The organism is Dorea phocaeensis, assembly GCF_900240315.1.
Lineage (GTDB): Bacteria > Bacillota > Clostridia > Lachnospirales > Lachnospiraceae > Dorea_B > Dorea_B phocaeensis.
Map to the genome: position 1 here is coordinate 173,015 of NZ_OEPZ01000002.1, position 55,149 is coordinate 228,163.

The following is a 55,149-nucleotide window of genomic DNA, read 5'->3' on the forward strand; positions in this document are numbered from 1 at the left end:
CAGTCGCCACAGCGGATACATTCCCTGTGGTTCGGCTGTTCCCACACTTTAATGTCCATCTTACATACTCTCTGACATTTCCCACACTTCGTGCAATGTTCTTCATCTACCTGATATCGATAAACAGCCACAGGATTAAACAGGCTGTAAACAGCGCCTAACGGGCAAATATATTTGCAGAACGGCCGATATACCATCAAGCAAAGCAGCAGAAGTACGAGTAGAATCCCCGATTTCCATAAAAACAAAGCTCCGGCCGCATCACGAAGCGATTCATTCATAGCCAATAACGGAATTCCTGCCCCAAGTGTTCCACTTGGGCAAATATATTTGCAAAACCAGGGACTTCCCTGGCCGATAAAATCCACTACCAGGAGCGGAAGCAGAATCACAAACACAACTAAAATCACATATTTGACCCACACCAAAACTTTGTGCCCCGGTAAATTCTTTCTCTTCTTAAAAAATGGAATCTTATACAGCAAATCCTGCACCAATCCAAACGGACACAGCCATCCGCAGATCAAACGTCCAAACAAGGAACCAAACAGCATCAAAAAACCAAGCACATAAAAAGAAAACCGGTAATTACGACTTCCCAATACCGCCTGCAAAGACCCAATTGGACAAGAGCCAAGAGCACCCGGACAAGAATAACAATTCAGCCCCGGCATACATGCCGCTTTTAATGGTCCTCGGTAAATTTGCCCTGTCATATATCCATAGAGATATCCATTGGAGACTGCCGCAAATACAATCTGCACCCAGATTCTTGCATGTTCCTTTATATTTCTCATCAGCTTCTTCATCGTTTTATCCTATTCCAATACATTCCAGACAGATATTAACCGCCTTCACAAGCACTTCCTGCGCTTCTCCACGAACGGCACCAATAACAATGCACAGAGCTGCCACTCCCAGCAGCCCTGTGCGAATCCATCCGGTTTGTCTTTCCTTTCCTGTTCTCATAACCGGTTCTCCTCTTTCTTTATAACAGCTCTGTAATAGTTCTATAATAACTCCATAACAGCTTTTACAGCAGCTGATCAATAATCTCTGCCCAGGCTGCTTTATCTCTTGCCCCGGCATACGCCTTGTCTACAAATTCTCCTTCTTTATTTACAAACACAGTCGTTGGATAGGCACTAATCCGGTTCAAAATTCCAAGCTGGAGTCCCGGTGACGCAACGATGTGCGTATAATCAGCTCCCGTCTCTTCGATAATCACAGCAGCCGTCTCATTTCCTGCCTCTCCCACATCACCAATCAGCCCTATAATCTGAACTCCTTTATCCTGATACTCCTCGCTTAACTGAGCCAAATCCGGCATCTCCTGAATGCATGGACCACAAAATGTTGCCCAGATATTTACCATGGTAAGATCTGCCTGTTGGAAAATCTCTTCCGTCACCTTCTCACCATCCAATGTCTCCGACTCAAATGCACCGAATCCATCCTTCTTTTCATCGCCAGTTTCCTCTTGGTTTTCCACAGTCTGTCCACTGTTTTCTGCTTCTTTTCCACACGCCGTTGTGGAAAATACTAGCGCCAGACACCCTAGACCTACGATAATCGCTCTTCTTTTCCTCATTATTCATCTCCTGTTCACGTTTTGTGGATTCATTGGGGACAGGGTAATTTTCATTGGGGACGTGTACTTTTTCAAAAAACTCCGTCCCCGATTAAACGCCTGCCTTCTTACAGATATCTGCCACGCAGCACCGATCGCAATGAGGTGTGGTTCTCGCCGTGCAGACATCCCTTCCATGATATACCAACCGATGGCAGAAATCGCTTCCTTCCTCCGGCGGAATTAATTTCCATAACTCCATCTCTACCTTCTTCGGATCCTTGATTCCGTCCACCAGGCCCATTCGGTTCACCAAACGAATGCAATGTGTGTCTGTTACAATTGCCGGCTGCCCGAAGACGTCTCCCATAATCAAGTTAGCGCTCTTTCTTCCGACCCCCGGGAGTGCCAGAAGCTTCTGAAAATCATCCGGCACCTTTCCGTCATATTCTTCCTGCAGAATCTTCATGCAGGCGCTGATATCACGCGCCTTGCTTCTTCCAAGCCCACAAGGCTTCACAATTGCCTCTATATCTTCCGGCGCTGCTGCCGCAAGAGACGCTACATCCGGATACTTCTCATACAATTTTTCTACAACTACATTCACTCTGGCATCGGTACATTGCGCTGCCAGCCGGACACTAACCAAAAGCTTCCAAGCCTGATCATAATCCAGCGTACAGCCAGCATCTGGATACTCTTTTTTCAGACGTTCAATAATTTCCAGCGCCAGCTTTTGTTTCTTAGTCTGTCTCGCCATCTGCTTGTTCCTTTCCACTTGGTTTCCGGTTCTTTTAAATTTCAATCAATTCGTATTCCTGAGTTCCCAAGCCAATCTTTTCCGCATGCTCCAGGCATACTTTCCAGTCTGTCGTTGGTGCAGAATCAATAAAGTGATCATGGTGTACATGTGGCATCTGATCCAACTGGCTTCCCGCAATAATTGGCTGACGATTCACTGCATCTGCACATGCACGGTCTAAAGCCACTGGGTCAAAGGATGCAAACATTCCCACATCCGGAACGATCGGAATATCATTTTCTGCATGACAGTCACAATTCGGAGATACATCAATTACCAAACTGATGTGGAAATGCGGCCGATCCTTTACAACCGCAAGACTGTACTCTGCAATCTTTTTATTCAAAATATCATTGGATTCATCACTTGCCGCACAGACTGCATCTTTTGGACAAACACCAATACATCTTCCACAGCCCACACATTTGTCGTGATCAATGGACGCTTTCCCGGAAGTAATCACCGGCGCATCATGCGCACAGATCTTCACACAATTATAACATCCAATACAATCTTCCTGATTTACAAATGGCTTTCCTGCACTGTGCATCTCCATCTTTCCAGCTCTTGATCCGCATCCCATACCGATATTCTTAAGAGCACCGCCAAATCCCGTTGACTCATGTCCCTTAAAATGATTCAATGTAATGAATACGTCTGCATCCATAACTGCACGTCCAATCTTGGCCTCTTTCACATATTCCCCGTCAATCGGCACCAGTTCTTCATCAGTTCCTTTCAATCCGTCTGCAATAATCACATGACATCCTGTTGAAAATGGTGAAAATCCATTCTTATATGCAGATTCCAGATGATCCAGCGCATTTTTACGTCCTCCTACATACAGCGTATTACAATCGGTCAAAAATGGTTTTCCCCCCAGCTCTTTCACCATATCCACTACAACCGCTGCATAGTTCGGGCGCAGAAATGCCAGATTTCCCGGCTCTCCAAAATGCATCTTAATTGCCGCATACTTATTTTCAAAATCAATCTCCCCGATTCCTGCCGTCTTAATCAAACGTTTCAATTTCTGTGGAAGATTCTCGTGAAACGATGCTTTCATTGTTGTATAATATACTTTTGATTTCTCCATAATTCTTATCCTCCTGTAATTCCTTTTCCATATTTTTTATCATAACATATTTGTCACAATTTCGGCTATTGCTTTATTGCTGCAGTCTCAATTATTGTTTTATCAACTGAATATTCAAATCCGTCTCTCCCTCAATGCCATCCACTGCACCCTGATTGGTATACTGCCAAAATTCAAATCGATAAGGGGTCTGAGGTTTGAGCTCGTAATCCGCATACCAGATCGGGTATTCTTCCAACACCTTCAAATCCAGTTCATACGCTTCCCACAGCATATTGCTGTAAATTGCCGGCTGATAATCTGCTTCCTTGATCTTCTGACAGAACACTGCCGTATTTTTCGTAAATTGTTCTCCGGACACATTGTCTGTTCGCGCCTCATCATCAAGAATACTCTCCGGATCATAGACCACCGGAAGCTGAAGCTGATACCCGGCCAACTGCTGAAGCACCAGATCCGCCTCTTCCTCCGCCTCTGCTTCATTGACTGCCTGAGCAAAGAAATACACACCAACGTCTATTCCCACACTCTGCGCCTCTACAATATTCTGATGAAACATAGCGTCAGTACAAAGCCGCCCTGCCTCCCCATATCCCCGGTATCCTACCCGAATAAATGCGAAATCATAACCAACTGCTTTCACCTTTTCCCAATCAATCTCTCCCTGATGCTCGGAAACATCAACACCAAGCCGATAAGTGTAACGCTCATCTCCCGTATAGGAAAGTTGATAGCCGTCATGTAAGAATCCATCCAAATTATACGTATGCTTTTCAATTTCCGGTCGGATCTCCACCTCATAAGGCTGCCCATAGACATCGACAAAATGAAGAATCTCTGGCTTCTTTTCACTACTCTTGTCTGTACTTTCTTCTGTAACTTCCTGCTTTTCTTTCTTTTCCTGTCCCTTCTTCTCTTCCGATCCTCCCTCACAGCCTGGCAACATAACTGCTGCCGTCAAGATACCAACAGCCGCCACATATTTTCCTCTAACCATTCGATGCCTCCTTATCCTTTTTTAATCTCCCTCTCATTTCTTTCCACAATTATAACATAAAAAAAGACCTGCCCACATCAGTTTTCCTGATGCAGACAGGTCTTTCTTCTACTTACGATCTTTTGTATTCTTATATCCTGCCATTAAGCCGAACAAGATTCCCCCAACCCCGATTACCGCAAACAAGATTGAGAATACAATCATCATTGTCTGTTCACTTCCGGACGTAACGGATATCTGTTTGAACATCTGATAGGACAGGTAGGCAAGGTAAAATCCTGCCATCGCATAGATTGCCGGTCTGGCTTTATTCTTCCAAGCGCTATTGTCTGTTGGCTGTTCTTCCGGCTCCATCATTTCATCTTCTTCCGTACGAACCGTTTCTTCCAGCTCTTCCTTCTGCTGTTCTTCCATATCCGCTTCTCCCTTCTGTTTTGTTTTGGCTCTTAATTATTTACGAACCAGGTACTTTCTCATATCGATCGCACAAGCAACGAGGATGATCAGACCCTTAATAACATACTGTAAGCTCTGGTTGATTGCCAGGAACTGTAATGCTACGAAGATAATTCTTAAGATAAATACTCCCATTACAACTCCACGGATTTTACCAGTACCACCTACGAAAGATACACCACCGATAACGCAGGCTGCAATGGCATCACACTCGTAGTTCAGACCAGTATTTGCCTGGTTAGAACCAATACGTGCAGACTCGATAAATCCTGTGATTGCATACATAGCACCAGCAAGTGTATGTACTAAAATAATTGTCTTTGCTACGTTAACACCAGATACGTTTGCTGCTTCTGGGTTAGAACCTACTGCAAACATGTTCTTACCGAATGCAGTCTTATTCCAGATAAACCACATCAGTGCTACGATAAAGCAAGCGTACCATACATAGTTTGGAATCGGAACTCCACTGATCTTGATTACACTTCCTGTTACAAAATCCTTAAATGACTGGTCAAGTCCTGATAAAGGCTGTCCGTTATTTCCATTAATCATAATGAACATTAACAGAACTCCATATACGATCAACTGTGTAGCAAGTGTTACGATAAATGGATGTAACTTAAAGTGTGCTACGAAGAATCCGTTTACAAGACCTACAACCGCACCAACTGCAACTACTACTAAAATAACCAACGGAATCGGAACTACCCCAAGTTCTGGGAAGATCTTTGTCGGGTAATCAGCTGCCTGCAAAAGAGCTGCTGCGATACATGCTGTAAGCCCAACTACACGACCTGCTGAAAGGTCTGTTCCTGTAAGTACGATACATCCAGCGATACCTACTGCGATCGGAATATTTGCCGCAGAAAGGGAAATAATATTTACAATAGATGCTGGTGTAGTAAAGTTCGGATTCTGTACTGCCGTATAAATAATCGCAATAATAATCAATACATACAGTGCATTATTGAGTGCGAACTCTTTCCAATAATTTCTTTTATCTTTGGCGTCTAATGCCTGGAAATCAGCGTAACGTCTTTTTAAATTTTCAACTGTTTTCATTTAAAACCGGCCTCCTCTATACATATTTTGCCGCAAGGGTCATAATTTCTTCCTGAGTAGCTGTCTTTGCATCTACTTCACCTGCCAAACGTCCTCCTGACATAACCAGAATTCTGTCGCAGATTCCCAAGAGCTCAGGCATCTCAGATGATACTACCATAACAACTTTATCCTTGTTTGCCAGATCAAGAATCAACTGGTAAATCTCATACTTTGCACCAACGTCGATACCTCTGGTAGGCTCATCCAGAAGCAGAACTTCCGGTTCAGTCAAAAGCCATCTTCCAAGGATAACCTTCTGCTGGTTACCACCTGACAGAGAACGAATCTTTGTTTCCTGCGTAGGTGTTTTAGTTCTCATCGCATCGATGGACCATTTTGTATCTGCCTTCATGGACTTTTCGCTTAAGTAAAGTCCGGCTTTTTTATGTTTTTTAAGGCTTGAAATAACTGTATTCTCACGGATACTCAAAATTCCAAAGATACCCGTTGCCCGTCTTTCCTCTGTCAACAGGGCAAATCCATTCTTGATGGACTCCCTAGCGTTACGATTCTTAACGACCTTGCCATCCAGTTTGATGACACCTTCTTTTCTCGTAGCGATTCCAAAAATATTCTCAAGCGTTTCTGTACGTCCGCTTCCGTCAAGGCCTGCTATACCGACAATCTCGCCCTTTCTGACATTGAAAGATACATCTTTGAGCATAGAATACTGAGCAGTCAGATGCTCTACTTCCAATGCAACCTCTCCCGGTTTATTGGTTTTTGGTGGGAACTGATTCGTCAGCTCACGTCCTACCATCAGACGAATGATATCATCCATAGACAAATCATCTGCTGGTTCTGTTGCAACCCAAGTACCGTCACGCATGATTGTAATCTCATCAGAAATACGTTTGATCTCTGCCATCTTATGTGATATATAGATAATACCGCATCCACGGTCTCTTAGCATATTAATGATTCTAAATAAATGTTCTACTTCTTCTTCTGTCAGTGAGGAAGTAGGTTCGTCAAATACAATAATTTTTGAATTAAATGAAACTGCTTTTGCAATCTCTACCATCTGTCTCTGTGACACTGGCATTGTGCTCATTACACGTTTTGGATCTACATCAATTTCCAGTTCTTTAAACACGTCAAGAGTATCTTGATAGATCTTTCTTTCGTTTACCATGACCCCGCCAACTTTTGGATAACGTCCAAGCCAGATATTATCCATAACGTTACGCTTTAATGCCTGGTTCAGTTCCTGGTGCACCATTGCCACACCGTTCTCCAGCGCTTCTTTAGAATTCTTGAAGTTTACTTCTTTTCCTTCTAATTTAATCGTTCCGCCATCTTTGTTATACATCCCAAACAGGCACTTCATCAATGTGGATTTACCGGCACCGTTCTCGCCCATAAGTGCGTGTACGGTTCCTCTCTTTACAGTCAGAGAAACATTATCTAAAGCCTTTACTCCTGGGAATTCTTTACTGATATTACTCATCTGTAAAAGAACTTCCTGTCCCATGACCATTCCTCCATTCATCTTACTTCCAAAGAAAAGCAGTCCCCAATCTTCTGGCGACTGCCCTTCTTTATTAACATTTTACAAGTTTTTTATTATTTTTCTTCACCTGTGTAGATTCCGTATGGAATGTAGATCTTCTTCTCAACTTTTTCAGACTTGTTGTAATCGTCTGTTCCGTCTAATAAGTCTTTTCCATCACCTACGTTCTGGGAAAGAAGTGCGATACATTCTGCCATACCTTCTGCATCCTGCTTGATTGTTCCAACCATTTTGCCATCAGCGATCAGTTTCTTAGCAGAATCTGTAGCGTCTACACCAAATACAGGGATTGTCTTCTCTGGATCTCCAGTGTTGTAACCCTTGTCATTCAGAGCTGCAACTGCTCCCTCAGCCATTCCGTCGTTGTTACAGATGATCAGCTCGATCATGTTGTTGTTTCCTTCGTTGTACTGAGAAAGGTTTGTTGTCATGTAGTTGTTAGCTGCTGTAGCACTCCAGTTACCATCCTGGTCAACCTGGTACTTATCTGTGTTAGCTGAATCGAAGAACTCTAATGCTGGCTTTCCAGCTTCTTCCAACTTCTTATCAGCATCTTCTACTGCATACTGTGTACGGTAGATAGCTTCAACGTTTCCTAACTGTCCCATGAACATAGCGTAAGAGATCTTTCCGTCTCCGTTCAGGTCAACTTTGTCGTAGTTCTCTACAACGTAGTCACCGATCATCTCGCCCTGCATATGTCCAGCTTCCGGAGCGTCTGTTCCTACGAATGCACATTTGTCATATGTATTCAGAACTACACCTTCTTCTCCTTCAGAATCCTCAACCGCACGGTTGAAGAAGATAACTGGGATATCTGCTGCTTTTGCTTTGTCGATGATCTGTGTAGAAGCATCGTTAGAACCAGAAGTAACAATGTTAACGATCAGCAGGTTAGCACCTGTCTGGATTGCTGTATCAATCTGCTCGTTCTGTGTTGTCTGGTTGCTGTTTCCATCGTAATCCTGATATTTAACACCCATCTCGTCAAGCTTCTTATCAAGAGCTGTACGAACAGATGAAATGTAAGTATCAGAGTATGTGTAGTAGAATACACCTACGTTCAGATCTGATTCCTTCTTATCTCCAGATCCGCCTTTGCTGTCTTCCTTTCCTCCGCATCCGACAGCCATTGCTGCTACCATTGCTACGCAAAGTAACACTGCAATAATTTTCTTTTTCATAATGTACCTCCTTTTGACATTTGATTTACACTTAGTATAGCATCAGAGCCTGTCCAAACCCATAGGATAATCTCAGAAAAATGTTCAAAATAATACTCTACCTGGTTTCTTCAAATGTAAATAACATACGTTGGCATGCTTCGCTGTACATGTTCTCCTTCACCACAAGCTGTGTCTCGGTATCGATCTCCTTCTCCGTGATCGCATATCCATTCAAAACTTTGTAAGCGCTTTCTACTCCTATATATCCCATGGCGTAAGGATTCTGAACGATCAGCGCATCGACTTCCCCGCTTTCCAGCATATCTACCGAAATCACATTGCTGTCAAATGCCACAACCCGAATCCTGTCTCCCGCCTTTAACTCCTGAATCGCGTATCCTACTCCTAGGCTCGTCCACTCATTAAATGTTACTAATACATTAATCTCCGGATGCTCTTCTAACATCCGAAGCGTAGCGGATTTTGCCGAGTCAATCGTAGACCTCGCATTCACAGATTCCACAATAGTTGCACGCTCATCTTTTTTCAAAGTGTCCGTCATCCCCTGTTCTCTGGTCTGTCCATTTTCAGACACTTTGTCAAAATTAACAACTCCGACATAAATCTTGTCTTCCTCTCCAGCCAAAGCTGCCTCGCCCGCCATCTGCCCCGCCTCATAATTGTCGGTTCCGATTCTGCACTCCACCCGGTTGCTATTGACATCGCTGTCAATCACGATGATCTTCACGCCTTTTTGAGCCGCTGCATTAATGGCATCTGCATTTTCTTCATAATCAATCGCTGAAAAAATAATAGCATCTGCCCCATCTGCCACAGCCTCTTCAATCATATCATTCTGGGTCTGATAGTCCTCTTCATTCTTAGGTCCTATCGTCATCAAATCCATATTATATTCTGTACTAGCTGCATTTGCTCCTGAAAATACAGACTTCCAGAACTCTGATTCCGTTGATTTAGCAATCAAGACAACCTTTTTTTTACGATCTGACTCCAATGCCTTCCCCTTTTTTAGGAAGCCCATTCCTCCACAGCCTGCTAACAGCCCTACACAAAGCGCAAGCACAAGACCAACGCTTACCAGCTTATATTTTCTTCTATTTGCCATCGCTTTCCCTCTCTGTTACTTTCGGCATCCGAATGGTCACGCGGGTTCCCTCGTCCAGTTCACTGGTGATAGAAAGACCATATTCTTCTCCAAAGTATATTTTAATTCTGTCATTTACGTTTTTGATTCCGATACCGGTTCGGTCTCCCCGCTCTTTTTTCATAATTTCCTGACACTGTTCTTCTGTCATTCCCACACCGTTGTCTTCTACTGCCAGAATAATGTCGTCCTGATCCTGATGCACTTCAATTAGAATCTCTCCTTCATCTACCATACGGTTAATTCCGTGATAAATTGCATTTTCTATAATCGGCTGAAGTGTAATCTTATTACAAAGGTAGCCTAAACATTCTTCATCCACATCAAAATGATAGGTAAACTGATTCTTATACCTGAATTTTTGAATTCTCAAATAACTCTCTGCATGCTGAATCTCTTTTTCTATCGTAATCAATTCATGCCCTTTACTGATACTGATTCGGAAAAGCTTTGCAAGTGACGTTACCATGTCTTCTGCATCCTGACTTCTGCCATCTTCACACAGCCATGCAATCGCATCCAATGTATTATATAGAAAGTGCGGATTGATCTGTGCCTGCAGCGCTTTTAACTCTGTCTTTCTAAGTGTAATCTCTTCCCGCCTTACTTTTTCCATCAACTTCTGAATCCGAACGACCATATGTTCAAAAGATCTGGATAATTCCACAATTTCTTCTGTTCCGCCTACTTGCTGATACGTATAATTTTCTGCATTCTTCTCGAATGACCGCATTGCCTGCGTCAGCTTTTTTACCGGTTTTGCAAAAATATTGGAAATCAAAATTCCAACAAACAGCGTACCAATCAATACAATAATCAAAATCAGAATCAACAGCAGCACCATATCTTCTACCTTATTGGTCACCATCTCATCTACGTAACAAACGCCTACAATGCGCCACTTGCTTTCTGACAGTGTCCGGGTTGTATAAATTGCTTCTTCCCCATATTCGACTCCATCTTCGCCTCTGGCGTTCTCCTTCTTCAATCCGGAATAGATCAGCTGCTGCTGTGGATGATAGACAATATTGCCGTCGGTATCTTCAATATAACAATATCCATGAGCGCCAATTCCTACATCGTCCACATAATTCGCAATATTGGAAAATCGAATATCCATTGCCACCTTAATCTTCTGATCATCCGCATCCTGAATAATCTGAGAAATGGTAACTACCCAAGGGTAATATTGTTTAAACAGGGTTGCCACATGTGGTTTACTGATATGCATCCTTCCGTCATCCGGGACTTTAACATCCGATAAATTCTGATAACAGTTCGGTTTCATGGTTTCCCCACTGGACCAGCACTCCATCAGTTCTCCCTCTTCATTATAAGTAGTAACCGCCACAACATCTTCCCGGATCTCTACCAAATCCTGAATAAACTCACCCGGATTGGTACCCTGAAGCTGGAAACTGGTACGAATCGTTCCCAACACTTCTTCCATATCTCGTGTGTAGGATTCTACCATATTTTGTACCTGTACCACCGATTGCTCGCTGCTGGTTACCGCATTTCGCTCTACGCCTTTTCTGTAAATCTGCGTGAATACCAAAATAGTAATAATAGAAGTCAGAAGCACTATAGCTGCCACCAGCAAGGTAAAAATCAACGATAAGGACAAGCCCCTTTTTTCTTTTTCAGCCTTTTTTATCATGCCATTCCCTTTTCCTTCCTGCATTGGTTCGGAGACATTCCTGTTGCCTTCTTAAAACAATAGCTGAAATAATGCTGATCTCGATAGCCGCATTCTTCTGTGATCTCTCGAATTTTCTTCGCAGTGCACGTTAACAGTTCCGTTGCCTTTTCAATTCGGCGCGCCGTCAAGATTTCCACAAAGGTATGTCCTGTAGTCTTCTTAATCAAAGCGCTCAAATAATTGGGGCTGACCGCAATCTCTGCACTGACACTGACAATTGACAGTTCCGGATCTGAATAATGCGTCTCAATTAATTTCAATGCCCGTTCACAGAGTACTTCCCCACTCTTCTTTCTCTGTTCGGAAATCAGTTCTTTTGCGCCAATACACAACGAAATATATTTTTCATAAGAGTCCATGATCTGTTCCACCAGATTATGGCTTGTCAATTGGAAATTCTCCTGCAGATGTTCCACCGCCCCCTCTCCAGCAACTGTATAAAGCACCTTATAAGTTGCCGCTGTCATCTGCGTCAACAGAAAATCGGCCACTGCCGGAGCAATTTCCCCGGACGCTATTTTAACGGTAAAATCCTGCAAAAATCCTCTGATTTCTTCCGTACTTCCGCCTCGAAGCAGCTCTTCCATCTGACTGATGGTATTTTCCGTAATATCCTGACTGACGTAGCCTCCTCTTTCCTCATCCGCAATAAAATGCACGTTGCTTTCTCTCTGCCTTGAATAGCTTAATGCCTCCATTGCCTCCAGATAACATTCTCTGCATTCTGCCAGACAATCTGTACTTCTGCTGACTCCCACAGTTCCTTGCATCTTTATAATTCTGGCTACGCTCTGTACAATCTCGTCTACAATAATATGGAGATACTTCTGAAACCCGCCTTCTGTTGCAGACAAAATCGATACCACTCTTCCTGGCATATAGCAGCTGACAGAACGAACATATTTTTTCAAAATCATGTCGATGGCCTGAACACTTGCACGTGTCGTATGATCCTTTCCCTGATCTGAAATACTGGTCACCATGACCACATATCGATACACTTCCGGATCACTGCTTCCTAGAAGCCCGCAGCTTAATGCATTCCGCCGCAGTTCTTCTTTCACTTCTTCTGTAACTTTCCCCTGATATCCTTCTAAAAGAAGCGGAAGCATGAATTCTGACTTGTCCAGACGATCCTGAACGGATTCCTTCGACGCGAATTCTTCAAACTTCCGGTCAATGATCTCTTTGATATTCTTCAGTTCTTCTTCTAATTCCTGTGATGAAATCGGCTTCAACATATAGCTGATAATATTATACTGAATCGCCTGCTGCGCATAGGAGAAATCATCAAACCCACTTAAAAATGCAATCTGCACCGTCGGCCGAATCTCTCTTACCTGACGCGCAAGCTCAATTCCTGACATAAACGGCATCCGAATATCCGTAAGCAATAGATCAGGCTCAAGCTTTTCAACCAACTCCAACGCTTCCACACCATTTTCCGCATCACCTACTACCCGAAATCCCAGCTCTTCCCATCTTACTTTCTTAATAATTCCTCTGCGGATTTCCTCTTCATCATCCGCAACAACAACTGTATACATTCTATTTCCCCTTTACTTCCTGTATCCTCTGTAAACTGATACCATCTACAGTTCTGTTCTTATTATACCCACTCCTTTCAGTAGTGGCAATCACTTTCGTATACTGGAATATCTTTCCCTTAAGGAACCCTTAAGAAATTTCAGTTTTCTTTAAGGAAATTAACATACTTTAGACACATTTCCCATGTATACTTTAAGACAGATAGTTGAAGAACACATCAACTATCTCCCCCCTCATAAAAGTAACGCATCTGGTTTTCCAGATGCCGCACTTTACTCTCATTCCTTTAGATAACTATAAAACAACGAAACCCGTTAGCCGAAAGGTTAGCGGGTTTTCGCTGTATATGCATATTAATTTATAAATCAAGTCTCATATAAATAGAGGTATCCATAGGACTATCGTTGTAACTTTCAATCTCATAAAGACCAAATTTTTTATAGATATGTATTACACTTTCCAAAAATGGAAGTGTATCTAACAGCATATGAGAATACCCTATTTCCTTTATTTCTTCAGGAATTTCTGTATTTGCCTTAACTGCATAAAGAAGTGCTAAAAAACCAGACGCTTCTTGTCTTACAGCATATATCCACTCTACTCTTTTATCAGTAACATATTGCATATTGCACATTTCGATTCTTTTTCAATTCTTTTCCTCTCAAACAAAATTGAATTATGTTTCCTGCACTATTTTATGATAACGCTGTCATCAAACACTCCCTTTGATAGAATAAATCAAGGCACTACATGAGAATGGTAGGCGGTTAGTCCTTCAACAGGGGGACTGAACCCTCTGATTACATAGAAATCCTGCTTACAGGAAATCTGGGAAAGGAGGGCTTGACTTATGAGTGATTTTGAGTTGCTCTCCATCGTACTAATGATACTCAGTATCGTTGTAACGATTCTGATTGCATATATAAATCAATCAAAAAAGTAACCGCCCCTCGCCCAAGGATGACGGTTACTTTTTTAGTAATTAAATAATTGGGACTAACCAACTATCAGTAGTGCCTTATTTACATCTTTATTTTAGCAAAAGACCTTTGAATTGTCAAATTCAACATTTTAAAAGAGTTTCTGTTCGTGGACAGTTTGCAATAACATTTTATAACACTCTCCACAAAAAAAGAGTTGATACAACACCCCTTAGGATCTTGTATCAACTCCTTCTATTTTACGCTTCTATTATCAGAATCTGTTCCAGCTTATACCAGCTCGATCAGAACCTCCATAGCTGCATCACCTTTACGCTGGCCAATCTTAACGATTCTTGTGTAACCACCGTTGCGGTTCTCGTACTTCGGTGCGATCTCATCGAATAATTTTGCAACCAGATCTACCTGTTTTGTACCTTTTTTCTTACCAGCCTGTGCTGCTGGAACTTCCTTTACAGGATAGAGAACCTTCAGCATCTCACGACGAGCGTGCAATCTGCTTGGCATATCTTTCTTAATTGTCTTTTCAACTTCATCGTATACAGTAACTTTTTTACCATCTACAACTTCTTTTACTCTCTTGCCATCTTTGTCCTTGCGGGCAACTTTAGCCTTTACAGTAACCTCTTCAAAGTTGTCTTTTTCTTTTACTGCCATAGCGATCAGGCCTTCAGCGATCTTGCGGATCTCTTTTGCCTTAGCTTCTGTGGTAACGATCTTTCCGTTGTTCAGAAGTGCTGTTACCTGGTTTCTTAATAATGCTTTTCTCTGGCTTGATGTTCTGCCGAGCTTTCTATACTTTGCCATTTCTTTTATCCTCCACTTTTCACACTTGGTTATGCTTCTTCGGGCTTACTAGCCAAATGCCTCCACTGCGCACTTCGGGCTTATCAGCGGATACATTTTAAGGAAGTTACTCTTACTCTTCTCCTCTGCTGAGACCAAGTCCCAACTCATCGAGTTTTGCAAGTACTTCTTCCAGAGATTTACGTCCCAGATTTCGTACTTTCATCATATCTTCCGGTGTTCTGTTTGTCAGCTCTTCTACAGTATTAATGCCTGCTCTCTTGAGACAGTTGTAAGAACGAACGGATAATTCCAATTCATCAATGCTCATCTCAAGAACTTTTTCTTTCTCATCATCTTCTTTTTCAATCATAACTTCTGCTGCCTGTGCAACTTCAGACAGATCGATAAAGAGTTTCAGATGCTCGCTTAATACTTTTGCTGCCAGGCTGACTGCTTCATCAGGAAGCAGTGTGCCATTGGTGTATACATCTAAAGTTAATTTGTCAAAGTCTGTAATCTGACCCACACGAGTATTCTCTACAGTAAGATTTACACGCTCTACCGGAGTATAGATGGAATCGATCGGAATTACCGCGATCGGCAGTTCCTCATTTTTATTCTTATCAGCGCTTACATATCCTCTGCCCTTTGTGATGACAAGTTCCATGTACAGTTTGCTGTCTGCACCGCCATTTAAAGTAGCGATAACAGTCTCAGGGTTCATAATCTCAATATCCTGATCCACCTGAATATCTGCTGCTGTTACAACGCCTTCTCCTTCAAACTCGATATAAGCAGTCTTCGGCTCATCTGTCTCAGATGTATTCTTAATAGCCAGTGACTTTAAGTTCATAATGATCTCAGTCACGTCTTCCTTAACACCAGGAATTGAACTGAACTCATGAAGAACTCCGTCAATCTTCACCTGGCTGATTGCAGCACCAGGCAGGGAAGAAAGCATAATTCTTCTAAGAGAGTTACCTAATGTAGTACCATATCCTCTTTCGAGCGGCTCTACGACAAATCTTCCATACTTCTTATCTTCTGAAATCTCTGTTATCTCAATATTGGGTTTATTAAAATCAAACACTAAGTCCACCTCCTGTGGTGTTACGGGTTATTATTTAGAATATAATTCGACGATTAACATCTCATCTACAGGAACATCGATTACTTCACGTCTTGGAAGTTCTTTTACTGTTCCTTTCAGGTTCTCCAGGTCAGCCTCTAACCACTCCGGAACAAGACGTCCACCTGTAACCTCTACGATACCTTTGTATCTTGGAGAGCTTTTGTGTTTTTCCTTGATCTCGATTACATCGCCTGCTTTGATCAGGTAAGATGGAATGTTGATCTGCTTTCCGTTAACAAGTACGTGCTTGTGGTCAACGATCTGTCTAGCCTCACGTCTTGTTCTTGCAAGTCCCAGACGGAATACTACGTTGTCCAGTCTGGACTCCAGGATTCTCATCAGGTTCTCACCTGTCATACCATTCATACGCTGAGCTTTCTCAAAGTAGTTTCTGAACGGTTTTTCTAATACGCCATAGATGAATTTTGCTTTCTGTTTCTCACGTAACTGAAGACCATACTCGCTCATCTTTCTGTTAGATCTCTTTAACTGTCTGTTAGACTTTTTATCAATTCCCAAATAAACTGGATCCATTCCGAGGGATCTACATCTTTTAAGAACCGGAACTCTATTTACTGCCATGTTTTCGTTTTCCTCCTGATTATTTTCATTTCTAAGGGAGTTTTTCGAGACTAGGCTCGAAAAGACTTCATCCTTTTGTTCTTTACTGTATTCAAATAAGAACTAGACTCTTCTGCGTTTCGGTGGACGACATCCGTTGTGTGGTACCGGAGTTACGTCCTTAATGCTTGTTACATCGATTCCACATGCCTGAAGAGCACGGATTGCTGCTTCTCTTCCTGAACCTGGTCCCTTAACCATAACGTCAACTGATTTTAAGCCATGTACTAATGCTGCCTTAGCTGCTGTCTCAGCTGCCATCTGTGCTGCATAAGGGGTAGATTTCCTTGAACCTCTAAATCCAAGACCGCCTGCACTTGCCCATGACAGAGCATTTCCCTGTGCATCTGTTAATGTAACGATTGTGTTATTAAAAGATGACTGGATGTGAGCCTGTCCGTGTTCAACGTTTTTCTTGACACGTTTTTTTGTCACTTTTTTTGTAACTTTCTTTGCCATAATAAAACTAACCTACTCTTTCTTTTTTTCTTTGATATTTAATGTCTGCCTATTTCTTCTTGTTTGCTACTGTTCTCTTAGGACCTTTTCTTGTTCTTGCGTTGGTCTTTGTCTTCTGACCACGAACCGGAAGTCCTTTTCTGTGACGGATTCCTCTGTAGCATCCGATTTCCTGAAGTCTCTTAATGTTAAGAGCGATCTCTCTTCTCAAGTCACCTTCTACTACCTGTGTTTCGTCGATAACTGCGCTGATCTTCTTAACGTCTTCGTCTGTCAGATCTCTGCAGCGAATGTCAGGATTTACTCCTGCCTCTGTCAGAATACGGGTTGCACTTGCTCTACCGATTCCGTAGATGTAAGTAAGCCCGATCTCTACTCGTTTGTCTCTTGGTAAATCTACACCTGCAATACGTGCCATGTGAATTTTCCTCCATTTTCCTTGTTTTTTCTTGTTTCGCTGAAAAACAACACTTTTTCAGCTTGCGCACATCGTCTTTAATAGGGGATCTTTAAATCCCAGGTGCGTTTCGGTATCCACACCCTTTCCGGTCCTCTTTCTAATCGGTGATTTTTCAAAACCACACGCTTATCCGACGGTAAGGACGGACCGGCATTAGAAGCAATATACGAAGGATTTTCACCGGCTACAGGTGCTCCTTGTATATCTAAAACAGTCTACACACCTCCAGGCGTGTCCACTGTCAGCCGCCTCGTTAAGCTTCTTTTCGCCCAGTGATTAACCCTGTCTCTGTTTGTGCTTAGGGTTTTCACAAATAATGCGAATGCTTCCTTTTCTCTTAATTACTTTGCATTTTTCGCAAATTGGTTTTACTGATGATCTAACCTTCATTAGGGGATCCTCCTTTCATCCATTGCTCTGCCTTTTGTGTCTGCACGATTTCCTACACCTTTCCTTCGATCTTTGTGCAACTCTAAGACCAAAGGGCAGACTAACTCCTAGAAACGTGCTCATATAGTATAGCACTTTATATATAAGAAAGTCAACAAATTTTTTATAAAAAAAAGGGCACTTCTCGTTTTCTTTCCAAACGCTAGTGCCCTCTCTTGATCCTCTTATTTATCTCTCCAGATAATTCTTCCTTTTGACAGGTCATATGGAGATAATTCTAATGTTACCTTATCTCCCGGTAAAATCTTAATGAAGTTCATACGAAGCTTCCCGCTGATGTGTGCCAGCACCTGATGTCCATTCTCCAGCTCTACCTGAAACATAGCATTTGGCAGCTTCTCAACAACAGTTCCTTCAATTTCAATTACGTCAGCCTTTGACATAGATTAATCCTCCTTTAATATCCGTTTGATTTTTACATCTGTCGCGCCTTCCAGATCATAGGTTCTCCCGATAATCTGAATGTGTTTTTTCTTCTTTTTCTTCGGCTTATCCAACGTCCGGATTCTCCCGTCCACCAGATAAACGTAGTTGTTATCTACGGCAGCAATCACATATCTTTCGCCTGCATCATGTCCTGCTTTAGACACCGCAAGCATCCCTTTCTTCATTTCCATATGCCGCTCCTACTCTGCCTGTTCTGACTCTTGATCTTTCGCAGTCTGCGTAGTCAAGGTTAGAAGCTTTGGTCCTTCATCCGTAATCAGCACGGTATTTTCATAATGCGCTGACAGTGAATGATCTCTGGTAACAACAGTCCAGTCATCCTCAAGCCAGTCAACTTCCCATCCGCCGATATTGATCATCGGCTCAATGGCCAATGTCATTCCGGCCTTCAGAAGAACCCCTTTTCGCTTCATCTCATAATTTGGAATCTCCGGTGCTTCGTGAAGCGCCGTTCCGATCCCATGGCCGCACAAATCACGTACAACTCCGTATCCACGCTCACTTGCATATCTTCCAATTGCAGAAGATATGTCAAATAAGTGATTGCCTGCTTTCGCGTATTTGATCCCTTCAAAGAAACATTCTCTCGTTACCCGAATCAATTCCTGTGCTTCTTTACTGATCCTTCCGACAGCATGTGTTCTTGCCGCATCGGAATGGTATCCCCGATAGATGACGCCTGCATCCAGACTCACGATATCTCCTTCTCTGATAAAACGATGTTCACTTGGAATTCCATGTACGACCTCGTCATTGATGGATACGCAAATGGATCCCGGATAACCGTTATATCCAAGAAAGGATGGGATACATCCATAACTGCGGATTATTTCTTCTCCCAGGCGGTCTATGTCTTTGGTTGTCATTCCCGGACGCAACTCTTTTTCCAGTTCGTTATGAACAATCTCCAGGATGCGTCCAGCTTCTTTCATCAATTCAATTTCTCGGGTCGATTTTATCGTAATTGGCATGTTGCTTACGCTCCTAACAGGCCTACGATTGCCTGAAATACATCGTTAATATCAACCGTACCGTCTACTGTTCTTAAGATTCCAGCTGCTGTATAGTAATCGATCAGCGGCTGTGTCTGCTCATGGTACACACCGAGACGTTTCTGTACGGTCTCCGGCTTGTCATCTTCTCTTAAAATCAGTTCTTTTCCGCAAGTATCACAGATATCTTCCACCTTCGTCGGTGCATATTCCAAATGATAAGTTGCTCCGCACCCTACGCATGCGCGGCGTCCGCCCATACGGCGGATAATATTCTCATCCGGTACATCTACATCAATAGCAAAATCCATCTTCTCTCCGATCGCTGCCAACGCTTTATCAAGCGCTTCTGCCTGAGGAATCGTTCTCGGAAAACCGTCCAGAACGTAACCGTCCTTACAATCTTCCTGGCCCACGCGGTCTACTACCAGATCAACAACCAGTTCGTCAGGAACCAGAAGCCCCTGATCCATGTATGTCTGAGCTTTCTTTCCAAGTTCTGTACCATTTTTGATATTTGCTCTGAAAATATCTCCTGTTGAAATGTGAGGAATATTGTATTTTGCTGCAATTTTCTTTGCCTGAGTACCTTTTCCTGCACCAGGTGCACCTAACATAATAATCTTCATAGATATGTTTCCTCCTTAATAGCATTTTAACCCGCGAAAAAAAGCCTTTTCCCGCGAGTCAAAATCTTACTTATTTAAAAATCCCTTATAATTACGTACCAGCATCTGTGATTCAAGCTGTTTTAACGTCTCAAGCACAACGCTGACGATAATGATCAGGGAAGTACCACCGAACGATACATTTGCGCCAAGCCATCCATTAAAGAGGATCGGCACAACCTGAATAACAATCAGTGCACATGCACCAACAAAGATAATGTAGTTCAAAATCTTTGTCAGATAATCAACCGTTGGTTTTCCAGGACGGATACCTGGGATAAATCCTCCGTTTTTCTTCATGTTATTTGCAATCTCTAACGGGTTAAACGTAATAGAGGTATAGAAATAAGCGAAGAATACAGTCAGAATGATATATACCAACAGTCCCCAGGAATACTTAAGCTGTGCTGGATTGCACCAGTTTCCCTGGTTGAGACCACGAAGGATCTCACTTCCAATTCCGGTTCCGTTGCCTTTTCCTAGGAAGGATGCAATAACAACCGGTGTCTGCATCAATGATGACGCAAAGATAATCGGGATTACACCTGCAGTATTAACTTTCAGCGGAATGTTACTGGACTGACCCCCATAGGTCTTTCTTCCTACCACTTTCTGAGAATACTGTACTGCAATCTTTCTTACACCGCCCTGAAGAATTACTACGAATACAACAAGAGCAATGATAATTGCAAGAATAACTACTACTGCAAGCGCTGCGGAAGCGATCGGTTTTCCTTTGACAAACTGTTCAAACAGAGTTGTCATATCACTTGGAATACGGGAAACAATGTTAATTACCAGGACAATGGAAATACCATTTCCCACACCCTTTTCTGTGATCCGTTCACCGATCCACATCAGGAACGCAGATCCTGCTGTGAGTGTAAGTACGACGATTGCAACATTGACGAAATTATATTCTGTCAAAAGTCCCTGACGTCCAAATCCTACTGCCATAGCTGTAGATTCGATAAGCGCCAAAATCACCGTCACATAACGAGTAATTGCTGCGATCTTCTTTCTTCCGTCTTCTCCATCTTTCTGCATCTCTTCCAATTTTGGAATCGCAATTGTGAGCAACTGCATAATAATGGAAGAAGTAATGTATGGCGTAATACTCAATGCAAAGATTGACATACGCTCCATAGAGCCCCCGGTGAAAGCGTTAAACAAGTTAAACGCTTCCCCCGTATTCTGGGCAAAAAAGTTCTGAATAAACTCCGTATTCACTCCCGGTGTCGGCAGCTGTGAGCCAATTCTAATAACGATCAACATCAAAAACGTGTATCCGATTTTTTTGCGAATATCTTTAATTTGAAATGCTCTTCGGAATGTTTCTAACATTAGATCACCTCTGCTTTTCCACCTACAGCCTCAATCTTCTCTTTTGCACTTGCACTGAATGCATTTGCCTGAACGGTCAGTTTCTTTGTCAGCTCTCCGCCTCCAAGAATCTTAACACCATCTCTTGGGTTCTTTACGATTCCCTGTTCAATCAGAGTCTCTACAGATACAACTGTATCATTCTCAAATACTTCAAGAGCGCTTAAGTTAATACCAATGATTTCTTTAGAGTTTCTGTTCTTGAAACCTCTCTTTGGTATTCTTCTATATAATGGCATCTGTCCACCTTCGAAACCTGGTCTTGTTGCTCCAGAACGAGCTTTCTGACCTTTGTGTCCCTTACCAGCAGTCTTACCATTTCCAGAACCGTGTCCACGTCCTCTTCTGAAATTATCACTCTGTTTTGCTCCATCAGCAGGTCTTAAGTTTGATAAATCCATTGTGACACCTCCTTATCTGATATAATTATGCTTCTTCTACTTTTACCAGGTGAGAAACCTGTTTGATCATCCCTCTTGTTGCTGCGTTGTCCGGCAGTTCAACTGTCTTGTTTAACTTGCGAAGTCCTAATGCTTCTACAGTTTTCTTATGCTTCGGTACAGCACCAATTGTAGATTTCACTAATGTAACTTTTAAATTTGCCATCTTAATCTACCTCCTTAGCCTAAGATCTCTTCAACAGATTTACCGCGAAGCTTAGCTACTTCTTCCGGAGTCTTAACCTGGCGTAATCCTTCGATTGTAGCAAGAACTACGTTCTGCTTATTGTTGGAACCAAGAGATTTTGTACGAATGTTCTTAATTCCTGCCATCTCGATTACGGCACGCGCCGGACCACCGGCGATTACTCCAGTACCTTCCGGAGCCTTCTTCAGTAATACAGAAGCTCCTCCGAATTTACCGATAAAATCATGTGTAATACTATCATTTTCATCTAAGGCTACTGAAATCAGATTCTTTGCAGCATCTTCTTTTCCTTTGCGGATTGCTTCCGGAATCTCAGTAGCTTTTCCTAAACCTGCACCAACATGGCCATTACCATCACCAACAACTACTAAAGCTGTGAATCTCATGTTACGGCCACCTTTAACAACTTTGGTTACACGTTTAATTGATACTACTTTTTCATTTAACTCTAACTGACTAGCATCAATACGTTCCTGTCTCATGTGTGCTCCTCCTTCTAGAAATTCAACCCAGCTTCTCTAGCTGCGTCTGCTAATGCCTGAACTTTACCCTGGTAAATAAATCCGCCTCTGTCGAAGACAACGTCTTTAATACCTTTCTCGATTGCCTTCTCAGCAATAACTTTTCCAAGATATGCTGCTGCATCAACGTTGTTTGTTTTCTCCAGGTTTGCTTTCACATCTTTCTGAAGAGTGGAAGCGGAAACCAGAGTATGATGAGCAGTATCATCAATGATCTGAGCATACATGTGATTGTTACTTCTAAACACTGCGAGGCGTGGGCACTGCGCAGTACCGCTCAAACGGTTACGTAATTTTCTGTGCTTATTTACACGTACAACACTTCTTGATTTTTTGCTAACCATTTTTACACTCTCCTTTCTTATTTCTTACCAGTCTTACCAACTTTACGTCTGATAACTTCATCAGCATACTTAATACCTTTACCTTTGTATGGCTCCGGTCTTCTCTTATCTCTGATCTCAGCCGCAAACTGTCCAACTTTTTCTTTATCGATACCTTTAACGACGATCTTGTTCTGTCCTTCCAGTACTGTCTCAACGCCTTCCGGATCTTCCATCTCTACTGGATGAGAGTATCCAAGGCTGAGTGTCAGCTTACTTCCGGACTTCGCTGCTTTGTATCCAACACCGTTTACTTCCAGAACCTTCTGGTATCCTTCTGTAACACCAACAACCATGTTATTGATCAGTGTTCTTGTCAGACCATGTAAAGATTTCATTTTCTTCAGATCGTTTGGTCTTGTTACTACAACTTCCTCACCTTCAACCTTGATGGTCATCTCTGTTGGAAGTTCTCTTTCAAGTGTTCCCTTTGGACCTTTTACAGTCACTTTGTTATTCTCTGCAACCTCAACAGTTACGCCTGCTGGAATTGCAACTGGCAGTCTTCCGATACGTGACATTGCCTTATCCTCCTTAACTTAAATTTTCGGAACAATTCTGAATTGTTCTGTTTTCAGTCTGTTACATAAGGAAGTTCTTTTCGCTAAGCTCGTAAGTACCTCGCTAAGCTCAAAGAACAACCTCGCACTAAGTTCAAGCATCGCTTTACAACTTGCTTTCACTAAGTTGCTTTTGGTTTACCATACGAAGCAAAGTACTTCTCCGCCAACGCCGAGCTTTCTTGCTTCTTTATCTGTGATCACACCGTGGTTTGTAGAGATGATTGCTGTTCCAAGTCCACCAAATACCTTCGGTACATCAGCGCTGTTTGCGTATACACGCAGACCTGGCTTGGAGATTCTCTTAAGACCTGTGATTACTTTTTCATTCTTATCAGCACCATACTTTAATGTGATGCGGATTGTCTTGAATACTCCGTCTTCGATGACGTCGTATTTTGCGATGTATCCTTCATCTAATAAGATGTTTGCGATAGCAAGTTTCATCTTAGATGCAGGTACGTCTACTGTATCATGTTTCGCAGTATTTGCATTACGGATTCTTGTAAGCATATCTGCAATTGGATCGCTCATAGTCATGAATTGTTTCCTCCTTTTCTAAATGTTCAAAGCCTACCAGCTGGCTTTCTTTACGCCAGGGATCTGACCTTTGTATGCCAATTCGCGGAAGCAAACACGGCAGATTCCATATTTTCTTAAATATGCATGTGGACGACCACAGATTCTGCAACGATTGTATTCTCTTGTAGAGAATTTCTGCTTACGCTGCTGCTTAACTTTCATTGCTGTCTTAGCCATAATTTACCTCCTTATTTTGTAAATGGCATGTTGAACTGTGTTAACAATTCACGAGCCTCTTCATCTGTTTTTGCAGTGGTAACGAAGATGATATCCATACCTCTTACCTTGTCGATCTTATCATACTCGATCTCAGGGAAGATGATCTGCTCTTTGATTCCAAGAGCGTAGTTTCCTCTTCCGTCGAATGCGTTAGGATTTACTCCTCTAAAGTCACGTACACGAGGTAATGCAAGGTTGATCAGACGATCAACGAACTCATACATCTTCTCTCCTCTTAAAGTAGTTTTACATCCGATTGCCATTCCTTCTCTTAACTTGAAGTTAGCAACAGATTTTTTAGCCTTACATACAACAGCTTTCTGTCCTGTAATCTTTTCCATATCTGCAATCGCTGAATCTAACAGCTTTGCATTGTCTTTTGCCTCTCCAACTCCCATGTTGATTACAACCTTGTCGAGCTTCGGCACTTCCATAATATTTTTATAACCGAACTTCTTGATCAGAGCATCTACGATCTCGTTCTGGTATTGTTCTTTCAGTCTACTCAAAGCACTGGACCTCCTTCCTTAGATTAATCAATCACTTCGCCAGTTGATTTTGCGAAACGAACTTTTTTGTCGCCATCCATCTTAATTCCGACTCTTGTAGCTTTTCCTTTGTGCATATACATTACGTTAGATGCATCGATCGGACCTTCCTGATGAATGATTCCGCCATTGGCATTGGAAGCACTTGGTTTTGTATGCTTTGTCAGCATGTTCACGCCTTCAACAACAACCTTACCATCTTTCTGGTTTACAGCAATAACCTTGCCTTCTTTGTCTTTATCTTTACCAGCGATTACCTTAACAGTGTCGCCTTTTTTGATCTTTAACATTGACATCTTACGCGCACCTCCTTAAAGTACTTCCGGAGCCAGAGAAACAATTCTCATGAACTGTTTGTCACGAAGCTCTCTTGCTACTGGCCCGAAAATACGGGTTCCTCTTGGTGTCTTATCATCTTTTATAATTACAGCAGCATTTTCATCGAAACGGATGTAAGAACCATCTTTACGACGAGTACTGTTTACAGTACGAACAACTACAGCCTTTACTACGTCACCTTTTTTCACAACGCCGCCTGGTGTTGCATCTTTAACAGTCGCAACGATTACATCACCGATACTTGCATATCTTCTGGTTGAACCGCCCAGTACACGGATACAAAGTAACTCTTTCGCACCTGTATTGTCTGCTACTTTCAGTCTGCTTTCTTGCTGTATCATGCAGGTTTCCCTCCTTATACTATTTCGCTTTTTCCATAATTTCAACAAGTCTCCATCTCTTGTCTTTGGACAGAGGTCTTGTTTCCATAACTTTTACCTTGTCACCAATGTTGCACTCATTGTTCTCATCGTGTGCTTTCAGCTTATATGTCTTCTTTACAATCTTCTTGTAAAGTGGATGTTTTACATGATTTTCAATGGCAACAACGATGGTTTTATCCATTTTATTGCTGATAACCTTACCCACACGGGTCTTTCTAAGATTTCTTTCCACAGCCTATACTCCTTTCCGGATTATTCCGCAGCATTTGCCTTTTCAGTAATTACTGTCTGAATTCTGGCAATGTTTCTTCTTACTTCTTTGATTCTGCTTGTATTGTCTAACTGATTTGTTGCGTTCTGGAATCTCAAGTTGAAAAGTTCCTTTTTAGCAGCTACTAATTCTTCGTTCAGCTCTGCAGCTGATTTTGTTTTTAAATCTTCTACAAATGCATTAATTTTCACTGTTATCACCGCCTTCTAAATCTTCGCGTGAAACGATCTTACATTTACAAGGTAATTTGTGCATTGCAAGACGTAAAGCTTCACGTGCTGTTTCCTCAGGAACTCCAGCAAGCTCGAACATTACACGTCCCGGCTTCACAACTGCTACCCAGTACTCTAAAGTTCCTTTACCGGAACCCATACGTGTTTCAGCTGGTTTCGTAGTTACAGGTTTATCTGGGAATATTTTGATCCAAACTTTACCACCACGCTTGATGTAACGTGTCATAGCGATACGGGCAGCCTCGATCTGATTGGAACGGATCCAGCATGGCTCCATTGCAACGATACCATATTCACCATTTGTAATCTTGTTTCCGCGAAGAGCTTTACCCTTCATGGAACCACGGAATTGTTTACGACGTTTTACTCTCTTTGGCATTAACATGATTATCTATCTCCTTCCTTTGATGCTTTTTCCGGAAGAACTTCGCCTTTGTAAATCCATACCTTAACACCAACTTTTCCGTAAGTTGTGTCAGCCTCAGCGAATCCGTAGTCAATGTCTGCTCTTAATGTCTGAAGCGGAATTGTTCCTTCGCTGTAGAACTCTGTACGAGCCATGTCAGCTCCGCCAAGACGTCCTGATACGGAAGTCTTCACACCAAGTGCTCCTGCCTTCATTGTTCTAGACATGCAAGACTTCATAGCACGTCTGAAGGAAATACGGTTCTCAAGCTGAAGAGCGATATTCTCTGCTACTAACTGTGCATCCTTATCCGGTCTCTTAACTTCTTTGATGTCTACTACTAACTTCTTATCTGTAAACTGTGCTAATTCACCTTTTACTTTCTCGATCTCTGATCCGCCTTTACCGATAACAACTCCCGGCTTAGCTGTATAAATGATGATCTTAACGCGATCGGATGCTCTTTCGATCTCAATCTTAGAAACACCGGCGCTGTATAATCTCTTCTTAAGATACGTTCTGATTTCATGGTCTTCTACTAAGTAGTCTGCGAAATCTTTTTCTGCATACCATTTAGAGTCCCAGTCTTTGATAACACCGACTCTCAAACCATGAGGATTAACTTTCTGTCCCATGTTTGCCCTCCTTATCTTTCATCAAGCACAAGTGTAATGTGGCTCATTCTCTTCTCGATTCTGTAAGCTCTTCCCTGTGCTCTAGGTCTGATTCTCTTCATTGTTGGTCCTTTGTTTGCATAAGCCTCTGCAATATAAAGATTCTCAGCGTTCATGCCGTTGTTATTCTCAGCATTTGCGATTGCAGACTCTAATAATTTCTTTATTAAACTGGAAGCATATCTTGGATTATAAGTTAAAATACCAAGTGCTGTTGTTACATCCTTACCTCTAATGGCATCTAATACGAAACATGCTTTCTGAACAGAAACTCTTGCGTAAGACAACTTAGCAGAAGGTCTTGTATCTTTGTTAGCATTTCTCTCTCTTTTGATTTGGGATCTATGTCCTTTAGCCATGGATGAACCCTCCTTTCACAATGTAATTATCTAACTCTTGATTTCTTTTCGTCTTTTCCATGTCCTCTGTATGTTCTGGTTGCAACAAACTCTCCGAGCTTGTGTCCTACCATATCCTCTGTTACATATACAGGTACATGTTTTCTTCCGTCGTGTACGGCGATTGTATGTCCAACCATGCTTGGGAAGATTGTAGAACGGCGGGACCATGTCTTAATTACAGACTTGTCACCGGACTCGTTCATCGCATCAATCTTCTTAAGCAGGCTTTCGTCTGCGAATGGTCCTTTTTTAATTGAACGTGCCATAGGTTCTAACCTCCTTAATTATTTGATTGCTTTACCATCTCTTCTTCTTACAATCATCTTGTTAGAAGATTTGTTTTTCTTTCTTGTCTTAAGACCAAGTGCTGGTTTACCCCAAGGTGTACATGGACCCGGACGTCCGATTCCAGTCTTACCTTCACCACCACCGTGCGGATGGTCATTCGGGTTCATAACAGAACCACGAACTGTCGGTCTGATACCCATGTGACGCTTACGTCCTGCTTTACCGATGTTGATCAGGTTGTGGTCACCATTTCCTACAACTCCGATAGATGCACGGCATACGATCGGAACCATTCTCATCTCTCCTGATGGAAGACGAAGTGTTGCGTATTTTCCTTCTTTTGCCATTAACTGAGCGCTGTTTCCAGCGGAACGAACAAGCTGTCCGCCTCTTCCAGGATAAAGCTCAATGTTGTGGATCTGAGTACCTACTGGAATCTCAGAAAGTGGAAGGCAGTTACCAACTCTTACTTCAGCTTCTGCTCCGTTCATAACCTTCATTCCATCCTTCAATCCTTCTGGAGCAAGGATGTATGCTTTTTCACCATCTTCATAGCAGATAAGAGCGATATTAGCTGTTCTGTTTGGATCGTACTCGATACCGATTACAGTAGCTGCAATTCCGTCTTTTCTTCTCTTGAAGTCGATAATTCTATATTTCTTCTTAGCTCCGCCTCCGCGGTGTCTAACAGTAATTTTTCCCTGGTTGTTACGTCCTGCCTGTCTGCTCTTTGGAGCTAACAAAGACTTCTCTGGTGTGGTCTTTGTGATTTCTGAGAAATCAGAACCAGTCATCTGTCTTCTGGAAGGCGTATATGGGCGATATGTTTTAATTCCCATGATCGTTCTCCTTTCAAATGTTTATTATCACGGTTTCTATCCGTATGATCTGCGCTTATCTTATAATCCTTCGAAGATCTCGATGTCAGCGCTGTCAGCTGTTAACTGCACGATAGCTTTCTTTGTTTTAGCTGTCTTTCCGAACTGCATTGTTCCACGTACTCTTCTCTTCTTGCCTTCGCAGTTCATTGTGTTAACGCTTTTTACTTTTGTGCCATTGAACATTTTCTCAACAGCTTCTTTTACCTGAGACTTGGTTGCTTCTGGATGTACAAGGAATGTATATTTCTTGTCTCCCATCAGTCCCATACTCTTCTCTGTTACAACTGGTTTAAGGATTACATCATAATACTGAATGTTTGCCATTATGCGTACACCTCCTCGATATTTGCAACAGCAGCTTTCGTTGCGATCACTGTGTTGTATTTTAAGATGTCGTACACATTGATTGTATTAGTCTTTGCTGTCTTAACATCAGCAATGTTTCTTGCGGAAAGCTCTACGTTTGCATTTCCATCTTCTAATACTACTAATGCTTTCTTTACATCTAAGTTCTTAAGGATATTTGCAAAGTTCTTTGTCTTGATCTCATCAAACTTGATCTCGTCAACTACGATGAATTTCTTCTCTTCTACCTTTGCTGTGAGAGCAGATTTCAGAGCAGCTCTCTTCTCTTTCTTGTTCATTTTGAAAGAGTAATCTCTCGGAACTGGAGCGAATACAACTCCGCCGCCTGTCCACTGTGGAGCTCTTGTGGATCCCTGTCTTGCGTGACCTGTTCCTTTCTGTCTCCATGGTTTTCTTCCGCCTCCGGAAACTTCAGAACGTGTTTTTGCTTTCTGTGTTCCCTGACGATTATTTGCAAGCTGGTTTACAACTGCCATGTGTACCAGATGTTCATTTACTTCAACACCGAACACTGCATCATTTAAGTCGATTGTACCAACTTCGTTACCTTCGATATTGTAAACAGATACGTTTGCCATCTCTAGTGTCCTCCTTCCTTCGCCAAATCCTAGTTAGCTTTTACTGCTTCTTTAATAGTTACTAAAGATTTCTTAGGTCCCGGTACTGAGCCTTTAACCAGTAACAGGTTGTTTTCTGCATCTACGCGTACAACTTCCAGATTCTGGATTGTGATCTTCTTGCTTCCCATGTGTCCCGGCATTTTCTTTCCTTTAAATACCTTGCTCGGATCAGAAGCAGCTCCGTTGGAACCTGCGTGACGGTGGAACTTAGAACCATGAGTCATAGGTCCTCTGTGCTGGTTGTGTCTCTTGATTGCTCCCTGGAATCCCTTTCCTTTAGAGATTGCAGTTGCATCAATCTTATCGCCAACTTCGAAGATGTCAGCTTTGATTTCCTGAGCCAGCTCAAACTCGCCTGCATTTTCAAATTTAAACTCTCTTACAAATCTCTTACCAGATACACCAGCTTTTGCAAAGTGTCCCTGCTCAGCTTTTGTTACACCATGACGATGAGCGATTTCTTTTCTTCCGCCCTTGTCTTTGTTGATGATTTTGTCTTTCTTGTCGATAAAACCAACCTGTACTGCTTCGTAACCATCGTTCTCAACAGTTTTGATCTGTGTTACAACACATGGTCCAGCCTGAAGTACCGTTACAGGTGTCAGACTTCCGTCTTCATTGAAGATCTGAGTCATTCCGACTTTGGTAGCTAAGATAGCTTTCTTCATTATAATTACCTCCTGTGATTTACAGCGGAACGCACTTTGGCGTTCATCCTAAATGTTAGGAATTACTGTGTTCTTATTTGTTTTTCATTTTGATGTCGATATATACACCAGCCGGCATCTCTAATCTAGATAATGCATCAACCGTTTTCTGTGTTGGTGTGATGATATCGATCAGCCTCTTATGAGTTCTTTGTTCAAACTGCTCTCTGGAATCTTTGTATTTGTGAACAGCTCTGATAATTGTTACAACTTCCTTCTTTGTCGGAAGCGGAACCGGTCCACTCACCTTAGATCCATTCTTTTTAACAGTTTCGATGATTTTTTTGGCAGATGCATCAACCAACTGGTGATCATAAGCCTTCAAAGTGATTCTCATTACTTGACTTGCCATAAAAAAAGTCGCCTCCTTTTCGTACTTTTAACTTCAGTACGACAAGCGGTGACTGTACACTCTCCCGTGTGTGTCGTGAGAACCTCACACGTTGTTACCACATTTCAGCGGCCGTTATAGTTTCGTACAGTGACTTGTCGCCAGTTTCCTAACTTGACATTCGCTCCACGGAAAACCTGCTATTATAAGCAGCAACCTCACGTTTCACAGCTATCATGTCACAGCTTTTTCAGTATAAATGATAAAATCCGTTTTTGCAAGCATTTTCTTTTAAATATTGTTTTTTTTTTCGTACAATCAGAAACTTCGCTTATTTTCCACATTTCACCTTGTAGCCCACCTATTTTTTCTCTATTATAAGTGCCAAGAGCAATGAGCTATTGACATTATACACACTACAGACACAGGGGGCAACCACATTATGGATATCAAGAAATGGAAAGTCATGCTCGCCGTAGATCATCACGGCAGCTTCACACGCGCAGGTCTGGAACTTGGATATACACAGTCCGGCATCACCCAAATGATGAAGACACTGGAAAAGGACGTTGGCTTTTCCTTATTTAAAAAGGTTGGTCATGGCACCTTCCTGACCGACGAGGCAAAAGCACTCCTCCCAGCCATCCGTTCCCTTCTCCACGCCGAGGAAGTCATCCGTCAGGAGATCGCCGCACTAAAAGGTGCCCAAACCGGCACTATTATAATAGGTACATACTTAAGCTGTTCTATCCACTGGATCCCTAAAATCATCCAGGAATTCCAGCAAAAAACACCCAGACATTCACTTTAAAATTATACAAGGATCAGAAGGCGAACTTGCCGAATGGATCCAGGAACGAAAGGTAGATATCGGTTTCCTCAGCTATCAGTCAGAACAGCGTTATCAGTTTCTCCCGGTAATGAACGATGAGCTTTTCGCCGTTCTTCCCAAAGGGCATCCTCTTGCAGCGCAGGACGCAATTCCCATCGAGGATTTCAACAATCAGCCCTTTATCATCACCGAGTATACACCCGGAAGCGATATTCACAGAATCTTAAAAGAACATCAGGTCACTCCGGATATCCGCTATGTGACCGTTAATGAATTTTCATCTCTTTCTATGGTAGAGCACAATCTGGGCCTTGCAATCCTCCCAGGGCTTCTACTTCGCGGACAGATCGGGAACTACACCACCCTCCCCCTCCTCCCGCGCGCTTATCGGAAACTTGGACTTGCCTTCTCCTCTCAGGAAGAACTGTCACCAGCTTCCAAAGGCTTTTTGGAATATGCAAAAGTTTTTCTTCTCTAAGTCATAACCTTTTGTAATGCCGGCATTAGATTTTTTAATCTTTTGCTTGACATTTATTTCACAATTGATTATACTGAAACAAAATTTTCCACAAATGAAAGAGAGGTATTTTTTATGAGCGCTTCAACAATTTTACTTATTTTCATGTGGATCTTCGCAATTGCATTCATTATAATACTGTTTAAAGACGTGAAGGCACACAAGCAAGAACTTGATAAAGCCAAATTAGGATTCAACTCCATCATCAGTTTGATTGCAAACTTTTTCGACACGCTGGGAATCGGAAGCTACGCAATCGCAACTTCTGCATGGAAGTTTAACAAATCTATCTCCGATGATCTGATTCCGGGTACTTTGAACGTTGCTTTCGCAATCCCGATCTGCGTAGAAGCAACCATTACCATGACCCGCATCAGCGTAGATCCTCTGACACTGGTTCTGATGATCGGATCCGCCATCCTTGGATCTATTCTCGGTGCAAAGATTATCTCCCGAATGGATATTATGAAAATCCGCGTCATCATGGGTATCGCACTTCTGATCGTAGCAGCTGTTACTCTGTGTAAGATCAATTCCATCGGACCATTCGGAATGGTAGGAACCGCCAGAGGTTTAAGTGGAGCTATGCTGGTTATTGGAGTCATCGGCAACTTCATTCTGGGAATCTTAATGACCGCCGGAATCGGTCTGTACGCACCATGCATGGCACTCATTCTTCTGCTTGGCATGAGCACAGACGTAGCCTTCCCAATTATGATGGGATCCTGCGCATTCCTGTGTCCTGCATGCGGAATCACATTTATTAAGGAAGGAAAATATCAGCGCGGAGCTACTATCCCTATGCTGATTGCCGGCTCTATCGGTGTTCTGATCGCAGGATTCATTGTAACCTCCCTGCCGCTCACCTTACTGACCTATCTGGTTTGTATCGTAATGGTAATCTGTGCCGCTTTATTCTTCCACGACGCAAAAAAACAAAAAAAATAATGACTACATGTCAGGTTTTTACATATTTGTAAAAAAAGCACGGGCTATCCGTGCTTTTTCTGTATAATTTGATTGACTTTTGGCATAGGAATTGCTAAAATTATATAAAGAACAGATCGTGGGATTTTTAACGAAGTATAAAAATATCGGGGTATTTATATTTCATTACATAAAAGAAAGGCGAATCTGTTCCATTTTTTACTTTTCAACCAATCTGGAGGGATGAATTATGAATGCTACATTAATTTTACGTATCGTCATTATCCTGTACACACTCGTATTTGCAGTTTACTGGATCAAAGACATGATTGCACACAAAGACGAATTCACTGGCGAGAAAGTAATCCCACTGTTCATCATCGGTGTAATCACAAACTTCCTTGATACTCTTGGAATCGGAAGTTTCGCAACCACACAGGCTGGTTTCAAATTTACAAAGTCCAGTCCTGATGAGACAATGCCAGGTACTCTGAACATCGGAGATGCTATCCCAGTCGTAACAGAGTTCGTATTATTCCTGACTCTGATCGAGATGGATACTATTACCCTGGTTGCTCTGCTTGCAGCAGCTACTATCGGTTCTTACATCGGAGCTGGTATCGTATCCAAGCTTCCTGTAAAACAGATCCGTATCGCTTTAGGTTCTGCTCTTTTGATCCTCGCAGTTGTTATGGGATGTAAACTGTTGGAAATCGGTCCATTCGGCGCTTCCGGAACAGCTACCGGATTAACAGGTGCTAAACTTGTAATCGGTGTTGTTGTTAACTTCTTCTTAGGAGCTCTTATGACCGTTGGTGTTGGTCTGTACGCACCATGTATGGCTATGATCGGTGCTCTTGGAATGAACATTCAGGCTGCTTTCCCAGTTATGATGGGATCTTGTGCATTCCTGATGCCAGCTTGCGGAATCAAATTCGTTAAAGAAGGAAAATACGACAGAAAAGCATCTCTACTGCTCACCATCGGAGGTATCATTGGTGTATTGATCGCTTACTTCATTGTTAAGTCTTTACCAATCACAATCCTGACATGGGTAGTTATCGTAGTTATGGTTTACACAGCTATCGTATTCTTCAAGGATGCAACAAAAGCTGCTTAATTGAATATGGACATAAAAAAGGATTTCCCACTCGGGAAATCCTTTTTTTCATATTTAGCACAGCTTATACACGCTACAGTCTTTCAAAAAAGCTCTATCTTCCTTTGTTTTTCCGCCGTCTTTCAACCTCTTCATCGTGGAGTCTGTTTGCTTCTTTTCTCGCTGCATTCATGCGCTTAATTCTCTCTTTTAACGGCAGCTGTGTGTTCACCCATATCTTCTTCGTCTTATCCTCTAAAAAGCGCCTAAACCCATCCACAGCACCTTCTACGAAGTCTGCATGGGGCAGAAGATAGAGCTCTTCATTGTTTCTACAGATATAGAAGTTTTTCTTATCTTCATACAACATACTGATCTCGCCATATTTCACATGGACATTTTCTCCCCAGGCCGGATTCTCAATCCGAAGTTCCGCCTGCCCAAAAAGATATGTAATCTCATTCTGATCTATATAATCCTGATCCTGACTGGACAACTTCACAAATGCAATCTTATACGAAAATAACATAATGCCTAACATGATGCCTCCCGCCACAAAGCAGGCAATCATTCCCGCCGTCTTTGCACGCAGCAGATAGCCCAGCACCAAAAATCCAATCCCCAATACAGTGAGGTGCATTTTCGTGAGCGGATGACGCACCTTATTGTCAAAGCGGATAAAATCCTCCAGCACCTCTTTCGTATGCTTACTCTTTAGCTTATATACTGTTGTCATAGTTCCTCTCTCCTTGTATTTTCTATGGTTTATGATAATATATCCTTCTGTTTTTTGCAAACCATTTCTACATTTCTTTTTCTCACCTTTTGCTTTATTCCATTAATTCATTAATTTGTTAAAACTCATAAATAGACCGCTTTTCTAATCACTTTTTCTGTAACTTTATACAAATTTTATCTTTTTATTTTCGACACATTGACACCACTTTTCAAAAGTGCTATATTAACTTTAACCTAGTTAAGGTTGTTATTGCAGTTACACAGTTGCCGGTTGTTTCCCCCAAGAACATCCTTGCAGCAGTGGACTCCAATTTATATATACTTCCTCTATTTCAGAGGAGCATTCCCCAGCTTTGTGTATATAGCAAAACTGCAATGCAACGAGGAAAAACCTCTCAATGACATACCAAAAAGAAAGGGCACGACAGTTCGGACGTCGTGCCTTTTCTTTCGCTTCTGATCCATTGACAAAATGCATAAGTATTCATATTGTTATCTATATATGCATTATGCCTGATCATGCTGCTCTTTCTGACGCATCTTCAACTTCAACAGCGCCTTCGCCTTCAGACAGTCTACCTTCACCATATTGTTCTCACCCACAACATTAGTCTCTGTACCATCTGCACTCTTATTGATATCTACGATGCCATCCAGATAGTCGTTTACAACAACAAACTGTGCCACTGTACCACTGAAATTAAGTCCTGTAACCGGAATACCGCGAATACCAAGCTGTTCACATGTATTGGTATAATCCACGTCGCTGTTTCCCCATCCATCGGATGTCAGGATAACCCCATCCGCGCGCATACATTCAGCAAGAGCTGCTGCTCTCGTTCCCACAAGCAGCTTATCTTTATTGTCATCCGGTGTTCCCACGATGATAATTCCCATCAGATCCAGGTCTGTATCTTCCGCTACTACTTCAAGAAGCGGATCTCTGAAATGATGCAATGATGTTTCTTTTGTTGATGGTCCAATACCCATAATCTACACCTCCTACTGCATAGAACGGATAATTCCGTCTCTATATTCATTTGGAGTAATCATTACCGGCATATTGCCCATCTCTATGATGGAACGTCCGCCTTCTACTCCCGACGGCTCGTTCGGGAATAAATGCGTATCGTACATCGCTCCCTGTCCTGCCACCTGTCTGATAATCACTACTTTTTTCTTTCCCGGTCTTACCTGGTCATGATACTCATGGCGCTCTGTACACTTATCTCCTCTGAATTTTTTCAGTTTCTCACGGTAGCTCTGAATAAACTCATCACAGATTCTGTGTGCCGTAAATGGTCCGTGTCTTTCCTGTCCCATACCCGCTGCAAAGGTTACATCAAAAGAAATAATATAGTCATCATCTCCCGGTGTACCCGCACGATTCAGATACAGCTGTTCTTTCAGATTTCCCTCAGAAGAACCGAATTCGTGGCACTGCTTACCATTTACATCCACGCCCGTCAGCATGACATAAACGCCTGTAACCGTATGTGTAATTCCTTCTCCGATCTTTCCAAGCACCTTTGTAGAAATCGGAATAATATCCATAATCGTGTTGGTCCAGCGGTCATGATCTCCCGGTTTAATGATCTGAATATCGATTTTTTCAATACAGTCATCTTCTGCGACCAGCTTATCGATCATTTCTTTACTGACCGTCATATGGCCATCCGTCGTGATGTCATTGTGTTCGCCCCACTCTACCTCTGTCATATGGAACGCTTTAATCACCAGACGGCGCAGGTCCTTTACCTGATCTGCCATTTTTCCACCTCCATTTTATAACGAACGCTATTTCATCTTTCGAGACAGTGCTCTCTCTTTCCTAAAACACCATCCTCATAAATTTCGTTCTCTTACTTTTCAAAAAAGGGCAGATGTATAATACATCTGCCCCTCCAAGCATCTTAAAATTAGATCTTAGCTACATACTCAAATGGCAGTGGTACGATCTTTCCAGGTGTCTGGATTTCAACTAACTGCTCAAGAGCTGCTTTAACGATCTGTGTCTGCTGTTCAACATTGTGCGGTCCACCAGCATTAGCACCCATAGGTACCAATGGAGCAACTGCACGAGGAGTACCAGTCTGACGTACAACTGGTGGAAGAGCTGCAATAATAATTGTAGGAATTCCAGCTTCTTCAATCGCTCTCTGCACCAATACTGCAGAGCGGTGGCAGGTACCTCATCCAGCGGTGAGGATTACTGCGTCAACATTCTCTTCTTTGAACATCTGTGCGATAGCCGGACCAGTTTCATTTTTAAATTTCTCCTGGTTTCCACCACCACCCATGAATCCTGCATGTACTGGAGCACAAGCTTTAATAAAGCCTTCTTTTGCCAGCTCATGGATTCTGTCAATTGGGAACATACAGTTGATGTCTTTGTTAACATCACTGTTATCATATCCACCATGGGATACCATCAATTCATCTGATGGCATTGTATCTGTTACTTTTCTCCACGTAAAGTCACCAGCAAGATTGAATCTTTCCTGATCTTTGTGATGAACACCTGCTGCTGTTGCAAGAGCGATAGTCATATCTTTCAACTCTTTTGTTACAGGAGTCCATACAGACGGCGGAGTAATAGGAACGAAGATTTCAGATTGTAAACCTTTAACAACCGTTAAACTCATTTTTAGACCTCCTTATTATCATCCAAACGCTTACCCATTTCTTCTTGTTTGCGTCTTTCTTTTTCTATGTTGCTGACGTAGTGCTCATTTATCTCAGGTCCTAACTGCTCCGGGAAGCTCATATTCCATCCAAATTCCTGACCCACTTTCGGTTCAGTATCACAGATAAACATCCGCTTCGGTGCTTTAAAGAACCCCAGGCGTCCTTTCAAATCAACGCTGATACTGCAGTCATCGATATCTACCACAACACCTTCCATATAAATGACCTTGTCGCCATAATTCAAACGTTCATTATTCATTTAAGAACACCTTCGATTTAGCTGTATTTTAATCTACGCTTCTCGCTCATTGGAAGTTCCTGCTCGTTTCCAACCAGGTCAATCTTCTTTCCGTACGCGTCCTCAATTAACTCTACGTTTGTAGATTTAACGTTTGGATTCCACTTCTTCTCAGCAGCCTTAACATCTTCTCCAGCCATAGCTGTCTTAAGCATAGCAAGTGCACGAATAGCATCTTCCTGGCAAAGTGTGTTGTTACCAAGAATCTCATTCTCGATACCAGCCTCAGACTTGTTGTTATCAACCATGTACTGCATGTACTTGTTACCAACAACGAGAGCTCCCTGTACTGCACAATAAGACATACCTACTACCGGGATTCCTCTCATACCGATCTGCTCGATATGGCTTGCAAAGTCGATGTGGTTGTTACCAAATCCTTCTGTTGTTACAAATGCTCCATCAGCATCCATCATCTCTACAGTATGTCCTACACGACGAGATACGTAGAATTTCTCAGCGTTGATCTGAGGAGATCCAACGAATACAACACCACAAAGGTCAACTTCCGGATCATGCAATGCTTCCAGAACGAGTGGCTCTCTCCAGTAATGTCTGGACATCTCTTTAGATGCAGGTCCGATACATGTTAATGCATGGATACATCCATCAAGTACTTCCAATGGAGATACGCAAACCGGAACGTTTCCTAAGTCTACGTTAGCTCTTGCCCCAAGAACACCAACTGGCTCTACAGGAAGGATGAAGTTATCATGCATAGCTCCCTGTCCCATGATTTCCTTAACGATAACAACTTTCTTCTTACCTGGACGACGAACCTGTTTCAGCTCTTCTGTATCAGCTACAAGACTCTCGTCAAGTTTCTTCATAACTTCACGGATTTCCTGTGTAATAACATCAAATGCTTTGTGAGCAGCCATAGGTCCACGACGCTCCATGTTTGTCTTCTCCTGGATAACGATGTTACCTTTGATGAAGATTTCCCCCTTATCTGGACAGCTTGGACGACCCCACATAATATTCTCGTCTAAGTATCCTTCAGAAGAACCGAACTCACCGATCTGAACTCCACCTTCATCAACACCTGTCAGCATCATTACAACGCCGTCAAGTACTCTTGTTACACCGCTTCCGAGTTCAGAATCGCCTTCTTTTGTAGCGATTGGCTGAACGTCCATAACTGTCTCAGAGTATGTGTGATATAAATCTGGTGTGATAATCTCTAAGTGGAAATCTTTTACCAGGTCATCATCAGCGATAACTTCTGCTTCAATACCTTCACGAATGTAAAGAGTTGTTCCTTCAATCTTTGTCTCTGGTCCTCTCTTAACTTCTGTGATGTTGAAGTGTTTTCTTGTAAGAGATCTTACAACCTTTTCTTCTTCAACTTCTGCTGCTGGTGCTGCTGCGCCTGCTACTACTGCTTCTGCTCCTGCTGGAACTTCTGCAACTGCTGCGCCGCCTGCTCCAAGCGCTCCAACCGGGATCTCAAGATTGATATCTTTTCCTTCTCCGATGTGGATTCTTAATGTTCCACCTGCTGCGTGTGGCGGCAATGGTGCTACCGGTGCTGCAACTGGTGCTGCTTCTTCCTCTGCTACCTCTTCCTCTTCTGCCGGAGCGCTTACTGCTTTCACTCCATCCAGTACATCTACAGTCAATGGTGCAAGAGAATCACAAGTTTTTGTAAGTTTTGCTCCCAAAACTTCTTCGATGGTCAGACAACCATCAAGGTTCAATAATCCTGAATCTACCAGATCATCAAAGATTGCTGGATCTTCCAGATTTGCCGGCTCAATTGTGATGCCAGCTTCGGCTCTACAACATAATACCGCAGGATCATGAGCATGTGCTTTAGCTGTTTCAGCTGTGATTGACATATTGTTTTCCCTCCTTGTTTGGTTTGCATAGAAAATGTATATTTACAACCGTTTCCGGCGCACTCGGAGCTCACCTCTCAGCCACTCCTGCCACAAAAGAATCGGGGGTCCTTCGCAGCCGCCTTCTACAGCAGTAATACCTTTGCATTTCCGGATATCTTAGAAATCGATATCCTGGCTTACCTGTTTAGAAACCTTCAGGCTTCTGTACAATGCATGTCCCACACTTCTCATTGCATGGTCTGTCTGATGGAATACTTTCAATCCCATCTTTGGTCCAGACGCCATAACAGTGTTGGAACAGTCAGAGCAGTTACCAATAACGATGTATTCACATCCATCTTTCTTGAACTGCATGTTATTCTTAACCTGTCCTGGACAGTTACCAGGTCTTAAGCACTTAAGAGGTGCTCCTGGTTTATTTTCAATTGCCTGTTTACATCTTGCAACAGACACAACTTTGGCATTCATCTTCTCTGCCAGTTCGCGCATACGCTCTTCACTTCCTCCGCATGCACAGACAAGCAGCCCCATATTCGCTCCGTGAAGATCCGGGAATTCAACAGTTACAAGAATTCCTCCCGTAGTCTTTGTAATCGGCGCATCCATCTCTGTAGATTTTCCAGTAAAGGCTCCTCCCATGATGATCTCGCCATATTTGCCGTCGATTCCTCCGGCTCTCTCAATCAATTCGCCAACACTTACTCCAACCGGAACATCCATGAATACGTGAGCTTCATTTCCGCCAACCAGTTTTCCACGAACTGTTAAGTTCTTAGAAATGCATGGTTTCTTCTCATCAATAGCTTCTGCAATCTTGCAGATTGTCTCTAGGTTCAATACCACAGATCTTGCTGCTGAAGGAAGCTGAACGGTTGTCAGGTTGACCCCAAGACACTCTCTTACTACCGCACGCTCTTCACCCATTGGGTAAATATCCGGCATCAAGTGCATTATAATGTCCAGCTCATTTGCCAGCGCTGCCTGTAATGTCTTGATCGCTTTATGGTTTTTCTTCTTAATAGCAATGATACACTTATCAGCCTTTGTGATCTCCATACTGTACTTGATACCTGCGATCACTTTATCGCACTGTTCTTCGATCTGTCTGATATTGTGCTCAAGTCCCGGCTCACACTCAGCTGCGTTCACAAGGATATATCCGTGCTCAATCTTAAAGTCTGCCGGAAGTTCCGGGTTGATCTCCGGATCCATCTCTCCCATCTCAGTTGCTGACAGATCAATTCCAAGCTTCACACCTGTCGGGAAACCAGCTCCTCCCATTCCAACGATTCCTGCTGCTTTTACCATGTCAAGCTTGGTTGCATCTGCCGGAACATCGATCGGAACGAATTCATCTGGCTGTTCATCCGCTGCTTCGATAATGATGCTGTCATCTGTAATCTCTGTCACCTTTCCGTACACACTTGAAAAAATGTTAGCTCCAAGTCCTGTTGGTGTAGCAATGAGAGTACCTTTTTTCACATCTGCCCCAACCTCTACACATGGAGCACACGGAGCACCTACGTGCTGACGTAATAACAACTGTACTTTTCCCATGACATACTTCTCCTTTTCTTTCATTTATAATATAAGTAAAAAACGAAACTTGCCATCCCGTTTACTTATTCTGCGTTTATTTCCCGCTGTTTATTTATTAATTTTATCTATAAATGATGCAACCTCTTATTTCGCCATTTTTTTAACAAAATTTTCTTATTTTTTGGCGGAGGCATGTGGGAATCGAACCCACCCAGGACGCTCTTAACGCCCAACACTAGTTTTGAAGACTAGGAGGCACACCAGTTACCCATCTACCCCCATACATCATTTCATGCTAGTTAACCATATCACAATTTTTCGCGGATTTCAACACTTTTTATTTATTTTTATAATATCAAAAAAGCATTGACTTTTCAAGGTGTTTCGTCCATAATGAACTTAACGAACTGAACGGAATACTAGAATACGGTCTAATTGTTAATTTTATATCGTGATTCGCGGTTTCTTTACATTTCCTATAAAAGAAGCACTATGAAAACGAGGGGTGTTTTCTATGTGTTCTTATAAAAAGTTATAGATTTTGTCTATAGCTGAACAAATAAGGAGGTATTTATTATGGAGTTAAAAGCTAATGTTAACTTCGACCGGTTTGAAGCAGCTCTTCAGGTTGTAGACGCTCATACCGTTGGAGAATTCTGCCGTATCGTAATCGGTGGATTCCCGGAGCCAGAAGGCAACACAATGATCGAGAAGAAAAAATGGATGGAAGAGAATTACGACAAAGTTCGTACAGCTCTGATGTTCGAGCCAAGAGGACACCACGATATGTTTGGTGCTTTCCTGTGCGAACCAGTCAGCAAAGAAGCTGACTTCGGTGTAATGTTCATGGATACAGGCGGATACCTGAACATGTGCGGACACTGTACGATCGGTGCTGTTACTGTTATCCTTGAATCTGGATTAAAGGAAATGCACGAAGGCGAGAACGAAGTTGTTTTGGATGCTCCTGCAGGATTAATCCGCACAACAGCTTTCGTAAAAGACGGAAAGGTTGAGCACGTTACTTTAACAAACGTACCAGCATTCGTTTACAAAGAGAACCAGAAAGTTACCATCGACGGAAAAGAGATCGAATTCACAATCTCCTTTGGTGGAAGCTTCTTCGCACTGGTTGACACAACAAAACTGGATATCGGAGAGATTAACCAGAAAACCGTTCCTGCTTATACCGAACTTGGTATGAAGATGCTGGACGTAATCAACAAAGAGATCCCTGTTAAGCATCCATTACTTGACATCGATACCGTTGACCTTGTTGAATTCTACGGACCAACACCAAACCCAGACAAAGCTAACATGAGAAACGTAGTTATCTTCGGAGATGCTATGGCTGACCGTTCACCATGCGGAACAGGTACAAGTGCTAAACTTGCTACTCTGTATCACTGGGGAGAGATCAATGTTGGAGAAGAATTCATTTACGAAAGCTTCTTAGGCAGCCTCTTCAAAGGTGTAATCAAAGAAACTACAAAAGTTGCTGATTACGATGCAGTTATCCCAATGATCACAGGAAGCTGCTACTTAACAGGTGTTGCTACATACCTGATTGACCCAACTGATCCATTGAAATATGGTTTCCAGGTAGGTTAATATTTCCGAAAGGTTATATTGGAGGCGGATTTACAATAATCCGCCTCTTTTTCATTTCAGCATTGCCATTTGGCAACACATCATATATGATAGTCATATGCGAATTTATAAGATTAAAGAAAGGATTTACTAAAAATGCCACGTAAAAGACAGTCTACCAAAGCACGTATCGTCAAGTCAGCTTGGAATCTATTCTACAAAAACGGCTACGAACAGACTACCGTGGAAGAGATCATTGCCGCATCCAAGACATCGAAAGGTACTTTTTACCACTATTTTAAAGGGAAAGAAGCGCTTCTTAATTCTTTATCCTATCTTTTTGATGAAAAGTACGAAGAACTGGTTCCGCTCATCGATGACAACATGAGCTGCCGAGACAAGCTGTTATACCTAAACCATGAATTGTTTGATATGATTGAGCATAGCATCGACATCAAACTGCTTGCCTCCCTGTATTCTTCCCAGTTAGTAACCAAAGACAAGAAATCCCTGTCCGATAAAAAGCGATTCTATTTTCAATGGATCACTGAGATCATTGAAGCCGGACTGGAAAGTGGGGAATTTAAAAACAGTAGCAGCGCTGGCGAACTAATGAACGTCTATGCCATGTATGAGCGTGCACTTCTTTATGATTGGGCGCTTTTCAAAGGGAAATATTCCCTGACCGAATACAGTGACCGGCTTCTGCCCCATGTATTGGATATGTTTGAAAAAGGAGTATGACGATATGAATACCTCCGATCCCAAAAAGGACGTGCAAATCTTGCCGAGAACATTTCTCTTCGCAAAATCTGCACGTCCTTCTTCTTTTACACTTTACACCATACATTCGTGCATGGCTTCTTCTTCGATGCCCGTCTCTTTCATCATAGCAGCAATCTGCTCTCTGTCTTCAAGATCCGCACACCATGCCAGCCCGCATCCGGCTGAAATCATTCTCGGAACCGGAATGATGCGCCCCGGCACCTGCTGTTCCTTACAAGCTTTCTCCATCGCCATGGCATCCGCCGTCGTATGGAACGTCACCACTAACTTCAGTTCTTTCTTTCTCATGTTTACTCAATCACCACTTCGAAGTATCCATCTTTCTCCTCAGAATGCGTCTTCTTTCCATGATCCTTGGCATATTTCTCAACATTCATCTTCTGATGAGGCTCAGTAACCAGTACCTTCACAGCTCCCTGTGCCCCTTTAAGCGCCTCTGCTGTCAGCATAATCGGCTCTGGACAGGATAAACCTCTTGCATCTACTTCCTTCATATATTTCCCTTCTTTCTTAGAATACTATGTAATCACTAATAGTTCAATCCTATTTTTCTATTTCGTCTCTTTTCTCTTGTTTGTGAATGCAATGATAAAGCAAACAACAATACAGATCACGCAGGCAACCTTTCCATTTAACGGTACTGCACCAGCAACAAGTTCTTTTGTCTCTGGGTTTAATGCTGTTCCGCTGGCAGCCAGTCCTAAGTTATGGCACAATGCCGCACCTACGAACATACCTGCTACTGTAACTGCCGCATCAGAAGAACCCTGACCTGCAAGGATCAGCTGACGAAGCGGGCATCCTCCTGCCAGAACTGCTGCAAATCCTACTACATACATTCCAAGGATATTCCACAAATGATCAGAGTGTGCGATAATTCCCGGTGTATTAAATCCAAGAACAAAGCGTCCTGTCGCTATATTGAAGATCAGCATTACAACGAATAATCCTGCAATCACAGAGAACAGATCAAAGTTCTTCATCAAGATCACGTCACGGATACTTCCTGCAAAACACATTCTGGACTTCTGTGCAAATGCACCAAAGATAAGTCCTCCAACAAGAGCTATAATTACAGGCGCATGCATACTTCCCGGACCAGTCTGACTCTCTTTCAGAAGAGAGGTTGCAAGTGATAGAATCAGAATTCCTACAACAATTGCCGGCAATACATATCCACTTTCTTTGTTCGTTACATAAGCTCTTCCCAAACTAAAGCCTTTCTTAAGCGCCAACACACCGGTCGCAACACCAAGGACAAATCCAATCAATGCTACCCATGCATTTAAATCTCCTGCGGACATACGAATTACCATACGAAGCGGGCATCCTAAAAATACCAGTGCCCCAATCATAATTACCATTCCCAGGATAAAACGGATCATCGGGGAAGAACCTGCCGTAGAACGATACTCTTTCGTTGCTACAGAGATAATAAATGCCCCCAATACCAAACCGATAATCTCCGGTCTTGCATACTGTACCACCTCTGCCTGATGCATTCCAAATGCTCCTGCAGTATCACGAATAAAACATGCGATACAAAATGCCATGTTTGCCGGATTGCCAAAATATGCCAGACATGCCGCTACAAGTCCGCATACCACACCGGCCAATGCGAGTTTCTTCTTTGAATCTGATAAATTCATTCTCATTCCTCCTAGTCTTTAGTCTTCCGCCAGTTCCCGGATGGCCCGGATAGCGGTCTCTATCTCCTCATCCGTATTGTAATGAGAAAAACTAAATCTTACAGCCCCCTGTTCCACCGTTCCGAGCACCTCATGCATAAGCGGTGCACAATGACCTCCCGGTCTGGTTGAAATTCCATATTCTGTAAGAAGCTCATCACTTACTTCTGAAGAATCATAATCACCGATATTTAGCGTCACCACCGCACAGCGGTTCATGCTGCTAAAATCGCCATATACCTTCACGCCCGGAATCTCTTTCACTCCCAGATAAAAGCGCTTCATCAATTCCTGCTCGCTGGCACGGATGGTATCAATTCCTGTTCGCTCCAAATAGGAAAGTGCCGCGTGAAGTCCTGCAATCCCATGCCCGTTCAAGGTTCCTGCCTCCAATGCTGTCGGCATCTCCACCGGGTGGGTCTTGCTATAAGTCTGAATTCCGCTTCCTCCGCTCTTTAACGGGCGAATCTGAAGCCCTTCTTTTACATACATGCCTCCGGTTCCCTGCGGACCCAAAAGTCCCTTGTGGCCGGTAAAGCACAAAACATCAATCTGCATATCCTGCACGTCAATCGGAAATACACCTGCCGTCTGAGATGCATCCAGCACAAACAGCGCACCATGGCGGTGTGCCAGTTCTCCAATCGGCTTCGGATCAATATAATTACCAGTCAGATTGGAGCCATTCGTACAGATAATCATCTTCGTCTCCGGCCGGATTTCCTTCTCAATATCTTCGATCTTTAACGTACCCATCTCGTTACTTTTTACGATCGTTAAAAGGACACCTTTTTTCTCCATTTCATACAGCGGTCGAAGTACAGAATTATGTTCCAGCATCGTAGTAATCACATGATCTCCCGGCTTCAACAGACCTTTCACTGCAATATTTAAGCTTTCTGTGGAATTCGCGGTAAACACTACCTGCTTCGGACTCGTCCCACGAAACAGCCTGCACAACTTTTCTCTGGTATCATAAATGATCCGAGATGCGCTAAGAGACGCCTCATTAGCACCTCTTCCGGCGTTCCCCATAGAACTCATAGCCGCCACCACTGCATCAATTACTTCCTGTGGCTTATGCATCGTCGTCGCTGCATTATCCAAATATATCATTTGCTTCCCCATCCTTTCAGCAACAGGCGCCTTCCCTGCCTATCTTCTAGTATATGCTCTCTTTCTATGTTCGTCTAATTGAAATGCCGGATAAAACCCTCCACTTATAGAAGGCATCTATACCCGGCATCTCCCCCTTTTATATTCCCACATTATTTTCTCGTTTATAAGTTGCTCTGAGCCTGTTTCCCAACCTGATAAACTTCTTTTACAACCTTGATAAAGCGCTCTGCCGACCGGGACAGCTGATAATTCTTGTTATAAACCAGATTGATATCTCGTCCCTCATCCGCTCCCGGAATCGGAAAGACTTTGATAAAGCCTGCTGCCGCCTCATCTTTTGTGGCCAAACGTGACAGAACTGAAATTCCCATCCCCTGGCGGACAGACTTCTTAATGGTCTCCTGGTTCTCAATACTTGCCAGTACATCCAGACTGTCCGAATTCACCCCGGCACGCCGAAGCTGCTTTTCCGCTTCCTTTCTTGTTCCAGACCCTTCTTCTCTCATAATGAAATGTTCTTCAGCAAGCCAAGAGAGATCCTCTCCCCCTTCCGCTTCGATCTGCTGATACTTCTCCGTATTCGGAGTCACTATCACAAGCTCATCTTTATAGAACGGAATATACTTGCAGTGCTTCTTCTCCAACACTGTTCCTGTAAACCCTACATCCACCATATGATCAACAATCCGCATCACCACCTGAGAGCTGTCCGTCTCCAGAATCTTCAGCTGTTCCTCCGGATAGCGCTCTGAAAAACGCGTCAGCACCTTCGGAAGCAGATACTGAGCCGGAATGGTAGACGCTGCAATGGTAATACAGTGTCTGCCTCCATCCTCTTTCGTCTCAAACCGCTCTTCAATTTGCTTTTCCAAGTCAATCATCTGTCTGGCATATTTATATAGATCTTTTCCATCTTCCGAAAGCCCTACCTCTTTGGTATTCCGCACAAAAAGGCGGCTGTTAAGTTCCTTTTCCAGTGAAGAGATGTGGGCACTGATGGTGGGCTGAGTCAGGAACAGCTCTTTTGCCGCCTTAGAAAAGCTTCCACCTTCCGCAACCTGTACAAACGCTTCTAACTGTTTCAAATTCATGAATATATTACCCTTTCGCTCTCTGCTCCCGTCTTCTTCGTCACCTTGATGCTGTCCATATATTCCAGAATCGGCTTCGCACTCTTCCTACTGGTTCCGAACATGTCTCTTACCTGTGCAATGGTGATGACAGGATCTTCCTTTAACTTTGCTTCTATCTTTTCCCTTGCTTCCTGCATATATTCTGCCAATGTATACATATCATCCGTCACCTTTACTACCTGGCATTCCTGAATCAGAATATTCAAGATATCGTCCATGATCCCCTGCTCTGTTCCTTTGCCTTCAATCTCTGAATAACGGACAAAATCATATCTGGCATCCGCAAATTTCCCAAGCAAAAGCCCGGAAACTTTCTCATAAACCGCATCCTTTCGCACCTCATAAAGCGGAGTGCATAAGAATTCATCCACCCGCTTTACCGTACCAGCTTCCACCAGCCGATCTACAATCCGATCAAACACATTCGGTTTCATCTTCTGGAAATAAGTCATCTGGATCTCTGCCTTCTTCATGCCATATCGGTAAGGATATTTGGCTTCGTATGCCATAAGCGCTTCCGTCAGCGTCTCTTTCGCCGCCCGCTCTGAATCCGCATGCCAGATATAGGTATCTTTACGCATCGGAAATACCTGGACGATTCCCTTTTCTTCCAATTCTTCTATATCTTCGCTGATCTCCTGTGCCGACAGAGCCGTCAGCTTGGCAAGTTCTGCTGTCGTAATCAAGGTATCTGCGTATTGTTTTGCATGCATTTCAATAATATCCGCGGAAGAACCGGATTCTTTCTGCCGCAGTTCTTCGATTACATCCTGCTGGAAACGTTTCTTAATCCGCGGATTTGGCTCTAGAATCATGCCCCCTCCTATGGTCTCCATCGGCGAATAGAAGCGAACCACAAACTTATCCCCGCGGCGTACCGCAATTTCTTCCTCCAGCCGAAGCTGTACGAAACCACTCTCGCCAGGACCGATCTCCTCCTTATCAAGAAGCACCGCCCGACACAAAATCTCACTGGTTCCCGTAAAAAGATGAAGTCTTGTATGATTCGTCAGGATCCTCATGGAAGATTCCAGTACATTCAGTTTCACATCCAAAAGATCTGTGTTCTTCATACTATTCGGCGGAGCCAGCACACAACCGCGGCTGATCTCTTTCTTTTTAATGTTGGAAAGATTGATGGCCACACGCTGTCCTGCATAGCATTTCTGCTGATCCTGCCCATGCACCTGAATACTGCGAATCTTGCACTCCCTTCCAATCGGATACAGCTCCAGCGTATCCTCTTTTGCAATGGTTCCGGAAACCAATGTTCCCGTAATAATTGTTCCAAAGCCCGACAGGGAAAATACCCGGTCTACCGGAAGCCTCGGGATGGTGTGAACGTCTTTTGCCGCCACCTCATCACTGGTCATCTTCCCAATCACATCAATCAGGTGATCGAGCCCCTCTCCCGTTGCCGCTGACACCTTTACCACCGGTGCCTGTTCCAGGAAGGTTCCCTCCAATTCTTCTCTGACTTCTTCTTCTACCAATTCCAGCCATTCCTCATCTACAAGGTCACATTTATTCAGCACAATGATGCTCTTTTCAATTCCCAGAAGTCCCAGAATGTCCATATGCTCTCTGGTCTGCGGCATAATACCTTCATCTGCCGCAATCACCAAAAGCACCAGATCCATCCCCACAACTCCGGCAACCATATTATTAATAAATTTCTCATGTCCCGGCACGTCAATAATTCCTGCCCGGTCTCCGCCTGGAAGATCAAAGTAGGTAAATCCCAAATCAATGGTAATCCCCCGTCTCTGCTCTTCTTCCCAGCGGTCTGTATTTCTTCCAGTCAGGGCTTTGATCAGTGTTGTCTTCCCATGATCGATATGACCTGCCGTACCAATAATAATATTCTTCATCTTTTCGCCCGCTCCTACCGTCTCGCTGCCTTACTTGTTTCTTCCATCACATCCAACTCTTTGAGTTGTTCCACAATCAACTTCACCGACTCTTTTTCTATGGTTCGTACATCCAACACCACCATGTCGTTAAAGACTCTTGGGATCACCGGAACCGGGAGCGCGCGCATCCGGTCTTCTAGCTCTGCCACACTGATCTTCTCAGGGCGAATTGCCACTGCCATGCTCGGAATCCGCTCAAGCGGAAGAGAACCTCCGCCAATCTGCGACTCACAGGAGACCACCTCAATCGCAGCCGGAAGTTTGGCGCGTTTGAGCATCGTACAGAGTCTTCTTGCTTCTTTCGTCACCTCTTCCAAGGATCTGGTAATCATTCGCAGTACCGGAACATTCTGAATTGCTTTTTCCTCAGATAAATATTCCTGCAGCACCAGCTCCAAAGCCGTCGCTGTAAATTTGTCAATCCGAAGTGCACGGGTCAGCTGATTCTTCTTCATCTTATCGATGTATTTCTTCTTACCGATAATAATTCCTGCCTGTGGACCTCCCAGAAGCTTGTCACCGCTAAAGCAGACTACATCCGCTCCTTTTTCGATGGAATTCTGTACCGTCGGCTCGTAAGTAAGTCCATATTTACTTAAGTCGATCAACACACCGCTTCCTAAGTCTTCGATTACCGGAAGATCATGCTTCTTTGCCAGTGGAATCAGCTCGTCAATTCCCACTGTATCCGTAAATCCCACAATCCGGTAATTACTGGTATGCACCTTAAGAAGCGCCTTTGTCTCCTCTGTAATGGCATTCTCATAATCATCATAATGGGTTTTGTTCGTTGTTCCAACCTCTACCAACGCTGCACCACTTTGTTCCATCACATCCGGAATTCGGAATTTTCCTCCGATCTCCACTAGTTCACCACGGGATACTACCACTTCTCCCCCTTTTGCAAGCGAGCTTAAGATCAGCATAACTGCCGCCGCATTGTTATTCACTGCCATGGCCGCTTCCGATCCCGTAATCTTACACAGAAGCTTTTCAAAATGAGAGTACCGCTCTCCACGCCGTCCCTCTTCCAAATTGTATTCCAAATTAGAGTAGCCCGTTGCCACTTCGGCAATCCGCTGCATATGTTCTCTGCTGATCGGCGCACGGCCTAAATTGGTGTGGAGGATCGTTCCCGTTCCATTGATCACTTTTCGCATATTCGGCGTATGCATCGCAGACACTCTCTGCTCAATCCGCTCTCGCAACTGTTCGATTTGCTGCAGACCTTCCTCTTCTTCCTCACACTGCCCAATAAATGCTCTTAACCGATCCATCTCCAAATGAACGGCCTCCATCACTGTCTCTCTGCTATATTTTGTAATCAGCAGCTGAAGCTTCTCTTCTTCCAGAAGCACATCTACCTTCGGGATTTTTCTGTATAACATATTTTTATTCATTGTTCTGGTTCCCTTCTATCCTTCTTTCATCCTCTAAAACAGACGAATCCACTTATCGCTCTTTGGCGCGACTTTTCCGATAATGGATACTTCCGTATCCATTCCTGCATTCTGAAAATCCTTCAACATTGCCGGCAGATCATCCGGCGCCACACTAATTAAAAGCCCGCCTGACGTCTGTGGATCATAGAGCAGATCCAAATAATGCTCTTCTACGGACCCGACATCCACTTTACCGATAGAATACCCTCGGTTCTTGTAAGTTCCTGCCGGAATCAGCCCCATCTTCGCATAATCAATGGCATCTGCAAAATACGCCACATCCCGAACATTAATCTCAAAGGTCACTTCACTCGCCGATGCCATCTCTACGCAGTGTCCCAAGAGCCCAAACCCCGTAATGTCCGTGCAGGCAGAGACATTATACTTCTCCACCACCCGTTTTCCTTTTTGATTCAGAGATGCCATCACCGTCTGCGCTTCCCGAATGGCAGATGCAGAAGCCATCTCTGCTTTAATAGCTGTATTAACAACTCCACTTCCAATCTGCTTGGTCAGCACCAGGATATCTCCCGGACGGCAGCCGTAATTCTTGAAAATCTTCTGCGGATGTACAAAGCCAGACACGCAAAGTCCATATTTGGGCTCATCATCCTGTACCGAATGACCGCCCACCAGAACTGCGCCGGCTTCTTTTACCTTTGCAGCGCCTCCTGCCAGAATATCTCCTAAAATTGCCGGATCCAGACAGTTTGGAAATCCCACAATATTCAGTGCCACAGCGGGCTCCCCGCCCATGGCCCAGACATCACTTAAGGAATTGGCTGCTGCAATCTGGCCAAACATATAAGGGTCATCTACAATCGGAGTAAAGAAATCTACCGTCTGGATCATCGCGATCTCATCTGTGACTTTGTAAATGGCGGCATCATCCGATGTTTCAATACCTACAATCAAATTTTCATCATGGAACTGCGGTAACTTGCCCAGAACCTGAGCAAGGGTCTCCGGACCTATCTTGGCCGCTCATCCCGCAGTTTTACTTAAAGTCGTCAGTCTGACGTCAGATTTCATAATTTTATCCTCCTACCTTGCAAAAGAGCCGAGTCCCTGGTTTCATCGGGAATCCGGCCCTTTTCATTCATTACTTTTTATTTGCCTTGCGGCATTTGCCGCTTCTTTCGACCACTATGGTCTTAAAATCTTTTCTGCATTTGCCATCGTCTCAACGATGCTGTACATATTAGTCACGCTTCCTACAGCCAACTTGTCTTTCAGCCCGTAATAGTCAAGGCATGTCCCACAAGTCAGGATCTCTACGCCCTGCGCTTCCAGAGACTTCAGATCTTCCAAAGAATCCGATCCTTCTGTCGTCAAGGTTGCTCCTCCATTATAGAAAAGCATTGCTTTTGGCAGTGTATCAAGCTGGGTAACCGCAAAAATGAATCCCTTGATCAGCACCTTACCCAGTTCATCATTCCCCTCTCCCATGCGATCAGATGCAACTACGACAACCGTATTGTCTCTTGCATCCGGCATACAGCTTTCTTCCGCCCGGCCCTCTGATACCGGCGCGCCTTCCATCCGGATCGTAATCTTATATTCTCCTTCTCCAAGCTTCTCAGAAGATAACTGACCTCCAGCACTTGCTGCCATCTTACTTACATTCTGTACGGCGATCTCATTATCCACCAGCACCTCGATTGTCTCCGCTCCTGTCAATGCCTGCATTGCTTTTTTGGTCTTAATTACCGGGATCGGGCAGTTGTCTCCCATTGCATTTACTGTAATCATGTCAATTCCACCTTTCCAAGTCCGTCTGCCTCTTCACTTATAGATATATTCTATCACTGATCAAAGAAAAGGTAAACGTTTTCTTTCTATTTTCCTAAATCTTATGTAAAAGCCGCCAGAGGTGTTCTCCGGTACTCCTTTACCTCAATCACATGGTAGGACCCGTCCGCATAATATGCAGGACGCATCTGTCCTTCGCGAAATGCTTTCAAGAATTCCTCCATGGTCTGAACCGTATCCGGAAACCAGGTCGCGCACACCCCAACCTTCTCCGGCACATGGCAGTCGCTGGATCCCAGGGTGAAAAGCCCCAGATCCATCGCATACTCTGCCGCCTTCTGACACGCCTTCACCGAAGTACTTCCATTCAAAACTTCCAGTCCGTCGAGGCCTTTCACTTCTCGAAGATGCTCTTCGAGGCCTCTTCTGTTGTTCCGAAACGGATGCGCCGCAAAGCATACGCCTCCCTGAGCTTTAACCAAATCGATAAACTCCTGCGCCGAAACCCTTTCCTTCGGATACTCTTCAATTCCAAATGCGACGATATCTCCCTGAAGAGAATAATATTCAATCCCTACAAACACCGGGAAACCCGTTTTTGCCGTATATTCTTTTGCAGCTTCTTTCAAGCCCATACTGTCATGGTCCGTAATGCAAACTGCTCCAAGTCCCTTTTCCTTCGCGATCTGAACGATCTCATCAAGAGACAGAAAACTATCTTTTGAATATGTCTTTTCATGCATATGCATATCGATAAACATGGCTTTCGCTCCTTCCACAATCTCTGTCTCTATTATATAAATTATCCACCGCTTCATCAAATAGAGTTTTATAATAAAAGAGTGTGCATATAGATAGAATCTATATATGCACACTCTCCTCTTTTTTCGATTCAGTCTTTAACTCTTCTTGTTCTTCCAGACTTTTTTGAATTGCTTCATTTAAGGATAACATCTTGTCATCCAGTGTAGAGACCATCTCTGCACATTCCTTCAAATCCTTGCTGATATACTCCGGGGCATTCCCTTCGAATTTATAGTAAATTTTATGCTCCAGACTTGCCCAAAAGTCCATGGCAATCGTTCGGATCTGAATTTCAACCTTCGTATCCACAACACTGTCGGATAAGAAAATCGGAACGGATACCAGCATATGATAACTCTTATATCCGCTGTCTTTTGGATTTTTAATGTAATCTTTGATCGCCAGAACCTTCAGGTCGCTCTGATTTCCAATCATCTCTGCCAAACGATAAATATCTGACGTAAAAGAACAGATCAGCCTGACTCCCGCAATATCATTGACATACTTGACCATATTCTCTATGGAAGTCTCGTATCCATATTTGCGAAGTTTCTTAACGATACTTTCCGGTGTCTTCACTCTTGTCTTGATATGTTCAATCGGATTGTACTGATGTACATGCTGAAATTCATCATTTAGAATTTCAAGCTTGGTTCCGACTTCTTTTAATGCTGAATTATAGAGGAACATAATTGTCTTCCAGCTGTCCACATCCTCATAATTCCTAATTGCATGTTCCATGTCGTCTCTCTCCTCTCATACCGAAGAGTTAAATTCTGTATGGATATTATACCATACCCGACTGCCTTCTGTCACAGATTTCACAGTTATTTAAGAAAGAGGCTTTGATCTTAATGTTGCCTTAATCTCTTCCCTTTTCGTTCTTAATACTCGATTCCTTCTCTCGCCAAATGTCCCTCATCATACGGATGTCGAACCTTGCACATCTCTGTCACATAATCCGCCTCCGCAATCAATTCATCCGATACCATATGACCCGTCAGAATAATCTCCAGTCCATGCGGCTTATGCTGCAGGAAGCTGATGACCTTCTTCTCACTCAACACCCTGTTCTCAATGGCGCACAGAGCTTCATCAAGCCACAATACATCGAATGGACCACAGAATTTCACAATTTCATCCAATGCTTTATTGTTGTAATGATTCAATTCCGCCTTCTCTTCCCCATTCATCTGATTCATGAATTTCACATTCTCTCGCCCCGGCAGGCAAGTGACATTAGGAAGCTGTTCCAGAATCGCCCGCTCTCCAGATGAATTATCCTTCATAAACTGGAATACCAGAACCTTCAGCCCGTGCCCTGCTGCCCTCACAACCTGACCTACCGCCGCTGTTGTCTTTCCTTTACCATTTCCATAATAAATGTGAATTCTTCCTTTGCCCATCATCTGTTTCGTTCCCTGCCTCTCCCGTTATCCACCGTTCTGTACATTGACATTATAATCGTTCCGGCTAAAAAAATCTAGTTTCTTATTTCTTCTTTATGGCACTTTACATCCCGGCCGAAAGCAGATATACTTTTAAATACTTTTAGATATTTACAGACCGACAGGAGGGAATACCATGCTTCGATTATGGGGAAAAGAATTCAAAG

At 43.1% G+C, this 55,149-nt stretch carries 72 protein-coding genes and 1 tRNA gene (2 of these 73 only partly in view); 7 read left to right on the plus strand and 66 right to left on the minus strand.

The features are described 5' to 3' along the window. From C0979_RS04720 to rpsJ, 46 genes are all read right to left on the minus strand, one after another. Positions 1 to 809 carry the 5' portion of a 4Fe-4S binding protein gene (locus tag C0979_RS04720; protein ID WP_101694928.1) on the minus strand. 100 nt of this gene lie to the left of the window's left edge, so the window shows 809 of its 909 coding nt (coding positions 1-809); its start codon is at positions 807 to 809; the stop codon falls past the left edge of the window. Between the two features lie 4 nt (positions 810 to 813). After that, positions 814 to 969, minus strand: a complete 156-nt coding sequence (locus C0979_RS11970; RefSeq protein WP_173814590.1) for a CD1871A family CXXC motif-containing protein — start codon at positions 967 to 969, stop codon at positions 814 to 816. A gap of 64 nt (positions 970 to 1,033) precedes the next feature. Continuing rightward, on the minus strand, positions 1,034 to 1,591 hold the full coding sequence (locus C0979_RS04725) for a TlpA family protein disulfide reductase (RefSeq protein ID WP_101694929.1): 558 nt from the start codon (positions 1,589 to 1,591) through the stop codon (positions 1,034 to 1,036). Positions 1,592 to 1,682: 91 nt separating this feature from the next. Beyond that, positions 1,683 to 2,330, minus strand: coding sequence for an endonuclease III domain-containing protein (locus C0979_RS04730; RefSeq protein WP_101695317.1), 648 nt, complete (start codon positions 2,328 to 2,330; stop codon positions 1,683 to 1,685). A gap of 34 nt (positions 2,331 to 2,364) precedes the next feature. Beyond that, positions 2,365 to 3,468 (minus strand): DUF362 domain-containing protein, encoded by a 1,104-nt coding sequence (locus C0979_RS04735; protein ID WP_101694930.1) that lies wholly within the window; start codon positions 3,466 to 3,468, stop codon positions 2,365 to 2,367. Between the two features lie 91 nt (positions 3,469 to 3,559). Then, complete coding sequence (locus tag C0979_RS04740) at positions 3,560 to 4,465, minus strand: glycoside hydrolase family 25 protein (protein WP_101694931.1); 906 nt, start codon at positions 4,463 to 4,465, stop codon at positions 3,560 to 3,562. 108 nt (positions 4,466 to 4,573) lie between these two features. Continuing rightward, the gene (locus C0979_RS04745) at positions 4,574 to 4,879 is read right to left on the minus strand and encodes a hypothetical protein (RefSeq protein ID WP_242962647.1); all 306 of its coding nucleotides are present in this window, start codon (positions 4,877 to 4,879) and stop codon (positions 4,574 to 4,576) included. 36 nt (positions 4,880 to 4,915) lie between these two features. Beyond that, positions 4,916 to 5,986, minus strand: coding sequence for a galactose/methyl galactoside ABC transporter permease MglC (locus C0979_RS04750; RefSeq protein WP_101694932.1), 1,071 nt, complete (start codon positions 5,984 to 5,986; stop codon positions 4,916 to 4,918). A gap of 16 nt (positions 5,987 to 6,002) precedes the next feature. After that, positions 6,003 to 7,502, minus strand: a complete 1,500-nt coding sequence (locus tag C0979_RS04755; RefSeq protein WP_101694933.1) for a sugar ABC transporter ATP-binding protein — start codon at positions 7,500 to 7,502, stop codon at positions 6,003 to 6,005. A gap of 92 nt (positions 7,503 to 7,594) precedes the next feature. Then, on the minus strand, positions 7,595 to 8,725 hold the full coding sequence (locus tag C0979_RS04760) for a galactose ABC transporter substrate-binding protein (protein WP_101694934.1): 1,131 nt from the start codon (positions 8,723 to 8,725) through the stop codon (positions 7,595 to 7,597). 97 nt (positions 8,726 to 8,822) lie between these two features. After that, the gene (locus C0979_RS04765; protein ID WP_101694935.1) at positions 8,823 to 9,833 is read right to left on the minus strand and encodes a substrate-binding domain-containing protein; all 1,011 of its coding nucleotides are present in this window, start codon (positions 9,831 to 9,833) and stop codon (positions 8,823 to 8,825) included. After that, complete coding sequence (locus C0979_RS04770; RefSeq protein ID WP_101695319.1) at positions 9,823 to 11,532, minus strand: cache domain-containing sensor histidine kinase; 1,710 nt, start codon at positions 11,530 to 11,532, stop codon at positions 9,823 to 9,825. The genes C0979_RS04765 and C0979_RS04770 overlap by 11 nt, the downstream gene beginning before the upstream one ends. After that, the gene (locus C0979_RS04775; protein WP_101694936.1) at positions 11,529 to 13,121 is read right to left on the minus strand and encodes a response regulator transcription factor; all 1,593 of its coding nucleotides are present in this window, start codon (positions 13,119 to 13,121) and stop codon (positions 11,529 to 11,531) included. Before C0979_RS04775 ends, C0979_RS04770 begins: the two co-directional genes overlap by 4 nt. Positions 13,122 to 13,480: 359 nt before the next feature. Next, entirely contained in the window at positions 13,481 to 13,747 is a 267-nt protein-coding gene (locus C0979_RS12085) for a hypothetical protein (RefSeq protein WP_242962648.1), read from the minus strand. Positions 13,748 to 14,333: 586 nt separating this feature from the next. Further along, positions 14,334 to 14,870: a bL17 family ribosomal protein gene (locus C0979_RS04785; protein ID WP_101694937.1), complete on the minus strand. Its 537-nt coding sequence runs from the start codon at positions 14,868 to 14,870 to the stop codon at positions 14,334 to 14,336. Positions 14,871 to 14,982: 112 nt separating this feature from the next. After that, a complete protein-coding gene (locus C0979_RS04790; RefSeq protein WP_101694938.1) occupies positions 14,983 to 15,942 on the minus strand; it encodes a DNA-directed RNA polymerase subunit alpha in 960 nt (319 codons plus the stop codon). Between the two features lie 30 nt (positions 15,943 to 15,972). Continuing rightward, complete coding sequence (gene rpsD, locus C0979_RS04795; protein WP_101694939.1) at positions 15,973 to 16,566, minus strand: 30S ribosomal protein S4; 594 nt, start codon at positions 16,564 to 16,566, stop codon at positions 15,973 to 15,975. Between the two features lie 102 nt (positions 16,567 to 16,668). Continuing rightward, positions 16,669 to 17,064, minus strand: coding sequence for a 30S ribosomal protein S11 (gene rpsK / locus C0979_RS04800; RefSeq protein WP_049729986.1), 396 nt, complete (start codon positions 17,062 to 17,064; stop codon positions 16,669 to 16,671). 49 nt (positions 17,065 to 17,113) lie between these two features. Next, positions 17,114 to 17,482 carry a 30S ribosomal protein S13 gene (gene rpsM, locus C0979_RS04805; protein WP_101694940.1) on the minus strand — a complete coding sequence of 123 codons (369 nt, stop codon included), beginning with the start codon at positions 17,480 to 17,482 and terminating at the stop codon, positions 17,114 to 17,116. A 318-nt stretch (positions 17,483 to 17,800) separates the two neighbouring features. Then, positions 17,801 to 17,914, minus strand: a complete 114-nt coding sequence (rpmJ, locus tag C0979_RS04810) for a 50S ribosomal protein L36 (RefSeq protein ID WP_003022746.1) — start codon at positions 17,912 to 17,914, stop codon at positions 17,801 to 17,803. 224 nt (positions 17,915 to 18,138) lie between these two features. Continuing rightward, positions 18,139 to 18,357: a translation initiation factor IF-1 gene (infA, locus tag C0979_RS04815; RefSeq protein WP_004607275.1), complete on the minus strand. Its 219-nt coding sequence runs from the start codon at positions 18,355 to 18,357 to the stop codon at positions 18,139 to 18,141. Between the two features lie 3 nt (positions 18,358 to 18,360). Beyond that, positions 18,361 to 18,591: a KOW domain-containing RNA-binding protein gene (locus C0979_RS04820; protein WP_101694941.1), complete on the minus strand. Its 231-nt coding sequence runs from the start codon at positions 18,589 to 18,591 to the stop codon at positions 18,361 to 18,363. A 9-nt stretch (positions 18,592 to 18,600) separates the two neighbouring features. Then, positions 18,601 to 19,392, minus strand: coding sequence for a type I methionyl aminopeptidase (gene map, locus C0979_RS04825; protein WP_101694942.1), 792 nt, complete (start codon positions 19,390 to 19,392; stop codon positions 18,601 to 18,603). 5 nt (positions 19,393 to 19,397) lie between these two features. Further along, the gene (locus tag C0979_RS04830) at positions 19,398 to 20,042 is read right to left on the minus strand and encodes an adenylate kinase (protein WP_101694943.1); all 645 of its coding nucleotides are present in this window, start codon (positions 20,040 to 20,042) and stop codon (positions 19,398 to 19,400) included. Between the two features lie 66 nt (positions 20,043 to 20,108). Then, the gene (secY, locus tag C0979_RS04835) at positions 20,109 to 21,425 is read right to left on the minus strand and encodes a preprotein translocase subunit SecY (protein WP_101694944.1); all 1,317 of its coding nucleotides are present in this window, start codon (positions 21,423 to 21,425) and stop codon (positions 20,109 to 20,111) included. Continuing rightward, on the minus strand, positions 21,425 to 21,865 hold the full coding sequence (gene rplO, locus C0979_RS04840) for a 50S ribosomal protein L15 (RefSeq protein WP_101694945.1): 441 nt from the start codon (positions 21,863 to 21,865) through the stop codon (positions 21,425 to 21,427). Before rplO ends, secY begins: the two co-directional genes overlap by 1 nt. A gap of 25 nt (positions 21,866 to 21,890) precedes the next feature. Continuing rightward, positions 21,891 to 22,070 (minus strand): 50S ribosomal protein L30, encoded by a 180-nt coding sequence (rpmD, locus tag C0979_RS04845; RefSeq protein ID WP_101694946.1) that lies wholly within the window; start codon positions 22,068 to 22,070, stop codon positions 21,891 to 21,893. Positions 22,071 to 22,084: 14 nt separating this feature from the next. Further along, entirely contained in the window at positions 22,085 to 22,594 is a 510-nt protein-coding gene (gene rpsE / locus C0979_RS04850; protein ID WP_101694947.1) for a 30S ribosomal protein S5, read from the minus strand. Positions 22,595 to 22,608: 14 nt separating this feature from the next. Next, on the minus strand, positions 22,609 to 22,977 hold the full coding sequence (gene rplR, locus C0979_RS04855; RefSeq protein WP_101694948.1) for a 50S ribosomal protein L18: 369 nt from the start codon (positions 22,975 to 22,977) through the stop codon (positions 22,609 to 22,611). A gap of 17 nt (positions 22,978 to 22,994) precedes the next feature. Beyond that, on the minus strand, positions 22,995 to 23,537 hold the full coding sequence (rplF, locus tag C0979_RS04860) for a 50S ribosomal protein L6 (protein WP_101694949.1): 543 nt from the start codon (positions 23,535 to 23,537) through the stop codon (positions 22,995 to 22,997). Positions 23,538 to 23,714: 177 nt separating this feature from the next. Then, positions 23,715 to 24,116 carry a 30S ribosomal protein S8 gene (gene rpsH / locus C0979_RS04865; RefSeq protein ID WP_101694950.1) on the minus strand — a complete coding sequence of 134 codons (402 nt, stop codon included), beginning with the start codon at positions 24,114 to 24,116 and terminating at the stop codon, positions 23,715 to 23,717. Positions 24,117 to 24,149: 33 nt separating this feature from the next. Continuing rightward, entirely contained in the window at positions 24,150 to 24,335 is a 186-nt protein-coding gene (locus C0979_RS04870; protein ID WP_006427396.1) for a type Z 30S ribosomal protein S14, read from the minus strand. Between the two features lie 11 nt (positions 24,336 to 24,346). Then, positions 24,347 to 24,886, minus strand: coding sequence for a 50S ribosomal protein L5 (gene rplE, locus C0979_RS04875; RefSeq protein ID WP_101694951.1), 540 nt, complete (start codon positions 24,884 to 24,886; stop codon positions 24,347 to 24,349). A 23-nt stretch (positions 24,887 to 24,909) separates the two neighbouring features. Then, complete coding sequence (gene rplX, locus C0979_RS04880; protein WP_101694952.1) at positions 24,910 to 25,221, minus strand: 50S ribosomal protein L24; 312 nt, start codon at positions 25,219 to 25,221, stop codon at positions 24,910 to 24,912. Between the two features lie 15 nt (positions 25,222 to 25,236). Further along, positions 25,237 to 25,605: a 50S ribosomal protein L14 gene (gene rplN / locus C0979_RS04885; RefSeq protein ID WP_006427393.1), complete on the minus strand. Its 369-nt coding sequence runs from the start codon at positions 25,603 to 25,605 to the stop codon at positions 25,237 to 25,239. 19 nt (positions 25,606 to 25,624) lie between these two features. After that, positions 25,625 to 25,879 carry a 30S ribosomal protein S17 gene (gene rpsQ, locus C0979_RS04890; RefSeq protein ID WP_101694953.1) on the minus strand — a complete coding sequence of 85 codons (255 nt, stop codon included), beginning with the start codon at positions 25,877 to 25,879 and terminating at the stop codon, positions 25,625 to 25,627. Positions 25,880 to 25,899: 20 nt separating this feature from the next. Then, the gene (gene rpmC / locus C0979_RS04895; protein ID WP_006445003.1) at positions 25,900 to 26,109 is read right to left on the minus strand and encodes a 50S ribosomal protein L29; all 210 of its coding nucleotides are present in this window, start codon (positions 26,107 to 26,109) and stop codon (positions 25,900 to 25,902) included. Next, entirely contained in the window at positions 26,099 to 26,536 is a 438-nt protein-coding gene (gene rplP / locus C0979_RS04900; RefSeq protein ID WP_101694954.1) for a 50S ribosomal protein L16, read from the minus strand. Before rplP ends, rpmC begins: the two co-directional genes overlap by 11 nt. A gap of 2 nt (positions 26,537 to 26,538) precedes the next feature. Beyond that, positions 26,539 to 27,192 carry a 30S ribosomal protein S3 gene (gene rpsC, locus C0979_RS04905; RefSeq protein ID WP_101694955.1) on the minus strand — a complete coding sequence of 218 codons (654 nt, stop codon included), beginning with the start codon at positions 27,190 to 27,192 and terminating at the stop codon, positions 26,539 to 26,541. Positions 27,193 to 27,203: 11 nt separating this feature from the next. Then, the gene (rplV, locus tag C0979_RS04910) at positions 27,204 to 27,590 is read right to left on the minus strand and encodes a 50S ribosomal protein L22 (RefSeq protein ID WP_004607294.1); all 387 of its coding nucleotides are present in this window, start codon (positions 27,588 to 27,590) and stop codon (positions 27,204 to 27,206) included. Positions 27,591 to 27,616: 26 nt separating this feature from the next. Further along, positions 27,617 to 27,898 carry a 30S ribosomal protein S19 gene (gene rpsS, locus C0979_RS04915; protein ID WP_101694956.1) on the minus strand — a complete coding sequence of 94 codons (282 nt, stop codon included), beginning with the start codon at positions 27,896 to 27,898 and terminating at the stop codon, positions 27,617 to 27,619. Between the two features lie 18 nt (positions 27,899 to 27,916). Further along, the gene (rplB, locus tag C0979_RS04920) at positions 27,917 to 28,759 is read right to left on the minus strand and encodes a 50S ribosomal protein L2 (RefSeq protein WP_101694957.1); all 843 of its coding nucleotides are present in this window, start codon (positions 28,757 to 28,759) and stop codon (positions 27,917 to 27,919) included. A gap of 60 nt (positions 28,760 to 28,819) precedes the next feature. After that, positions 28,820 to 29,125 (minus strand): 50S ribosomal protein L23, encoded by a 306-nt coding sequence (gene rplW, locus C0979_RS04925; protein ID WP_101694958.1) that lies wholly within the window; start codon positions 29,123 to 29,125, stop codon positions 28,820 to 28,822. Continuing rightward, the gene (gene rplD / locus C0979_RS04930; protein ID WP_101694959.1) at positions 29,125 to 29,745 is read right to left on the minus strand and encodes a 50S ribosomal protein L4; all 621 of its coding nucleotides are present in this window, start codon (positions 29,743 to 29,745) and stop codon (positions 29,125 to 29,127) included. The genes rplW and rplD overlap by 1 nt, the downstream gene beginning before the upstream one ends. Positions 29,746 to 29,774: 29 nt before the next feature. Beyond that, the gene (rplC, locus tag C0979_RS04935) at positions 29,775 to 30,455 is read right to left on the minus strand and encodes a 50S ribosomal protein L3 (protein ID WP_101694960.1); all 681 of its coding nucleotides are present in this window, start codon (positions 30,453 to 30,455) and stop codon (positions 29,775 to 29,777) included. 73 nt (positions 30,456 to 30,528) lie between these two features. Then, entirely contained in the window at positions 30,529 to 30,846 is a 318-nt protein-coding gene (gene rpsJ / locus C0979_RS04940) for a 30S ribosomal protein S10 (RefSeq protein ID WP_101694961.1), read from the minus strand. Between the two features lie 421 nt (positions 30,847 to 31,267). Between rpsJ and C0979_RS12090 the strand changes: the two genes are divergently transcribed. The 4 genes from C0979_RS12090 to C0979_RS04955 all read left to right on the plus strand — a co-directional run bounded on the left by C0979_RS12090 (position 31,268) and on the right by C0979_RS04955 (position 34,221). Beyond that, positions 31,268 to 31,636, plus strand: coding sequence for a LysR family transcriptional regulator (locus tag C0979_RS12090; protein WP_242962649.1), 369 nt, complete (start codon positions 31,268 to 31,270; stop codon positions 31,634 to 31,636). Between the two features lie 4 nt (positions 31,637 to 31,640). After that, positions 31,641 to 32,135, plus strand: a complete 495-nt coding sequence (locus tag C0979_RS12095) for a LysR family transcriptional regulator substrate-binding protein (protein ID WP_242962663.1) — start codon at positions 31,641 to 31,643, stop codon at positions 32,133 to 32,135. Positions 32,136 to 32,249: 114 nt separating this feature from the next. Beyond that, on the plus strand, positions 32,250 to 33,122 hold the full coding sequence (locus tag C0979_RS04950) for a sulfite exporter TauE/SafE family protein (protein WP_101694962.1): 873 nt from the start codon (positions 32,250 to 32,252) through the stop codon (positions 33,120 to 33,122). A gap of 229 nt (positions 33,123 to 33,351) precedes the next feature. Beyond that, positions 33,352 to 34,221, plus strand: coding sequence for a sulfite exporter TauE/SafE family protein (locus C0979_RS04955; RefSeq protein ID WP_101694963.1), 870 nt, complete (start codon positions 33,352 to 33,354; stop codon positions 34,219 to 34,221). 94 nt (positions 34,222 to 34,315) lie between these two features. On the opposite strand, the gene C0979_RS04960 is transcribed toward C0979_RS04955, so the two are convergent. The 8 genes from C0979_RS04960 to C0979_RS04995 all read right to left on the minus strand — a co-directional run bounded on the left by C0979_RS04960 (position 34,316) and on the right by C0979_RS04995 (position 41,587). Then, positions 34,316 to 34,936 (minus strand): YcxB family protein, encoded by a 621-nt coding sequence (locus C0979_RS04960; protein ID WP_101694964.1) that lies wholly within the window; start codon positions 34,934 to 34,936, stop codon positions 34,316 to 34,318. 509 nt (positions 34,937 to 35,445) lie between these two features. Continuing rightward, positions 35,446 to 35,928, minus strand: coding sequence for a glycine/sarcosine/betaine reductase component B subunit (locus tag C0979_RS04965; protein ID WP_101694965.1), 483 nt, complete (start codon positions 35,926 to 35,928; stop codon positions 35,446 to 35,448). A gap of 12 nt (positions 35,929 to 35,940) precedes the next feature. Further along, positions 35,941 to 36,708, minus strand: coding sequence for a proline reductase cluster protein PrdD (prdD, locus tag C0979_RS04970; RefSeq protein WP_101694966.1), 768 nt, complete (start codon positions 36,706 to 36,708; stop codon positions 35,941 to 35,943). Between the two features lie 149 nt (positions 36,709 to 36,857). After that, positions 36,858 to 37,583 (minus strand): D-proline reductase (dithiol) protein PrdB, encoded by a 726-nt coding sequence (prdB, locus tag C0979_RS04975; RefSeq protein WP_101694967.1) that lies wholly within the window; start codon positions 37,581 to 37,583, stop codon positions 36,858 to 36,860. A gap of 2 nt (positions 37,584 to 37,585) precedes the next feature. Continuing rightward, complete coding sequence (locus tag C0979_RS04980; protein WP_101694968.1) at positions 37,586 to 37,885, minus strand: CBO2463/CBO2479 domain-containing protein; 300 nt, start codon at positions 37,883 to 37,885, stop codon at positions 37,586 to 37,588. A 17-nt stretch (positions 37,886 to 37,902) separates the two neighbouring features. Beyond that, a complete protein-coding gene (gene prdA, locus C0979_RS04985; RefSeq protein ID WP_101694969.1) occupies positions 37,903 to 39,765 on the minus strand; it encodes a D-proline reductase (dithiol) proprotein PrdA in 1,863 nt (620 codons plus the stop codon). 159 nt (positions 39,766 to 39,924) lie between these two features. Next, the gene (locus C0979_RS04990; protein ID WP_101694970.1) at positions 39,925 to 41,325 is read right to left on the minus strand and encodes a proline reductase-associated electron transfer protein PrdC; all 1,401 of its coding nucleotides are present in this window, start codon (positions 41,323 to 41,325) and stop codon (positions 39,925 to 39,927) included. Positions 41,326 to 41,489: 164 nt separating this feature from the next. Further along, positions 41,490 to 41,587, minus strand: a tRNA-Sec gene (locus tag C0979_RS04995). 296 nt (positions 41,588 to 41,883) lie between these two features. Here C0979_RS04995 and C0979_RS05000 point away from each other — a divergent pair. Together C0979_RS05000 and C0979_RS05005 are read left to right on the plus strand one after the other, a co-directional pair. Further along, positions 41,884 to 42,918: a proline racemase family protein gene (locus tag C0979_RS05000; RefSeq protein WP_101694971.1), complete on the plus strand. Its 1,035-nt coding sequence runs from the start codon at positions 41,884 to 41,886 to the stop codon at positions 42,916 to 42,918. 135 nt (positions 42,919 to 43,053) lie between these two features. Beyond that, complete coding sequence (locus C0979_RS05005; RefSeq protein ID WP_101694972.1) at positions 43,054 to 43,641, plus strand: TetR/AcrR family transcriptional regulator; 588 nt, start codon at positions 43,054 to 43,056, stop codon at positions 43,639 to 43,641. Positions 43,642 to 43,734: 93 nt separating this feature from the next. On the opposite strand, the gene C0979_RS05010 is transcribed toward C0979_RS05005, so the two are convergent. The 12 genes from C0979_RS05010 to C0979_RS05065 all read right to left on the minus strand — a co-directional run bounded on the left by C0979_RS05010 (position 43,735) and on the right by C0979_RS05065 (position 54,943). Then, positions 43,735 to 43,971, minus strand: coding sequence for a putative Se/S carrier protein (locus C0979_RS05010; protein WP_101694973.1), 237 nt, complete (start codon positions 43,969 to 43,971; stop codon positions 43,735 to 43,737). Between the two features lie 2 nt (positions 43,972 to 43,973). Then, on the minus strand, positions 43,974 to 44,177 hold the full coding sequence (locus C0979_RS05015; protein WP_101694974.1) for a sulfurtransferase TusA family protein: 204 nt from the start codon (positions 44,175 to 44,177) through the stop codon (positions 43,974 to 43,976). A 57-nt stretch (positions 44,178 to 44,234) separates the two neighbouring features. Continuing rightward, positions 44,235 to 45,332 carry a YedE family putative selenium transporter gene (gene yedE / locus C0979_RS05020; protein ID WP_101694975.1) on the minus strand — a complete coding sequence of 366 codons (1,098 nt, stop codon included), beginning with the start codon at positions 45,330 to 45,332 and terminating at the stop codon, positions 44,235 to 44,237. A gap of 18 nt (positions 45,333 to 45,350) precedes the next feature. Next, positions 45,351 to 46,487 carry an aminotransferase class V-fold PLP-dependent enzyme gene (locus tag C0979_RS05025; RefSeq protein WP_101694976.1) on the minus strand — a complete coding sequence of 379 codons (1,137 nt, stop codon included), beginning with the start codon at positions 46,485 to 46,487 and terminating at the stop codon, positions 45,351 to 45,353. A 164-nt stretch (positions 46,488 to 46,651) separates the two neighbouring features. Then, entirely contained in the window at positions 46,652 to 47,581 is a 930-nt protein-coding gene (locus tag C0979_RS05030; RefSeq protein ID WP_101694977.1) for a selenium metabolism-associated LysR family transcriptional regulator, read from the minus strand. After that, on the minus strand, positions 47,578 to 49,494 hold the full coding sequence (gene selB / locus C0979_RS05035) for a selenocysteine-specific translation elongation factor (protein WP_101694978.1): 1,917 nt from the start codon (positions 49,492 to 49,494) through the stop codon (positions 47,578 to 47,580). The genes C0979_RS05030 and selB overlap by 4 nt, the downstream gene beginning before the upstream one ends. Positions 49,495 to 49,508: 14 nt before the next feature. After that, a complete protein-coding gene (gene selA, locus C0979_RS05040) occupies positions 49,509 to 50,936 on the minus strand; it encodes an L-seryl-tRNA(Sec) selenium transferase (RefSeq protein WP_101694979.1) in 1,428 nt (475 codons plus the stop codon). Positions 50,937 to 50,969: 33 nt separating this feature from the next. Then, positions 50,970 to 52,010, minus strand: coding sequence for a selenide, water dikinase SelD (selD, locus tag C0979_RS05045; protein ID WP_200816241.1), 1,041 nt, complete (start codon positions 52,008 to 52,010; stop codon positions 50,970 to 50,972). Between the two features lie 114 nt (positions 52,011 to 52,124). After that, positions 52,125 to 52,730 (minus strand): sulfurtransferase-like selenium metabolism protein YedF, encoded by a 606-nt coding sequence (gene yedF / locus C0979_RS05050; protein ID WP_101694981.1) that lies wholly within the window; start codon positions 52,728 to 52,730, stop codon positions 52,125 to 52,127. A 101-nt stretch (positions 52,731 to 52,831) separates the two neighbouring features. Continuing rightward, positions 52,832 to 53,491, minus strand: a complete 660-nt coding sequence (locus tag C0979_RS05055) for a PHP domain-containing protein (protein ID WP_101694982.1) — start codon at positions 53,489 to 53,491, stop codon at positions 52,832 to 52,834. 100 nt (positions 53,492 to 53,591) lie between these two features. Continuing rightward, positions 53,592 to 54,275: a GTP pyrophosphokinase gene (locus C0979_RS05060; RefSeq protein WP_101694983.1), complete on the minus strand. Its 684-nt coding sequence runs from the start codon at positions 54,273 to 54,275 to the stop codon at positions 53,592 to 53,594. Positions 54,276 to 54,418: 143 nt separating this feature from the next. Then, entirely contained in the window at positions 54,419 to 54,943 is a 525-nt protein-coding gene (locus tag C0979_RS05065) for a cob(I)yrinic acid a,c-diamide adenosyltransferase (protein ID WP_101694984.1), read from the minus strand. A gap of 175 nt (positions 54,944 to 55,118) precedes the next feature. Here C0979_RS05065 and C0979_RS05070 point away from each other — a divergent pair, with 175 nt between their 5' ends. After that, positions 55,119 to 55,149, plus strand: partial view of a hypothetical protein gene (locus C0979_RS05070; RefSeq protein ID WP_101694985.1) — the 5' end (the start) only. It continues 233 nt past the right edge of the window; the window shows 31 of its 264 coding nt (coding positions 1-31); it begins with the start codon at positions 55,119 to 55,121; its stop codon lies beyond the right edge, outside the window.

Excerpts from the sequence above, each read along its gene's own strand:
- C0979_RS11970 (WP_173814590.1), bottom strand. The coding sequence starts at position 969 with ATGAGAACAGGAAAGGAAAGACAAACCGGATGGATTCGCACAGGGCTG.
- C0979_RS04725 (WP_101694929.1), bottom strand. The coding sequence starts at position 1,591 with ATGAGGAAAAGAAGAGCGATTATCGTAGGTCTAGGGTGTCTGGCGCTA.
- C0979_RS04730 (WP_101695317.1), bottom strand. The coding sequence starts at position 2,330 with ATGGCGAGACAGACTAAGAAACAAAAGCTGGCGCTGGAAATTATTGAA.
- C0979_RS04735 (WP_101694930.1), bottom strand. The coding sequence starts at position 3,468 with ATGGAGAAATCAAAAGTATATTATACAACAATGAAAGCATCGTTTCAC.
- C0979_RS04740 (WP_101694931.1), bottom strand. The coding sequence starts at position 4,465 with ATGGTTAGAGGAAAATATGTGGCGGCTGTTGGTATCTTGACGGCAGCA.
- C0979_RS04745 (WP_242962647.1), bottom strand. The coding sequence starts at position 4,879 with ATGGAAGAACAGCAGAAGGAAGAGCTGGAAGAAACGGTTCGTACGGAA.
- C0979_RS04750 (WP_101694932.1), bottom strand. The coding sequence starts at position 5,986 with ATGAAAACAGTTGAAAATTTAAAAAGACGTTACGCTGATTTCCAGGCA.
- C0979_RS04755 (WP_101694933.1), bottom strand. The coding sequence starts at position 7,502 with ATGGGACAGGAAGTTCTTTTACAGATGAGTAATATCAGTAAAGAATTC.
- C0979_RS04760 (WP_101694934.1), bottom strand. The coding sequence starts at position 8,725 with ATGAAAAAGAAAATTATTGCAGTGTTACTTTGCGTAGCAATGGTAGCA.
- C0979_RS04765 (WP_101694935.1), bottom strand. The coding sequence starts at position 9,833 with ATGGCAAATAGAAGAAAATATAAGCTGGTAAGCGTTGGTCTTGTGCTT.
- C0979_RS04770 (WP_101695319.1), bottom strand. The coding sequence starts at position 11,532 with ATGATAAAAAAGGCTGAAAAAGAAAAAAGGGGCTTGTCCTTATCGTTG.
- C0979_RS04775 (WP_101694936.1), bottom strand. The coding sequence starts at position 13,121 with ATGTATACAGTTGTTGTTGCGGATGATGAAGAGGAAATCCGCAGAGGA.
- C0979_RS12085 (WP_242962648.1), bottom strand. The coding sequence starts at position 13,747 with ATGCAATATGTTACTGATAAAAGAGTAGAGTGGATATATGCTGTAAGA.
- C0979_RS04785 (WP_101694937.1), bottom strand. The coding sequence starts at position 14,870 with ATGGCAAAGTATAGAAAGCTCGGCAGAACATCAAGCCAGAGAAAAGCA.
- rpsD (WP_101694939.1), bottom strand. The coding sequence starts at position 16,566 with ATGGCAGTAAATAGAGTTCCGGTTCTTAAAAGATGTAGATCCCTCGGA.
- rpsK (WP_049729986.1), bottom strand. The coding sequence starts at position 17,064 with ATGGCAAAGAAAGTTACAAAAAAAGTGACAAAAAAACGTGTCAAGAAA.
- rpsM (WP_101694940.1), bottom strand. The coding sequence starts at position 17,482 with ATGGCACGTATTGCAGGTGTAGATTTACCAAGAGACAAACGAGTAGAG.
- rpmJ (WP_003022746.1), bottom strand. The coding sequence starts at position 17,914 with ATGAAGGTTAGATCATCAGTAAAACCAATTTGCGAAAAATGCAAAGTA.
- infA (WP_004607275.1), bottom strand. The coding sequence starts at position 18,357 with ATGTCAAAGGCTGACGTAATTGAAATTGAAGGAACTGTTGTTGAGAAG.
- C0979_RS04820 (WP_101694941.1), bottom strand. The coding sequence starts at position 18,591 with ATGGAAATGAAGAAAGGGATGCTTGCGGTGTCTAAAGCAGGACATGAT.
- map (WP_101694942.1), bottom strand. The coding sequence starts at position 19,392 with ATGCCAATTACGATAAAATCGACCCGAGAAATTGAATTGATGAAAGAA.
- C0979_RS04830 (WP_101694943.1), bottom strand. The coding sequence starts at position 20,042 with ATGAAGATTATTATGTTAGGTGCACCTGGTGCAGGAAAAGGTACTCAG.
- secY (WP_101694944.1), bottom strand. The coding sequence starts at position 21,425 with ATGTTAGAAACATTCCGAAGAGCATTTCAAATTAAAGATATTCGCAAA.
- rplO (WP_101694945.1), bottom strand. The coding sequence starts at position 21,865 with ATGGATTTATCAAACTTAAGACCTGCTGATGGAGCAAAACAGAGTGAT.
- rpmD (WP_101694946.1), bottom strand. The coding sequence starts at position 22,070 with ATGGCAAATTTAAAAGTTACATTAGTGAAATCTACAATTGGTGCTGTA.
- rpsE (WP_101694947.1), bottom strand. The coding sequence starts at position 22,594 with ATGAGACAGGAACGTATTGATGCTAGTCAGTTAGAGTTAAATGAAAAA.
- rplR (WP_101694948.1), bottom strand. The coding sequence starts at position 22,977 with ATGGTTAGCAAAAAATCAAGAAGTGTTGTACGTGTAAATAAGCACAGA.
- rplF (WP_101694949.1), bottom strand. The coding sequence starts at position 23,537 with ATGTCACGTATCGGAAGACTGCCAGTTGCAATTCCAGCAGGCGTAACT.
- rpsH (WP_101694950.1), bottom strand. The coding sequence starts at position 24,116 with ATGACTATGAGCGATCCAATTGCAGATATGCTTACAAGAATCCGTAAT.
- C0979_RS04870 (WP_006427396.1), bottom strand. The coding sequence starts at position 24,335 with ATGGCTAAGACAGCAATGAAAGTTAAGCAGCAGCGTAAGCAGAAATTC.
- rplX (WP_101694952.1), bottom strand. The coding sequence starts at position 25,221 with ATGTCAATGTTAAAGATCAAAAAAGGCGACACTGTTAAGGTAATCGCT.
- rplN (WP_006427393.1), bottom strand. The coding sequence starts at position 25,605 with ATGATACAGCAAGAAAGCAGACTGAAAGTAGCAGACAATACAGGTGCG.
- rplP (WP_101694954.1), bottom strand. The coding sequence starts at position 26,536 with ATGTTAATGCCAAAGAGAGTAAAACGTCGTAAACAATTCCGTGGTTCC.
- rpsC (WP_101694955.1), bottom strand. The coding sequence starts at position 27,192 with ATGGGACAGAAAGTTAATCCTCATGGTTTGAGAGTCGGTGTTATCAAA.
- rplV (WP_004607294.1), bottom strand. The coding sequence starts at position 27,590 with ATGGCTAAAGGACATAGATCCCAAATCAAAAGAGAGAGAAATGCTAAC.
- rpsS (WP_101694956.1), bottom strand. The coding sequence starts at position 27,898 with ATGGCACGTTCAATTAAAAAAGGACCATTCGCAGACGAAAGCCTGCTT.
- rplB (WP_101694957.1), bottom strand. The coding sequence starts at position 28,759 with ATGGGAATTAAAACATATCGCCCATATACGCCTTCCAGAAGACAGATG.
- rplW (WP_101694958.1), bottom strand. The coding sequence starts at position 29,125 with ATGGCAAACATTCAGTATTATGATGTAATCCTTAAACCAGTTGTAACA.
- rplD (WP_101694959.1), bottom strand. The coding sequence starts at position 29,745 with ATGGCAAACGTATCTGTTTACAATATCGAAGGTAACGAAGTTGGTACA.
- rplC (WP_101694960.1), bottom strand. The coding sequence starts at position 30,455 with ATGAAGAAAGCTATCTTAGCTACCAAAGTCGGAATGACTCAGATCTTC.
- rpsJ (WP_101694961.1), bottom strand. The coding sequence starts at position 30,846 with ATGGCAAGTCAAGTAATGAGAATCACTTTGAAGGCTTATGATCACCAG.
- C0979_RS12090 (WP_242962649.1), top strand. The coding sequence starts at position 31,268 with ATGGATATCAAGAAATGGAAAGTCATGCTCGCCGTAGATCATCACGGC.
- C0979_RS04950 (WP_101694962.1), top strand. The coding sequence starts at position 32,250 with ATGAGCGCTTCAACAATTTTACTTATTTTCATGTGGATCTTCGCAATT.
- C0979_RS04955 (WP_101694963.1), top strand. The coding sequence starts at position 33,352 with ATGAATGCTACATTAATTTTACGTATCGTCATTATCCTGTACACACTC.
- C0979_RS04960 (WP_101694964.1), bottom strand. The coding sequence starts at position 34,936 with ATGACAACAGTATATAAGCTAAAGAGTAAGCATACGAAAGAGGTGCTG.
- C0979_RS04965 (WP_101694965.1), bottom strand. The coding sequence starts at position 35,928 with ATGGGTATTGGACCATCAACAAAAGAAACATCATTGCATCATTTCAGA.
- prdD (WP_101694966.1), bottom strand. The coding sequence starts at position 36,708 with ATGGCAGATCAGGTAAAGGACCTGCGCCGTCTGGTGATTAAAGCGTTC.
- C0979_RS04980 (WP_101694968.1), bottom strand. The coding sequence starts at position 37,885 with ATGAATAATGAACGTTTGAATTATGGCGACAAGGTCATTTATATGGAA.
- prdA (WP_101694969.1), bottom strand. The coding sequence starts at position 39,765 with ATGTCAATCACAGCTGAAACAGCTAAAGCACATGCTCATGATCCTGCG.
- C0979_RS04990 (WP_101694970.1), bottom strand. The coding sequence starts at position 41,325 with ATGGGAAAAGTACAGTTGTTATTACGTCAGCACGTAGGTGCTCCGTGT.
- C0979_RS05000 (WP_101694971.1), top strand. The coding sequence starts at position 41,884 with ATGGAGTTAAAAGCTAATGTTAACTTCGACCGGTTTGAAGCAGCTCTT.
- C0979_RS05005 (WP_101694972.1), top strand. The coding sequence starts at position 43,054 with ATGCCACGTAAAAGACAGTCTACCAAAGCACGTATCGTCAAGTCAGCT.
- C0979_RS05010 (WP_101694973.1), bottom strand. The coding sequence starts at position 43,971 with ATGAGAAAGAAAGAACTGAAGTTAGTGGTGACGTTCCATACGACGGCG.
- C0979_RS05015 (WP_101694974.1), bottom strand. The coding sequence starts at position 44,177 with ATGAAGGAAGTAGATGCAAGAGGTTTATCCTGTCCAGAGCCGATTATG.
- yedE (WP_101694975.1), bottom strand. The coding sequence starts at position 45,332 with ATGAATTTATCAGATTCAAAGAAGAAACTCGCATTGGCCGGTGTGGTA.
- C0979_RS05025 (WP_101694976.1), bottom strand. The coding sequence starts at position 46,487 with ATGATATATTTGGATAATGCAGCGACGACGATGCATAAGCCACAGGAA.
- C0979_RS05030 (WP_101694977.1), bottom strand. The coding sequence starts at position 47,581 with ATGAATTTGAAACAGTTAGAAGCGTTTGTACAGGTTGCGGAAGGTGGA.
- selB (WP_101694978.1), bottom strand. The coding sequence starts at position 49,494 with ATGAAGAATATTATTATTGGTACGGCAGGTCATATCGATCATGGGAAG.
- selA (WP_101694979.1), bottom strand. The coding sequence starts at position 50,936 with ATGAATAAAAATATGTTATACAGAAAAATCCCGAAGGTAGATGTGCTT.
- yedF (WP_101694981.1), bottom strand. The coding sequence starts at position 52,730 with ATGATTACAGTAAATGCAATGGGAGACAACTGCCCGATCCCGGTAATT.
- C0979_RS05055 (WP_101694982.1), bottom strand. The coding sequence starts at position 53,491 with ATGTTTATCGATATGCATATGCATGAAAAGACATATTCAAAAGATAGT.
- C0979_RS05060 (WP_101694983.1), bottom strand. The coding sequence starts at position 54,275 with ATGGAACATGCAATTAGGAATTATGAGGATGTGGACAGCTGGAAGACA.
- C0979_RS05065 (WP_101694984.1), bottom strand. The coding sequence starts at position 54,943 with ATGATGGGCAAAGGAAGAATTCACATTTATTATGGAAATGGTAAAGGA.